Consider the following 51760-nt stretch of genomic DNA (forward strand, 5'->3'; position numbering starts at 1 on the left):
AATCACGCTGACAGCAGGCGGTGCTAGCATCGTCTTAGAGGGCGCGAATATTACCATCAGTGCCAATCAGTTTACAGAAAAGGCAGGTAAGCACAGTAAAGCGGGTGGCGGAATGGATGGGCTTGGGTTGGCGGGGTTGCCTAAAAATATGATTGAAACCGATAACAATCTAAGAATTGCATACGATGAGGGTTTTGTTGTTATAGATGAGGATACCCAAATGCCTGTCCCCAACTGTCATTATAGAATAATCAAGCCTGATGAAAGCATCATAACAGGTATGACAGACGAAAAAGGGCGAACACAGGTAGTAGATAGTTATGAAATTGAAGAGTTGATTATAGAGGTATTATTCTAATGACAAATAGAACTGTAGATAACTGGCAGCGTCTAGGTACTTCTAAAACAAGTAAAAAAAGCAATAAGAATAGAAAATCTGTTACAGTTAAAGTACCAAAAACTGAAAATATTATTTTTATAGGGTCAGAAATGCACTATGATAGCTTTTGGTGGAAGATGATGTTTGTAGCAGCAGCGTACCCTTTTATTCGTAGCTCAAAATTCAGAAAATGTAATAAAGCTACTATCGCGTATATGAACAACGGTTACACACATGCAGAAAAACTTGCAATAGAATGGTTGGAAAATAGTATCCATGCTGATTTAGTAGATTTTAAAGCAATTAATAGCAAAGAAGATTTAATAAATACCCTAAAAAATAATAGAAAATCTTTTAAAATTCAGGATGTTGCATTTTTCTGCCATGGATTAAACGGCATAATAACAATGAATTTGGATAGCAAACCAAAAGTTAATTTAGAAGTTTCCGATCTAACATCTATCCCGTCTAGCGCTTTCGTTGCATCTGGAAAACTCTACTCCTACGCTTGCAGGACTGGTATTTCTGATTCTTTCTTATTAAGAGCGAAAGACAATTATAATGACTTGTCGGAAGCAGAACCAGAGAACAGTCTAGCACAAAGAATAGCAGATCATTTCAGTATTGAAGTGCACGCCTATTATAAGCGTACGTCATATGCTGAAATCATAAGGAATAAAAGCGAATCATCATCGATAGTTGCATTACTCAAAGAAAAACGTCAAAATTTTTCTGACTCTGCTATTTTGGACTTATCAAATAATTATCAAGCATTGAAACATGATGGATTAGCAGAAAACGGTATTCCTTTCGTTTCTGGAGCTCGAGGTGAGGGGACAAATGGATATGCGCTTTGGCGCAATAATGGTGGTCAGAATTTACCAACAGCTGCTGGCACTCCCGCAGGACTACCCTCACATATGGCAATATTCCGTAAAAAATAGCAACCTATCAAAGTTCTAGAATAGAGCTAATTATGAAAAACAAGAATATCTTAATATACTCGTTCTCAGTTTTATTAATAATTTCTATAATTATCTTGTATAAAGGTGAAAAAAACATGAAAGTATTTAATCATAGCCAAGAAACTTATGAAAAAATTTTTAATATAGAAAAGTATGAAAAAAATAGCAATTATGAATATAAAGAAAGTATAGATAAAAAAAATAAAGAAACAGTTGAAATAATATTTCACAGCATTAACCCTCCTAAAGATTCTAAAATAAGTCTATATTCTAATTCTTTAAAACATATTATTTATATAGGAGAATACAGAGACAGAATAAATATTACAATACCGAAAAGTGTATATAAAAAAGAGAATGGATTAGACGCAATAGATTTTTTCATATACAACTATAACACTGGGGACATTTACGTACTAGAGCAAGAAAAACCTTATACTTTCTGGAAAGAAGATACCATTGTCAATATAAATTTTTTGCCAAAGCGAGAGTACTATAATGATGAATTTGCTTTGTTTATAGGATATACAGTAACACTGGATCCTATTACACAGTAGCATCCTAATAACTAGACCATATTTTTTATTACAAAAATATATTGATGTATGATTGAAAATATAGTTAAGTCCAAATAAAAAATACCAACCGACTCGGGAGGTCTTATGTCAGCACAAGTCAGAAAACAAGCCACACTGTACCGTATGGTAATGGAAAAACACCTTTGTCCTTTTGGGCTGAAATCTTTAGACTTGTTAAAACGCCACGGCTACGAAGTAGATGACAAACACTTAACCACAAGAGAAGAGACCGACGCTATTAAAGAAAGGTTTGGTGTTGAGACCACACCGCAGACCATCATTGATGGCAAGCGTATCGGCGGCTATGATGATTTGCGCACCTACTTTGACATGCCCAAAGCAAAGCCTGAAAGCGTGACTTACATACCTGTCGTTGCGATTTTTGCGACAACAGCGCTGTTAAGCCTTGCCATGAATTGGGGCGTCAATGGCGTATCGGTATTTAAGGCGGTGTATATCGATCGATAAGCGTGAGCTAAAATGCGCGTGCGTGGGTGGTGGTTCAAACGTGCCTTTGGGCTTTGTGTACTTGACCGAAAATATTATGATGGTAGCGATGGGCTTATTTATGCTCTGGCGTTATGTGTTGGTGTAATTAAGCATTGCTTATAGTTGAATAAAATATAGTCAGCAGTTGTCGCAAATTTTGCGCGAACTCAATTTGCAGTAAAGTACAATGACGCGGGGTCAAAGCCCAACATCTCCACCTAATGGTTAAGCTTTATTTTAAGCGTCTAAAAAGTATTTAACCACAAGATTATGAGTCCTTTTGTCTTGCGTAACAAAGCGAGACCCTCATCGATTTCGCTTTTTTTAGCTTCATATCTATTGAAAACTCTAACGCACCAAAATCACCGAAGCAAAAGTGCTGGCGATAATCTCAGTTGTACTGCTGCCTAAAAAGAATTGCTGCCACTTACTGTGCCCATACGCACCGATGACGAGAATATCAATATTGTTTTGTACTTGGAATGACAATAAGCCATCAACCACCACACCATCAGGCAGATGATGCGTCTGCACACGAAAGCCCGACATTTTGAGCAGTCGCCCTGCTTCTTCCAACCGCTCTTTTGCCGCATCGTTGTGTCGCCCTATCATCACGATGTGCCCCGCTAGGTCACGCAATAACGGGCTGTCTTGGATGACTTTGATAATTTTTTGAGCAGTCTCGCCAGCGTCAAAAGCAATCATGTATGACTGTGGGGTGCTAAAGGTTTCGGAACAAATAAACACAGGAGTATGCACCGCGCGCGCGACCGTTTCAATCTGACTGCCGATGTTAAGTCGGCTGTTGCGATGGTCTTCGCCGCGTCTACCCATGACGATAACGCGATTGGTTTCGCCAAAATGCTCAATGGCTGGTAGTAGCTTGCCATGACGCTGATAGACTAAGACCTCAACATCAGGATAGTTGGTTTTGATGTATTGTTTGGCATCATCAATGAGCGCATTGCTATAGCGGTTAATAACTTTGGCGCGCTGCTCGTCAATCTCGGTCAACTCCTCTAACAAAAACTCACGGCTATTGACCCCGATCGCCCCTGACCAGTCTTGACGTGTGCTGCTGGGCAGTTCACTGGTGTGCAGTAGCGCGACAGGGAGCGACAGCTGATTGGCGTACCATGCCGCATGATCACAGACGGACTCAGTGGTCTGCGAGCCATCAATACAGGCGAGAATATGGGGCTTTTGTGTATTGGCTATCATAGGCGCTCCTTTTGTTAGGTATTGTTATTATGCTGCGCAAGTGACATGAGTTTTTACATGGCTTTTACGCAGATTTTTAAGGTTATTTTTATTAGCACTGCTTTTATATTGTCTACCTTTTATACTATCTTTTTTTTAGCTTGCCAGCATCCATTTATTTTTAGCATAAAAGTGATATCGCAAAAAATCAAGACAAGCCATTGCGAACATACCGACTTATGTTTTATTTCTTAGCATACAACCATTGACTGGACGGTGAAATACGGTACATTGGCAAAGACATCATAAAATTCCACCTTATGCCCTACCGTAACAGAGTCCACCATGAATGTATTAATCGCTCCCGATTCGTTTAAAGAAAGTCTAGAGGCACAAGATGTATGCCGCGCTATCCGTGCAGGCTTTGCGCGCAGCTTCCCCGATGCTCACTATACCTTGCTGCCGATGGCAGATGGCGGTGAAGGAACCGCCGTTGTTTTGTCTTATGCCTTGGGCGGCAGTTGGCAACATTTGACCGTACACGATGCATTGATGCGACCGATTGAAGCAAAGTATTTACTGCTACCCGATGGCACAGCAGTAATTGAAACTGCCGAGGCATGTGGCCTACAACAGCTTGCGACTAATGAGCGCAATCCATTACATACCAGCACTTATGGCGTTGGCGAGCTGATTAAACATGCGCTGAATAAAGGAGCAACACGCTTTATCTTAGGCTTAGGAGGCAGCGCTACCAACGATGCGGGTATGGGCATGCTGACGGCACTTGGCATGCGTTTGTTGGATGCTAAGGGCATGATTCTTGAGCATGGCGGCGGACAGTTGGTAGATTTGCACACGATAGATGCCACGCATTTTGAGCCTTTGGTTGCTAAGGCTGTCTTTGATGTGGCGTGCGATGTGACCAATCCCTTATGTGGCGAATCAGGAGCATCCGCCGTCTTTGCCCCACAAAAAGGCGCAAACGCGCAGCAGGTGCAGACGCTGGATGACAACTTACAGCACTTTGCCACTATGTGCGCGCAGCATGGCTATGCTGATTACCAAAACGCGAAAGGCGCTGGTGCGGCAGGCGGTTTAGGCTTTGCCTTACTGAGCTTTTGCGGTGCACGATTGCAATCAGGCTTTAATATTATTGCAGAAAAGCTTAATTTAGAAACACACATTATCGCTGCTGATTTGGTGATTACAGGTGAAGGTAAATTTGATACCCAAACACCAATGGGCAAGGTCGCAGGCGGTATTAGCCAGTTGGCAAAAGCCTTTGATACGCCTGTACTTGCTATTTGTGGCAGTGTAGATATTAAGATTGCTGTCTTGCCTGAGCCGTTCACTTGCGTCGTGCCCAGCATCCAAACGCTCGCGCCCATTGAGGATATATTGGCGCAAGGCTATGATAATATTGAAAAAACGGCCGCCAGTCTCGCTGCGGCAATAAAGCTTGGACAGCAATTATCAAGCCAAAAGTAATTTTGGTTAAAAAACATACCCTTTTACTTAAATATCTACCTTACCGCGCAACGCTTTGATTTTACCGCGCTGGGTCTTGTCGTCCATGCGGCGACGTCGGGCATTACGACTGGGTTTGGTCGGCCGGCGCGTCTTATTCACTCGTGTTGATGCAAGAATAAAAGCGCGCAGGCGCTCATAAGCGTCCGTCTTGTTTTGTTCTTGCGTGCGGTATTGCTGCGCCTTGATAATCAGTACGCCGTCTTTGGTAATGCGTTTATCTTTACTTGCCAGCAAACGCCCTTTCATCGTATCGCTCAAACTGGAAGCAGGAATATCAAAGCGTAGATGAATGGCGGTCGCAACTTTATTGACATTTTGACCACCTGCCCCTTGCGAGCGTGTCGCGTGTATCTCAATCTCGTGCTCTGCTAAGTGGATATGGTCATTGATAAGCATCATGTTTTATCCGTCATAAATCGGTTGCGATACGCGCTTGGCGTCAGACCGACAAGGCGCTTAAATATTTTACAAAATGCACTGGCGTCACTGTATCCTACCGCCCACGCAATCTGCTCTATCGGTGATACAGAAAACTGTAATAAATCTTTTGCCTCTCCAATCCGTAACTACTGACAGTATTGACTTGAGGTCATGCCCGTTGCCCTGTGAAAGCGCCGCAAAAACGTACGTTCTTCTAGTTGTGCACACTGTGCCAATACCGACAGACGCATATCCTTCGCTTTGGTTTTTTGTAGCCAGTGTTGGACGCGTAATATCGCCACATCACCATGTGTCAAAATTGGAGAAAATGCGCTGTAATAGCACTGTTCGCGTCTTTATGGATCAATGAGTAGCGTACGTGCGGTCGCATTCATAACCTCTGACCCCAAAAAGCGATCTACCATCCGCAGTCCCAAATCTGTCAGACAGAGCACGGCAGCCATTTGTGCGTTTTCATACATCACGACACCGATTTCAATCGCCTTTTTTTGCACGCATATGTCGTTATTAACCCCTTATATGTCGATATGATGCCTCGCTAGCTGGGCATAAACCTTATAGACTATAGCTCTATCGCAATACGTTTATCACCCCAAGGAGCTATTATGAGTACACACGCCCTAATCATCGTAGACATTCAAAATGAATATTTTCCCGACGGAAAGCTGCCGTTAGTACATATCCACGAAGCGGCAGACAATGCAGCGTCCGTTTTGAAGGCAGCACGCCAAAAAGATCATACCATCATTCATATCCGTCATGAGGGTGCGTCAAAAGATGCCGAGCGGTTTACCCCTAACAGCAAAGGGGCGCAGATTAATCCTATCGTACAACCAAAAGACAGTGAAACGGTATTGACCAAGCATTACCCCAACGCCTTTCGCGATACACCGCTTAAGCAAATCTTGGATGATAAGGGTATTGACAGCATTACTGTTATCGGTGCGATGAGTCACATGTGTATTGATGCGACTGTGCGTGCAGGTTTTGATTATGGTTATACGGTGACGGTGGTTCATGATGCTTGCACTACAATGGACTTAACCTTTAACGGTATAGACGTCCCTGCTGTACAAGTACACGCCGCCATCATGGCAGCGTTTGATTTTATGGCTATTGATTTGGTGACGACAAAAGATTGGCTGGCGCGTTAATAAGTATTAAAGATGCTACATTGTTTAAACGGCAATACATTGCCCATACAGACCCATGTGTCATAAAATATCATAAATAAAAGACTAGCAGCTAACTTAGCTACTGGTCGTTAGCGAAATATAACCTAATGTTTAATGTACGAGCATAATAGGCGATGACGTATTGGCAATGATTTCCTTTGTGGTACTGCCAAGCAGCCACTGTTGCAGTTTAGGTCGACCATAGGCCCCGACTACAATGATATCAATGTTATTTTTGGTCTGAAAATCAAGCAAACCATCAACCACAGGCACTTCTGGTACATTATGCGCCTCAATCTGAAAACCTGCTGTACGTAGCTTGTCGGTCGCAGCGGCCAATCGAGCGTTGGCTGAGCTGCCTGGGTCACCAACCATGACAATATGCCCCTGCATATTTTTGAGTAGCGGACTACGGGCAAGAACATCGGTAACTTTAAGTGCTGTATCACTCGCATCAAACGCAATCAAATAAGAACTCGGCTCAATAAAAGGCTCAGAGCAAATCAAAACAGGTACATTGGCTTTGCGGGCGACGTTTTCGATCTGATTGCCGACGATTATCTCCTTGTCTTTACTGTCTTCACTATGACGCCCCATGACAATAGCACGAGTGCGGCCACTAAAATATTCAATCGCTGGCAGCAGTTTTCCTTTGTGCTGATGAATATATACTTCGGCATCCGTATATTGCTCTAGATGATGTTTGGCATTTATGGTTAATGCGTCACTCTGACGGTTTGCTTTATTGCTTTTTTGCTCGTCTTTTTCTGTCAGGGCTTTTAACAAGCCATTGTCACTATCAATACCGAGCGCTTCTGACAGCTCTTTGATTTTGGAGGCAGGCACGTCATCAACATGAAGCAAGCCTACAGGCAAAGCCAATTTTTTGGCGTACCAAGCGGCATAATCGCATACCGCATCTGTTGCGTTTGAACCATTAATACAGGCTAAGATGTGTTGTTCTGTTGTCATGACTTCTCCTTGTTATTCGCTCGTAGATATTCACGTTTAAAACCGTTCACTCGTCAAATAAAAGCAGGCGCTAAGCAATCAATTACTTATCCAACTCTTTAATCAACTGCTGCATTTCACCAATTTCACGCTCTTGAGCGGTAATGATGTCATCGGCAAGTTTACGCACACGCGGATCTTCAATGTCAGCACGTGAACTGGTCAAAATAGCAATGGAATGATGCGGTATCATCGCCTTCATCCAGTCCACTTGATCTACCGTCGCCTGCGAGCGGACGCCCCAAATACCAACGGCAAACAATACGACGCTGATACCATAAACAGCAAGGTTAAGCTTGGTTTTTTTATACATGTTGCCCATAAAGGCGAGCATAATGACCGCCATAGCAGCGCCCATATACAATGCCATATAGGCGCGAGTCTCGCTAAAATAAACATGATCCCAAGCGTAGGTATTAAAATACATCATGATATACATGACGATGGTTGAAGTGACAATCATCAAGGTAAACTTGACGTAAGGGTTCATAGGATGTGTGGATGTGCTGTCCTGTGCCATCATCTACTCCTTATTTATTATTATCAGGCTATGACAATCAGATGTCGTCTACAGCCTTATGCTAATACAAATGAAGCGTGGTAAAGGTTAAGAACAGCAAAAACGCTACATAGCCGCTACCGATAACAACATAATGCGGTATGCGTATGGTACAGATATGCGCAGCTGGCTATATCTGCTGACTGGCACTATCAACGTGGACATAGACCTGCGTTGTACCGTCTTTATTGATTTGTAGGACATCATAGGGATCAAATTTGTTTTCAAACTCCATGCCAGGACTACCCAATGGCATGCCAGCAACGGCCAAGCCCTTTGCTTCGCTCGGTGGGTTTTTTAAAAACTGTGCCACGTATTTGGCAGGGACATGCCCTTCAAACACATAACCACCGCTCGTCACAGCAGTATGACACGAGCGCGCCTCTACAGGGACGCCATACTTGTCCTTGGTTAGCGCCATGTTGGCTGGATGCTGTACCGTGGTTTTCATACCATGCTCGCCAGCATACGCCACCCACTGCTCGCAGCAGCCACAGTTGGCATCTTTATACACAATCGCGCTTAAGCCCGCGAGATCTTGTGGTGCCTGATTGGTATCTGCGGACATAATAATATCGTCATCAGGTGCGGGCGTGACGGTCGTTTCGGTCACGTTTTCGCTATTGGCCATATTTTGAATGGTTTTGGGTGTTTCATTTTGATTACACGCACTTAATAAGGTGGCGGTAGGCAATAATAAGGCTATGAGAGTCATACGTGGTTGCATGAGACATTCCTTTGGGTAACAGTCTGCATAATTTTTGGCGTCATCATTCAGAAATAAATAAGAAAAAACGAGCAAAAATAAGCAGATAAAATAAAAAGGATTATCGTATAGCATACCATAATCCTCTTTATTAATGTGGTTTTACTATGAATACGATTACTTAACGCTCTCCCAGCCCTTCAGATAATGTCTTGGTGATTGGCTTGGTCAGATACGATAGTACCGTACGCTCCATGGCTTTGATGTCCACCGAGGCTGTCATTCCTGGACGGATAACAATACTGCTGTCAAAGCGCGTAATCAACAGCAAATCAATCAGGTCAGTAATAAACTTACAGACACAGCCCCCACAATGGTAGACGCAGCGCAAGGCATTTCTACGCTATGAAGCATAGAAAGTAAGGAAAAAAGATAGCGATAATAAGAAGAGAGAAAATAACGCGTATACAGTAACTGTAGGCGTTGTTAGTTACTACTATAAAGGTTTGGGCAAATAACGACTTACCGCCGCAATTAGCGTTAGTAACAGCAGCGCAAGCACAATCAAGAGCCCAGACAATATATGAGCATTGGTATAGCTTAATGCCTCGACTTGCTCATAAATGGCAATAGACACTACTTTTGTCTCACCAGAAATACTACCACCAATCATGAGCACCACACCAAACTCACCAATCGTGTGCGCAAAGCTCACCAATGCGCCTAACAATATACCGACCCTTGCTTGCGGCAATATCGCCAGCAAAAATCGCCGATAAGGACGCGGCTCTAATAAGCTTGCGGCCTCAAAAACACTGCGTGGCACACGCGCAAACTGCGCATAGACTGGCTGCACAAAAAAAGGTAGGGAGTACACGATAGAGCCGATAACCAGTCCTGTAAAACTAAAAGCCAAGCTTGGGATGCCATGCGCCGTTAGCCAATGACCAAGACCAAAGTTTGGACTCATCAAAAGCAGCAGATAAAACCCCAGTACCGTGGGCGGCAAGATAAGGGGTAACGCAATGATGCCCATTAGCAGCAGCTTGATACGGCGTATCCCTTGATGACGGCTACCACGTGCCAGCCAATAGGCAAGTGGTGTACCCAGTAACAGCAAGCAACCTGTCGTAACCGCTGCCAATTTAAGGCTGACCCATAGTGGCAGTAGCGCCGCTGACCAGTGTTGTGCCAGTATGGACGTCTCCATCAGCCAACCCTTTGCTTACCATTACGGCGCATGTATGTATCCTGAGCGTTCAAGCACGCGCTGCGCCTCGGCCGACTGTAAATAGCGCGCAAACCCTTGCGCCGCAGGGTCATCAGACAGCACGATACCGTCTTGTAAAATAGCAGGATAGGCACTGCTGGGCAAAACCGTATATTGCGACTTTGGTGTATCGGTTGCGATTAGCTGCGACAGCGCGACAAAACCATAGTCCACGCTACCGCTGTGTACATATTGGAATGTTTGACCGATGTTCTCTGCCTGTATCGTGCGTACATTACTTGGTAGTGGTGCAGATAGAGCCGCTTGCAAGTATTGCTCAGCAGCCGCGCCATAAGGTGCAAGCGTGCTGTTTGCTAAGGTCAGTTTCAGTGGCAGACTGGTGCTGCGTATCTTGGATAAGGTTTGCGCATCGGGCGCACCTAAAGGCTGCGTCACACTGTAGATCGCCAGCTGACCACGAGCATAACTAAATGGTATCTTGCCATGATGGGTAGCTGCCAGCTTTTGCGGAAAATCTTGATTGGCAGATAAGAAGATATCATAAGGCGCGCCAGCCCCAATTTGTGCGTATAACTTACCCGATGAAGCGTATGTCACTTCAATATCAGTACCCAAAGTATCCGCCGTCACCTGTGCTTGGTGATACTCATCAATAATTTTGGGCAATACGTCTGCTAAATTGGCAGCGGCAGCAATACGAATGTGCGCCATGTCTGTACTGTCATCTTTTTTTTCTGTATTAGACGCCTGTGAGCTACAGCCTATAAGTGTACTGGCACTTGCCAGCAGCACTGTCCCTAGTAACAGGCGCGTCTTATATGTGCGTTTATTGATAATTGTGCTATTTGTATTTGTCTTAGCCATTATTACTCAGCCACTCACTATGGTTATCGGTATAGTATTCTTGTTTCCACACAGGAATGTCCGCTTTGATGGTATCAAGTATCCAGCGACACGCATCAAAAGCAGGATAGCGATGAGCAGACACGACCCCAATCCATACCGCCATATCACCGATAGCCAAGGCACCAATACGATGTACCGCAATGGCGTCAACAATATCAAAGCGCTGCTTGGCACGAGCGATGATGTCGCGTCCCTGATTGAGCGCCAGCGCTTCGTAACCATAGTAGGTTAAACGCTCCACTGACGTATCATTATTATGATTGCGCACCCAGCCCTCAAAGCTGGCAAATGCTCCGCACTGCGCGTCATTGAGTCTGTTTTTGAGACGCATCTCATCGATGGGCGTGTCTAATAAAGCAAAGCCAGCTTCATAGGCCGTTTGGTAGGCGCTCTCGGTATTCCCTGCGATACGCATCGCGTGCGCATGTACTGTATCATTGTCCGAATGCTGTACCACACTAACCTCCCGCCACAGGGGGAATAAAAGCGACCCAGTCGCCATCATGAATCACTGTTGACCATGATGCAAAGTCATCATTCACGGCGACACGTAGTTTATGATGCGATTCAGTGAGCTGATATTTGTCTTGAATAAGGGCATATAACGCTGTCGCGGTACTGTCAGGCGCTATAGAGACGACTTCTTCATGTTGACCAACAGCTTCAGCCAGTGAGGCAAAATACAGAATATGAACCTGCACACTGTCTGTCGCCTTCGTTTGCTTTGCAATATTATCGTTATCGAGCGTTTGTGCGGTTATGGTCATAAGGTCTCCTGCGTACTCGCTGGCTTGATGTCATCTACAGTTGCCGCATAATCAGATTTACCGCCTGTTTTATTTATGAGCTGCACCGCATCAATCACAATATCGTGCGACAGCGCTTTGGTCATATCATAAATGGTCAAACATGCCACGCTGACAGCGGTCAAGGCTTCCATCTCGACCCCTGTTTTGTGCGTCACTTTCACCTCTGATTGCACGTGTAGCGCGCACTTATCATCGTTAAAATCAATCTGCAAATGCACTTTATCAAGCGGCAACGCATGACAAAGTGGTATCAAATCATGCGTGCGCTTGGCCGCCATAATACCTGCAATGTGCGCTGTTTGTGCGATGCTGCCTTTTTTGGTCATGCCATCAGCAGCTTTAATCGCTGCATACACATCAGGCGTAAAACGCACTCGACCCATCGCCCGCGCTACCCGTACGCTGGGCGTCTTAGCACTGACGTCAACCATCTGAATATCACCTGACGCATCGAGATGCGATAGGGTTTTATTATTAGCAGAGGTATCACTTTTGGCTGGCTTAGGGTCGTCATACTTCTTATTATTAGATGACTGATTTTGGTAATTATTATTCATGTTGTGGCACATTGTGGTTGGTTTTAAAATGAGTCGGCACTGAGGCCATTAATGGCTTGGGTTGGTACGCAAAAAGTGCGCGACAAAGTTACATGGACGCGTACGGTTATCGAGCTGAGCTTTTAAAATACCTTCCCAACCTGTGCGGCACGCCCCTGTTGAGCCTGGCAGACAAAAGATACCTGTACCGTTTGCCATACCGCCGATAGCGCGAGACTGCATGGTTGACATACCGATATCTTCTAGTGACAATAGGCGAAACATCTCACCAAAGCCGTCGATGGTTTTGTCAAACAAGACACTGGCCGCCTCAGGCATACTGTCGCGCTCATAAAATCCTGTACCGCCCGTGGTGAGAATGGCGTGAATATTTTCATCAGCAATCCAGCGGCTTAAAATCGCTCGCGTCTGATAGATGTCATCGGTGCTCAGCGCGCGTGCCGCCAGATGATGCCCTGCTTCGATGATTTGGTCCGCCAGATACTGTCCTGATTTGTCTTGCTCTAATGTGCGACTGTCAGATACGGTCAACACCGCAATTTGTAAGGGAACAAACCCAACTTGATTCATAGCCTATCCTTGATAAGTAAGCATACAGTCCGCGTAAGATAAAAACGATAGCATAAGGCTTTTGAGGTTTTTATATTATTATTGGTTAGCCGTATGAGGGGTGATAAAAAAGGTCGTTAAAATAACGATAAATAAAAAATATAGCTAGCCGCCGATTACAGACAAGTTGTCCATCATACCGCTATTGTGCTCATGCAAATGGTGATGCTCAGGCTTTATCGGCATCAGGCCTTGTAGCTTTGCAATCAGACCCGTCACATCGCCCTTACGCAGATAGTCACGGATATCAAAATTGCCTTTATCAAACAAGCACAGATGAACTTTACCATGGCAATTAACACGCAGACGATTACAATTGTCGCAAAAGTGTGCTGCATACGGTGCAATCACGCCAATACGCCCCGCATAATCAGGATGCGTATATTCCACTGCGGGGCCTGCGGCAATACTGCGCGGCATAGCTTGCCAGCCAAGCTGCTCTAGATAATTGATAACATCTTTAGACTGTGCGTGCTGCGCAAAAAACAAGTCACTGTTGTCGCTCGTTTGCATAAACTCAATAAAACGATAGCTTACAGGTCGCGTCTTTACATAATCAAGCGCATCGGTGACATTCTGCGCTACGGTGTCACTCATCAAGACGCTATTAATTTTTAGCTTAATATCCGTGGTTTCCAGCAACGTGTCCATATCACGCAGCAGCGCAGGTAGAGTATTCATACCTGTGATTTGCGCAAATGTCTGCGCATCAAAGCTGTCCATGCTGATATTGAGCTGGTTTAATCCTGCCGCTTGCCAGCCTTGAAGGTGTTTGCCAAGCTTATAGCCATTACTGGTCATTGCCACAGTTTCAACACCCTCTGTCGCAGCGATTAACTCAATAATGTCGCGCACATCACTACGAATAGACGGCTCTCCCCCAGTGATACGCACCTTTTTTGTGCCCAAACGTGCAAAGGCTTGTACCAACACATCAATCTCTGCCACGCTCAGTTCATCGTTAGAGCGCTTGCCCTGATAGCCACTCGGCAAGCAGTAATCACAACGAAAATTACAAAAATCAGTAATTGACAAGCGCAAATACGTCAGCTCACGCGCAAAGCCATCGACCAGCGCGGTCGGCTCAGATGGGGTTAAGGTGGGTATATAGACAGATGCTGGCAAAGGGCTTCCTTGGTATATTATGCGTTTTATTATTATGATACATGCTTATAGGCAGTACAGTTTTAGCATGCATCGCACTTATCATCATCGCATGTATTGATACAATAAGTGTTGTGCTTTATTAACTGTTTTGCACAAGACAGGACTTAGGGTACTACAGGAATAAATGCCCAAGGAAACGGCTGTACCCAAACAGACGTACCTGCAGGTACATCCCCGCTATCTTTGTCTAATATAGCAAAACAGTTGGCTTGGCTAAGCTGTTTGATACGGTGCGACTGCTGCCCTGCAAAACAAGTGACATCAAAACTGCCATCAACCTGCTGCACCAACTGCGCGCGCTGAAAATCGGTGCGACCTTTTGCTTTTTTGGTGTCACAAGTCAAGCGTGCACGCAGTGTCAAAGGGGTAAGCAATGCTGGTGTATGGATGCCTGATAAACGCCATAGCGCAGGAATCACAAACTGCATCGCGCCGACTACCGCTGACAAGGGGTTGCCAGGTAAACCAAAATACAGCACAGGCGTATTATCGGCTTTATACAGCTCGCCAAATACAAAAGGCTTGCCAGGTTTCATGGCGACTTTGTAGTGATTGATATGACCCAGCGCATCAATCACGCGGGTTAAATAATCATAATCACCCACCGACACGCCTGCCGTTGAGATAAGCACGTCGCAATCTGTCGTGGCCTGCTGCACGGTTTCCTTGGTCTTGTCCCAATCATCAGGAATAATACCGTAATCTTGCACTTTTATTGGCAACCCTGCCAACAGCTGTTTTAGGGTCGGTGTGTTGGCGTCATAAATCTGCGCGCTATGCGTGAGCGGCTGCCCCACGCTAACCAGCTCGTCCCCTGTCGCGAGGATACCCACAGTCAATGGACGATAGACGCTAATCTCGGCAACGCCCAAACTTGCCAGCAAGCTAATATCCGTTGGGGTGATACGCTGCCCTTTTAGCAGCACCGCTTCGTCTTCTGCAATCTCTTCACCTGCATAACGAATGTATTTGCCCGCAGGCGCGCTCGCCGTCAAAGAAATCGTGTCATGGTGATTGCTATTATCGGCAGCATTGGCAGAAAATCTTTCGGCCTCTTCTTGGATAACGATAGTATCACAGCCCTCAGGTACGACCGCACCTGTAAAGATACGCACGCCTTGATTCGTTTGGATAAGCCCTCGATAAGGGCTGCCCGCCTTAGATTCACCGACAATCTCAAGCGTTGCCCCTGACTCGGTATTGCTGCCTGTCGCGATGGCATAACCATCCATTGCCGAGACATTTTGGCGAGGTATCTCAAAAGGTGCGCGTACGTCCATTGCCAAAATATGATTGAGGCTATCGTCAAGTGTCAGGGTTTGCGTATTTAGCGTGACTTCGGTGTGATATTGCGCAATACGTTCGGTAATGGCCGCTTGCATCTGTTCAATGGTAATCATAAGGGCGGTGCTCCAAATAGGCTTATTATTCTTATTTTGTGATTTCTTTGGTTTTGCTGATGTTATATTTACGCGTCAAGCCAGCCACAAGCTTTTGCATGTGCCAGCTGCGCAGGAGTATCAATATCTGTACTTAGTTTGGGATTATCGACAATATGTGGGGTGATATCTGTATGACGAATCAAGGCGCGCAGTCCTTTGTCCCCTGACAGCTTTGCATACCATGCCAACAGCTGCGCCTGCTCGACCACCACGGGCAATCCTAATATCTGCTTATCCTCACTACTGGTATCGCTTGCAGGGTATTGGCTGACCGCAATCGGCTGCACTGCTGCCAAAAGGTCAGTCACATGCGCGCTGTCTAAATGAATCTGGTCTACACCCATAATCAATACACGCCCGCACTCAGGTGCATGGATACGCAGCGCCTCAATACCCAACTGTAAGCTGTGCGCCATACCTAGGCCGCTTTGGTCGTTTTGCACAACAATAAGCTGATTAGCAGGTACCTTTATACTTTGCACCGCAGTAGTGACGGCTGGCAAGTAACTGGGTACCACGGCGATGATTTTTTCAGCGCCACTTTTTAGCGCTATATGCAGCATGTGCGTTATCAAAGGCAGACGCGCGCGAAGTAATAATTGCTTTGGCGTACCTAAGCGCTGGCTCAGGCCTGCTGCCAAGAGTATCACCGCATGCGCGTTTGTCTGTGTCGTTTTGTTATGGTGCTGAATCATTGTAGCTGAGTCGTCATACTTGGGTGTCAGTCAGTGGCTTCAATTCGGCGAACAGGTTGCGGGTTTACGGACGTATGACTAGTTATCTTATGCAGCACTTCTTGCATCTGCGCCATAATACCAAGCGCCAATGCCGCTGCGCCATCACCGCCCAATTTATAGCCAATAGGATAGTGCAGCTTATCAAGCCCTGCAAATGATGCCTCAGGGTCTTGTTCGCGTATTTCCATCAAGAGCCGCTCGGTACGATAGCTCGGCCCAAGCTGTCCAAGATAATGATAATGGTCAGGATAAGGCAGTAGTGTTTTTAAGCGCGCTCGGTCTTGGCTAAGACTGTGCGACATCAAGGCAACGGCAGCGTTACGGCTCAGCGTTAACAAGGTCTCTTCATCATCAAGCGCTACGCATTGCACTTCATCCGCCGCCATGAAGCGAGCGCGCGTGGCATAGTGGGCGCGGCTATCAATAACCGTCACATGCCAATCTTGCATCTTCGCCAATGTCACCAGTGGCGGGACGTCTGTCCCCGCACCGCAAATCAGCAAACGTAACTGCGGACACAAGCGCTGTACCAACCATGCTTGCCCATTTTCTAAAGAGACGTAATCGCTACTGCTGGTCACTGCAGCAGTTTGCTGCAACTGCTGTGCTGCTTTAATAAGTGCCGTTTGCGTCTCGCTACCTACCTTTGCATCAAAACTCTCTGTATCAAAATCACTGCCGTCGTCACACTGTACGTTAGAGCTATCATTGTTCAGCCAAAGTCGTGTGCCGATGGGTGTGACCTGCTGGTCTTTGGTTGTTGATTGAATCAATGTGGCAACCAAACGTGGTATTTGGTTACGACGCACCTCCCGCAATTCTTTCAAAAAGGTAGCGGCCTTGGGCAAGTGCTCAAATAAAACGTGAACGCGACCGTTACACCCTAAGCCGAAGTTTAGGGCGTCGTCATAACCATCATAGCCATCATCTTCGTGTTCGTTGTCGCCTGTTTGATAAATTTGCACAGTACTGCCTGTACGTGTGAGCCAAAAAGCGCGCTTGATGATATGCGGCTCAAGACAACCCCCACTAACCATACCGACCGAACGCCCATCCGCACAGATGAGCATCATTGCCCCTGCACGTCTGTAGGCTGAACCTTCAGTATGAACGACAGTTGCCAGTACCGCATCTGTGCCATCTTGCTCAGCCGACTGGGCAAGGCTTAATAGCTCGCTTAGCTCCGACATTAAGCGCTCGCAGGCGCATCAGGCAGATGCTCAATGAGTTTGTCTAAAGTAATTGGGAAGTCATACACACGGATACCAACCGCGTTGTACACTGCGTTAGCAATCGCGGCAGCTGCTCCCGAGATAGCGGTTTCGCCAATACCTTTGATATGCATCGGGTTGGTATACGGGTCATCTTCATCGACCAAGATAACGTCCAGCTGCGGCACATCCGCATTGACAGGTACGTGATACTCTGCAAGGTCATGGTTGCATAAACGGCCATCACGCTTATCAAAAATCAATTGCTCCATCAGCGCTGAGCCAATACCAAATACCATGCCACCATAACACTGGGACGTGGCTGTCTTTTGGTTCAAAATACGGCCTGCAGCAAATGCCCCTGTCATACGGCGTACCCGTATTTCGCCTGTGACGCGGTGTACAGCAACTTCGGCAAAGTTTGCGCCGTATGAGGCTTGACGGTAATTGTCGCCATTTTTACCTGGCTTTATCTGCCCCTTAGCAATCAGTTGCGGCTCATCATAGTGACTTAAAATATCGGCAAGCGCATAGCTGTTGTCATTGTCAAAATTATATTGTACGCCGGCGTCTTCTGTCCCTTTCCCCATACGCTGTGCAATTCGGCCTTTGATATGCTTAGCCGCTTTAGCGCCCGCTTCTTTTAGCGCTTCTTGGCTGCTGCTTGGGGTATGTACGCCCGCTTCTTGTACGCGCCCATCTTGTAGCTGCATGGTATCACTGTATAAACCAACGGTACTTGCCAACTGCTCGCGCAAATTTTCGCACGCCAAACAAATACCGCTGCCCGCACTTGCGGCACCAAAACTGCCACCACTGCCTGATGCTGGCGGCAAATCACTGTCTCCCAGTACCATTTCGATATGATCAAGCGGTAAACCAAGCATGTCGGCCGCAACTTGAGAAAACACGGTATACGAGCCTGTACCGATATCTGTCATATCCGTTTCCACCACCGCTTTTACACCATACTTAGTAGAGGCGTCACGCTTAAGTGTCACACGCGCCTCTGACGGCTGTAACCTATTCCCCCGTGCAGCGGCCGCCATACCCATACCGATCCACCAGTCTCCTTCTAAACGGCTGGCAGGTTTTTGGGGACGCTCTGACCAGCCAAATTGCTCAGCTGCGGTATCCATACACTCAACCAATTTGCGCGTTGAAAAAGGAATGTTTTGGCTTGGGTCAACGTCTGGTTCGTTTTGTCGGCGCAGCTCAACAGGATCAACGCCCGCCTTCTCTGCCAATTCGTCCATCGCACACTCAAGCGCAATCTGTCCGACCGCTTCCCCTGGCGCACGCATAGAGCCTGATAGGGTTTGGTTGGTATCGACCATTTGATATTTTACGCGACGATTGTCACCGCGATACAGATAATGCGTCGATAATGCAGACGGCTCAAAAAAGCTCTCACCAGGCAAGTTGCTAGAGATGTTTTCATGAATAATAGTGTCAATAATACCCGCTTGGTTTGCGCCAAGCGCCACACGTTGACGGGTATTTGAACGACGTACGGTCGCTGACATGACTTGTGGTCGCGTCATCACAATACGTACAGGACGCTCAATCTCTTTTGCTGCAATCGCGGCAGCAATAGATTCAGGCGCGATACCAAGCTTACTGCCAAAGCCGCCACCCACATAGCGAGCAATCAGTTGGACATTTTTTTCATCCATATCTAAGGCATCAGCCACTTGTTTTTTGCATGAGGCCAGCATTTGATTGGAGGTATATAAGGTTAAATGCTCACCATCCCACTCGGCGATGGTCGCATGCGGCTCCATTGCCGCCCCATTTTGGCTGGGCGTATGATAAATGCGGTCAATCGTAATGGCCGCGTCTTTTAGCGTTTTATCAGGGTCGCCTTGCTCATTGTTTTTATCTGAGCCTTGTTTTTCATTGACATCATGCGCGTCATCAAGTGCTTTTTCAAAATCAAGCACCGCATTATCACTGTCGTCTTTATATTCGATGATCAGCGCCTCTGCCCCTGCTCGCGCTGCTTCAAAACTCTCAGCAATGACCGCAGCAATCGGTTGCCCATGATAATAAATGTCTTTAGCGCCTTGAGTTGGCGCTTTTTCTTCGGTGCCTTGTTGTGAATTGCGTAAAAAACGCTCGGCATCCGTCACAACGGTAATAATGCCGTCCATTTTGTCCAAGACGCTGCTGTCAATATTGGTCACTGAGCCTTTGGCAATCTTAGCCCCGACCAAAACGCCATAAGCAATATTGTCCAGTTGCACTTCGGCACTATACGTAGCTTGACCGCTAACTTTTAATGCGCCTTCTACGCGGCTTACATCGCTACCAACGAGTTTGCTTTTGGTTTTGGCAAGTAGAGAATCGACAGCCGTATCCATGGTCATTTTTTTACTGGGTTCTGACTGAAATAGCGCCATGGTTATACTCCCTGTGCGCGGCAGGCACGCTCAATAATTTGTGTAAGTAGACGACGGGTCAGTACGATTTTAAAATCATTTTGTCCATGGCCTTTTGCATCTTGTAGCAAGGTATCGGCGGCTTTGTTAATAGCGTCTTTATCGCCTTTTGTACCGACCAAGCAGGCCTCTGCCGCTTCATCACGCCACGGTTTTGCCCCAATACCACCAAAGGCAAGACGCACGGTTTTTAATGTGCCAGCCTCGTCTTTGTCAATCACAGCAGCGCAAGACACCAAGGCAAAGGCATAAGAGGCACGGTCGCGTACTTTGTCATAGGTGTGCATGCCCTTAATGGGCGCAGGCAGAGTGACATGCGTAATCAGCTCACCTGGCTCTAATACGTTTTCTTTGTGCGGGCTGTCTTCAGGCAAACGATAAAAATTTTCGATAGCGATTGTGCGAGTATCGCCATTTGCTTTTTGCGTTTCGATGGTGGCATCCAGCAGGCGCATGGCCACTGCCATATCAGAAGGATGCTGCGCGATGCATGAATCGCTCGTGCCTAAGATGGCAAGCGCACGGTTTTCACCCTCTATCGCAGGGCAGCCAGAATTTGGCTCGCGTTTATTACACGCACTATCAGTTTGATAAAAGTAATAGCAGCGAGTGCGCTGAAGCAGGTTGCCGCCTGTGGTGGCTTTATTACGCAACTGACCTGACGCACCCGCCAAGAGTGCGCGCGCTAACACAGGATAGTTGGCAAGCACCTTTGGATGCGCCGCAAGGTCGCTATTGGTCACAAGGGTACCAATACGCAGGCCACCATCGTCTGTGTCCTCAACTTGTGCTAGCTCAAGACGGGTAATGTCTACAAGCTTGATTGGCGTCTCAACCTCAAGCTTCATCAAGTCCAACAGGTTTGTCCCGCCTGCGATAAACGTATTGCCATGATGGGCAGCAGCTTGGCTGGCATCCGTCGCGCTATCGGCGCGCTGATATTCAAAGGCTCTCATGCGTCGACTCCTTGTACTTGCGCTTTGGCTTGGGCGAGGCTATCAGTATTGGTCTTGCTCGGCGTCTGCACATCGCTGGCAGGTGGCGACCAAATGCCACTGACTGCACCTTTTTTGTTGTTATTCGCGTGATTATCAGTCGATGCGTTTGCCTCAGACAGGTCACCATCCAGCACCTCTTTGATGGCTTTAATGATATTGGGATACGCTGAGCAGCGGCAAATATTACCACTCATACGTTCTGCAATTTCTTGGATTTGTAGCACATCAGGCGCTTGCAAGTCTGCGCTCACATGACTTGGCCACTGGTTTTTAACCTCTTCGATTAATGCGGTGGCAGAACATATTTGCCCTGGTGTGCAATAACCACATTGAAACGCGTCATGCTTGGCAAAGGCTTCTTGCAACGCCGATAGGTTATCAGGCATTCCGACCCCTTCAATGGTGGTAATCTCGTCACCATCATGCATGACTGCCAGTGTCAAACAGCCATTAATACGGCGACCATTAATCAGCATGGTACATGCACCGCACTGTCCGTGGTCACAGCCTTTTTTTGCACCAGTAAGGTTTAAATGATGACGACACACATCAAGGAGTGTCGTTCGCGGGTCTAAATCGTGCAGCTCATAGCGCTGCTTATTGATCGTCAAAGTTAAGGTAGACATGCTGGCTTTCTCGCTGGCAAAAGGTCGAATGGATAATCGTTATATAACGTTTTATGTTTTATATCGGTGTGATTTTTAGCGTCGTTATCGTTATAAGATGCATTGCTTAGATTTTGATTAAACCATGCATCTTTGACTGATTTGGTTACTTCATAAGGCGTTTTTGTAGCTTATTGCTAAGATAAGCGGTAGTTTTGTGCAGATAACCTTGTCAAACTAAAGCTTGTCGTGTCTATTCACCAAAAAGGTTCTATCTAAAAAGATTGGAGGTACTACAGAAATTATGAAGGCCAAGTATTCACCCAAATAATGAGGCATAAAAAAAGCGCCCAAAAAGGACGCTGTTATTACTGATTAAACTACTTTTATGGCAGATATTTTTAGCACTACCTTAACTTTACTGCTAATAGACCTCTTGCATAAGTCATCGCTAGCCCTTGTAACTCCGTCAGTCAAAGTCAATAAACTGGTACTTTTGCAAGAGATCTAATAGCTAATAAAGTTGGTGCAGTGATATCAAACGCTATTTTTCTCGCTTGCTGTGACTTTGTCTCCAGAGGCTGCGAAAAATAGCGTTTAATCGCAAATACCTATCATGGCGTGTCTTTTTTTATTTAGACTCAACCATATCCCCCTTGTCACTTAAGCCCATCGCCGCAAGCAGCGCTGTCACGCCGATATGCTCATGGGCCTTTAGCGGCATACGATTGCTTAGTAGTTGCCATTCTGCGCTAGTGTCACTGGCCTTAATCAATAACGTATCAATATCCATCGTTACCAAACGCACGGTATCTGTTGTCATTAAAGCGCCGCGGCAGCGATTGCAATCGGTTTCTAGCGCGGCAAACTCGCGTTGTAGGGCTACTAACGTGCGCGCTTGGTACAAACGCAAATATACACATTGATTGACGTAATCAGGTTTTGGGCGCTCAGGTGTCGCGGTAAAGTCAGGGTTTTGATACGCGTCTGAGTAATGCGCCTCTCCAAGTGCTACAAGCTTATCTTGAACATACGCCAAGTGCTTTTTTGCTTGATAGTTGCTGCCAAGCGCAAGTACCACTTCACTTATCAGTAGCGCCTTGACAGTCTCAGGCGCGATTGTTTCCAAGGTATCTATCGCACGTGTATTTTGTACGTCACGCATCACGCTATCCTGCACGGCGAGTGATTTGAACACCGACAGCATCTGCCGCCCCAATCGCGGTCGGTTTAGCAATGCTGAGCGTGACCTTAGTACAGGGATAGCTTGCCAATAGCTTTTGGGCGATGGCTTCGGCAAGATGCTCTATAAGTTGCGCCTGTATGCTTTGACACCACTCGGTTACATCATCACACACCGCCTTATAATTGAGTGCATCTCCCACATCATCAGAAGCTGCCGCTTTGCTAATGTCTGTCTCTAGCGCAATATCAATACGCAGCGGCTGCGTAATAGCGCGCTCCCAATCATAAACACCGATGACGGCCTTTACCTCAAGTCCTTTAACAAAAACCACATCCGACTCGGTGTGTAGCATAGCGTTATCCTTGGTTGTTGTGCGTTGATTGTTTAATGATTGGTATCAGGGTGTGTGGTTATTCCACTGATTATCCCAACTCTTTAACTGGGGCGGGCAATCTCATTGGTTTTGGGATTTTTTCTTGGGCGATGTCGCCACAAGTCAATGCTAAATAATAGCAAGCCAAACCAAATCAGACCAAAGACCGCCAAGCGTTTGGTATCGAATGGCTCATGATAGTACAGCACTGCCAATAAGAAAATAAAGGTCGGCGTCAGATAATTCATAAAGCTCAAAATACTGTATGCCACTTGCTTGGTCGATTTATTAAACAACAGCAGCGGAATCAGTGTAACAGGGCCTGCCAGCATTAACAGCCAAATAGACGGGCTAAACCAAAAGTCTAAATGACTGCTCGCCACGCCTGCTTGCCAAAACCACCAAACACACACAGGTACGAGCATCGCTGTCTCAACGAACATCGCATCGAGAGCTGCTAGCGGTGTCTGGCGCTGAATGGTGCCATAAGTACTAAAGCTGACTGCTAAAATTAAAGACACCCAAGGCAGACTGCCAAGCGTCACCACCTGTATAACGACAGACAATAGCGCAAAACCAATCGCCACCCATTGCAAGGTTCGCAGACGCTCTTTAAACAACACCATCGAGAGCGCGACACCAACCAGCGGGCCAATAAAGTAACCGAGGCTCGCCTCTAATATCATATCGTGCGTGACTGCCCACACATAGGTCAGCCAGTTGGTGGTAATAATCAGGCTCGATACCAAGCTGATAAGCAACCATTTTGGCTGCTGCTTTAAGGTATCAATCCAGCCCCAACGCTTGGTGACGGTTAAAATCACCAGCAAACAGACGAATGTCCAAACAATACGATGCCCAATAATTTCGACGGCATCGTACATCGCCAACTGTTTAAAGTATAAAGGAAACGCACCCCAAATAAAAAACGCCGTCAGTGCGGTGATGATACCGCGCTTGGTCGTAATGACAGCGGGTTTTTTAGGAATAGTTGGCGTGGTTGCGCTGTCGCGTGTTGTGGTCATAAAAACAACTTAAAAAAATATGGGTCTCACGCCGTAGCACAGACCCAGTAAGCCAAAAGATGCCACAAGGGCATCTTGATTAAAACAAAACAGACGTAAGAGTGCGCCTAATCGGCAAGATTAGACGTGGTCGTTAGTATCCGCTTCGTCTGTTTCGGTCACACGAATCAACATACCGACTTGATTGGCAAGACCTGCAAAATCAGGGAAACTGGTATTGACTGTCTCTGTGCCCTCGATAGTGATGGTATCAGCAGCACGTAGGCTCGCGACGGTAAAGCTCATGGCAATACGGTGGTCATGGTGCGAGATGATATGTCCGCCACCAAATACCGCAGGGTAGCTGCCGTCGGTCACGCCTTTACCATTAATAATCATGCCGTCTTCAGTCACTTCGCAATCAATACCCAAGGTTTGTAATCCTGTCGCCATCACCGCGATACGGTCAGATTCTTTGACGCGCAGCTCTTTTGCGCCTGTTAATACGGTACGTCCGACCGCACAGCTCGCCGCGACAAACAACACAGGGAACTCGTCGATTGCCAAAGGCACCAAATACTCAGGAATCTCAATACCCACGAGCTGTGAAGAACGAACGGTAATATCCGCCACAGGCTCGCCACCGACGTGTGTTTGATTGCTCAAAGTGATGTCCGCTTGCATCAGTTTTAAGATATCAATGATGCCTGTGCGCGTGGGGTTGATGCCCACTTGCTTTAAGGTCAGCTCGCTGTTTTGGCTAATCGCCGCCGCCACCATAAAGAACGCTGCCGACGAGATGTCCGCAGGTACGGCGATATCACAGGCAGTTAATTTGCCGCCGCCTGTCACGCTGATGCGATTATCATCGACCGTCACAGGATAGCCAAAGGCTTGTAACATACGCTCGGTATGATCACGGCTGATCTCTGGCTGGGTCACGCTGGTTGTGCCCTCTGCCCACAAGCCTGCCAGCAGTAAGCATGACTTAATCTGCGCTGAAGCCACAGGCATGTTATAGTCAATGCCTTTCAGCGTGTCGCCGACATTTGCGCGGCCTGTAATACTCAGCGGTGCAGTGCCCTTCTCGCCTGTACTCTGAATGACCGCACCCATCTGGCGCAGGGGCGCAGCGACACGCTCCATCGGGCGTTTGGTGAGACTGGCGTCCCCTGTCAACACACTATCAAACGCTTGCGCTGCTAAGATGCCAGACAACAGACGCATGCTGGTGCCTGAATTGCCCATATAAATCGGTGTTTTGCTTGGCTTGAGGCCATGCATACCTACACCATGAATCACCAGCTCGCCATCATGTGGCCCTTCGATGGTCACGCCCATGTCGCGGAATGCCTGCAGGGTCGCCAGTGCATCTTCGCCTTCCAAAAACCCTGTAACACGGGTCACGCCTTCGGCAAGGCTGCCAAGCATAATACTGCGATGCGAGACCGATTTGTCGCCAGGGATGGCAATCGTGCCTGAAACGGTGGTACTGGGAGTGATGGTATAAGAAGCTGACATAGTAGAAGTATCCGTATAAGGGGTGCTGGCAAGCATATGCCCAAAGTGACGCCGCGCCGCTTGTGCCCGTCCAAGTAACCCCATAAGGGCGGTTGAATCTTTTTGCACAATAAGCGTACGCAGGTGCTGTAAATAATCGTTATAAGTGTCTAAGGCCTTGATAATGGCAGCGTCATTGGCAAAGAAAATATCGTGCCACATCTTAGGGTCGCTGGCAGCGATGCGCGAAAAGTCGCGAAATCCACCCGCAGCGTAGCGAAACATATCCAAGTTATCGTCGTGTCCTGCCAGTTGCTCAACCAAATTAAAGGCAAGTAAATGCGGCAGATGGCTGGTGTGCGCAAGAATTTGGTCATGACGCTCAGCGGACATGGTCATCACCTGCGCGCCGATGGCCTCCCAGATGCGGCACACGGTCGTAATGGCTTTGGCATCACTACTTTCCAGATTGCAGACAATCACGCTGTGATTGACAAACAGAGTCGCACGGCGAGCGTGATAGCCTGAATGCTCAGCCCCTGCGATGGGATGCGCGGGCACCAGTCCTGTTGGCAACTTACCAAACGCAGACGTTGCCGCTTCAATGACATTCACCTTGGTGCTACACACATCGGTAATAATACAATCAGGCGCAATCATTCCTGCCTTCATGGCCGCCGCAATATCTGTCATGACCGCAGGCACCGTTTGTACAGGCACCGCAATCACAATCATATCACTGCCTGCGACCACATCCGCCAATACGCTACTACCCGCTTGCAATAGACCATCGTCCATCGCTTCGGCGAGACTTAACGCATGACGATCGACCGCAACGATACGCGCACTTAAATGGTTGTCCTTAATAGCCTGCGCGACACTGGCACCAATGAGTCCCAGCCCAATCACACAAACTTGTTCACACAGCGGGGATTGTTTTGGGTTTCGTTTAAGGTTGTACATAACGCTGAACTTTTTCTCTATGCGCGTAAGGCGCAATATTATTTAATGTCTTAAGATTAAATCTTGAATACAGGCTGACCATCAAATGTGTGATAACGAACAGATGGTTTAGGCCGAGTCATTGTTTAATATATAACTCAAGGTATCAATCAAACGCAGATTATCTTCAGGTAAGCCCACGGTAATACGCAGCCAGCCTGCCAGCCCATAACTGACCAGTGGCCGCACAATCACACCTTGCTCTAATAACGCATGATAAACGGCCAAAGCATCGCTAATCTCAACCATAATAAAGTTGCTCGATGAGCGAATAAACGCCAAACCGAGCGCGTCAAATTGCTTTTCTAACCAGCGCATTTGCTCTTTATTGTTTTGATACGCACGTTTAATAAAGTCTTTATCAAGAAGTGCTGCCTTTGCCGCTGCCAAGGCCAAACGGTTGACATTAAACGGTTGGCGCACACGGTTTAATACGGTAGCGACCGCTTCGCTGCTCAGCGCGTAACCGACACGCAAACCCGCCAGCCCATACGCCTTAGAAAAGGTGCGAACGATAACGACATTATCAAAATCATCAATCAGCGCACGATTGTCACTCTCAGGGCTGTATTCGATATAGGCTTCATCGAGCACCACCAGCACTGAGCTTGGCAGCGCACTGACAAAGTCATACAGCGCCTCTTTAGTCAGCAATGTGCCTGTTGGATTGTTCGGATTGGCAATAAAGACCATTTTGGTATTGGCATTGGCCTTGACAGCAGCGAGCATCGCCTCCAGGTCATGGCCATAGCGCTGGGCTGGCACTTCTATCGCCTGTGCGCCTTGCAGCTTAGTAAGCATGCTATACATAACAAACGCATATTGACTGTATACCACCGCATCGTCACTACTGACAAAACTGCGCGCTAACATGGTCAGCAAGTCATTAGAGCCGTTGCCAAGCGTAATGCCTGTAATCAATGTTTGGGTGAAGTCCGCTAAAGTTTGTTTAAGCTCATAGCCATCATTATCAGGATAACGGGATAACTGCCCAAGCTGCTGGGTAATGGCTAACGTGACATAAGGCGAGCAGCCCATTGGGCTTTCATTACTTGCAAGCTTGACCACATCTGTGACTTCATACTCACGTGTCAGCTCCTCAATGGGTTTGCCCGTCTGATAGGGCGCCACATCAAGAATGCTTTCAAAGGCTGGAGAAACCTCAGGACTGTTCGGTGTTGAAGTCGGCTGCATAAAGTATCCTTATTATAGATGGCGCCGCCGCAGAGTGCGGCGCGTCTTCGCTATCGTCTGTTGTCGTTATGACCGTCGTTATCGTTGTTATACTTGTGTCGCGCTATGATTTACTTTACGGCTAGCACCATATTGACTGTGCTCAGGGGTTTCATCTTAAGGTTTTTTACGCACGGTAATCTATGGGCATAAAAACACTTACAGTACCGCTTTTGGATAGGAACCTAAAATACGCACGTCTTTAACCATTGGTCGAATCGCTTCAATCGCGGCTGCAACGTTGGCATCTTCAATATGTCCATCCATATCAATAAAGAACACATACGCCCATTTGTTTGGACGCTCAGGACGGGTTTCGATACTGGTCATTGATACGCCATGCTCAGACAATGGCTTTAGAATCTCAATCAACGCGCCCGCTTTGTCATGGGCTGATACCACAATTGACGTTTTGTCTTGACCTGATGGCGCAATCGCTTCGTGACCGACGATTAAAAAGCGCGTGGTGTTGCTTGGGTTGTCCTCGATATTTTCATACAGTTTGTGCAGGTCATATTCGACAGCAGCAACGTCACCTGCAATGGCAGCCGAGTGCCACTCATTTTTTAGGCGGCGCGCCGCTTCGCCGTTACTTGAGACCGCGACACGCTCTACATTCGGGAAGTTCACATCCAGCCAGTGGCGACACTGGGCAAGCGATTGCTGATGCGAGTAAATACGGCTTAGGCTATCGACTTTGGTATGTTCTGCGACCAAGAAGTTTTGGTGAATAGGCAGCTCTACTTCGCCGATAATTTTTAGCGTCGATGACAAAAAACCGTCCAAAGTATGGTTGACCACACCTTCTGAAGAGTTCTCAACAGGGACGACGCCATAAGCTGCAGTGCCCGCCTCTACTTCGCGAAACACATCGGTGATGGTAGCCAGTGGTAGCATGTCCGCTGCTTTGCCAAAATGCTTTTGTGCGGCGGCATGGGTAAAGGTGCCAATCGGCCCCAAAAACGCAATGCGCTGCGGGGCTTCTAAGTCCAAGCAAACCGACATAATCTCGCGAAACAGACGCGCCATTTTATCATCAGCGATTGGGCCTGTATTGCGCTCCATAACCGCCTTTAATACTTGAGCTTCACGCTCTGGACGATAAAAAATCGGACTTTGATGACTCTTATTGTCGCTGCTGCTTGATTGTTTTTTATAAATCGCCACATCTTGAGCCAATTTTGCGCGGTCATTAATCAAGTTGTGAATCTGCACATCCAGCGAATCGATTTGGTCGCGTAGGCTGCTTAAGGGAGATGGGTCGGTCGCGGCAGTGCTGGTGTCGTTTTGATTGTCAATGTCTGTGTTTGGGTTTGCTGATTGCTCGCTCATTACCGCCTTTCCTTTTAGAACTGTTGTTAGCGCTTTGTGGTGTGATGCATCATCACAATAATAAAGTTGGATACTAATACATTTTTTACATAATTTGTAGCCGCAATCACCGAATTGCACCGTTGACCCTACTGTCACGCGTGTTTATGGCAAGTTTCTATGCTAAAAGATGCCAAAAGATGTATTGTCTGTCGTCTTACTATAGCAAAATCCGTCTTTGCTTGCCCATGCCTATTCATCGAAAACGCTTAAAATCTTGCGGAGCGTAAGCTCGCTCACCTGCGTCGCAAAAATCGCCCAAGCGCCCAAAATCTATGTTACAGTTTTAAGCGCGGTTGTTGACCGCAAGCGACCTTGTCACTAAACAACGTGTGGCTATTTACTCTTTAGGAGGTGTCTCTATTTTAAAAGTGGTGATAAAAATGAGAAAAATCACAGACAAAGCCATTTAGTCATTAACATTTATATTAGAGTCCCCTCCAAACGTTTGACAATAAATAATTAATAAGGATATTCAATGAGCGCATTACAACAGCTTTGCACCATGACGACGATTGTTGCCGATACGGGCGACTTGCGTGCGATTGCTCGTTTAACGCCTGTAGACGCCACGACCAACCCTAGCTTGATTACAAAAGCCTTGATACACCCTGACAATCAGCAGATGCTGGCAGAAACGATGAGTCGCCATGACGGTGATATTGATGCGGTGATTGATGCGCTGACCATACAGCTCGGCTGCGATATTTTAAATCTGATTGACGGGCGCGTCTCTACCGAGGTCGATGCGCGCTTATCTTATGATACCCAAGCGACCATTGATAAAGCGCTCAGCTTTATTGAAGCGTACAAAAAAGCTGGCGTAGACACTGAGCGCGTTTTGATTAAGATTGCGGCGACATGGCAAGGTATTGAAGCGGCGCGTTATCTTGAGACCCAAGGCATTCACTGTAATCTCACGCTCCTGTTTGGGCAGCATCAAGCGGTCGCGTGCGCTGACGCAGGCGTAACCTTAATTTCGCCTTTTGTGGGACGCATTTTGGATTGGCAAAAGCGTCAGCAACAGCGTCAAGAGATTCCTGTGAGCGAAGATATGGGGGTTGAGTCGGTGAAGTTGATTTATCAATATTACAAACAGCACGGCTACAAAACCCAAGTGATGGGCGCAAGTTTCCGCTCGACCGAGCAAGTACTGGCTTTGGCAGGGTGCGATTTGTTGACCATCGCCCCTGATTTGCTTGACGCGCTTGCTGAATTGGATACTCCAGTCACCCGCCAGCTGTCGCCTGAGATGGCAAAAACGGCGGAGCCCATGCAGCGCGTACAGCTTAGCCATGAGGATTTTAATAATGCCTACCAGCAAGACAAGCTGACCCAAGACTTATTGCCAAAAGGCATCGATGGTTTTATCAGCGCCCGTGAAGAATTGGCACAAAAGCTGGCAAGTATACGCCGCTAATAGGTAATAAAGTACAGATGATTTAACGTAAAAAAAGCGCCATTACTGACAGATAATGGCGCTTTTTTTGTCGATGCTTATTGTAAGCCTTTAGGCTTCAAGCACACTATATACAGGCACAGGTAAAGGCTCATGCAGGTCAACTAAGTCGAGCAGCACCAGCACACCAACCACCGTATGCTCAGCAGAATGGCATAAGGTATGAGCAGTTTTTAATGTACCGCCTGTCGCTAAAATGTCATCCACCAGTAACACGCGCTCAGGCGGCAAGTTGTTTTGCATCTCTAGCGTGTCTTTACCATACTCTAGCGCGTAGCTTTTATTAGCGACAGGTGGTGGCAGTTTGCCAGGTTTGCGCAGCAAAATCATGCCTTTACCCAAGCGACCTGCCAGCAAGCTTGCAAACACAAAGCCGCGCGCTTCAACTGCGCCTAAGCAGTCTACGTCATCGAGTAACCCTTCAGGCAATGCCGCAAGCAATGCGTCGATCAGCTCATCCACATGACTACGCAGCAATGGCGTAATGTCATAAAAATCAATGCCTGGCTTTGGAAAGTCAGGCACAGTACGAATCATTTGCCACAATGGATGGTCTTTGCTGCGTTTATCTGCTGACGTCGCGTGCGCGCTCATAATAACCCTTACTTTTACAAATCAATAATTGGTATGTCTAACACCGCTGATAAAGATGATCATGGCGCTCTATACAATGCGGTGCGTGACGGCGCTATCATAGCATATTTGCATGGTTTTATTGCGCCCACTTTGCTCGATAACGCCTACTCGCTCTTGATAAGTACACAAGTATCTCAATATACAAGTGTAAACTTAAACACGTGGCATCAAGATATATGCTACACTACGTGCGTTTTTGTGGTCGATAGCGGCTATAAAATGAACAACAATTATAGGACTGAATATGAAACGCTATGAATGTATCGTCTGTGGCTGGATTTATGATGAAGCCTTGGGCTGCCCTGAAGAAGGTATCGCGCCTGGCACAAAATGGGACGATATCCCTGACGACTGGACTTGCCCTGAATGCGGTGTGGGCAAGCTCGATTTTGAGATGGTAGAACTGTAAGTAGGAGCGCTTATGATGCACTCACATCCTCACACCGAACCCACCGAGCCGCGCTCAGACGCTGAGGCATCGGCGGTCACTGATACCGCTGACCATGCTGGTGGCAGCAGTGAGCGTGTCATCAACTACCCTACGCCTGAATGGAAAAATTTCGGCGCGCACAATTGGTGGGCGTCGGATTTAAGCGACCATCTGTATCAGACGATGATTGACATTGGCGATAACATTGAGCTGTGTGTCGAAGCGGGTGGCAATCCGAACAACCCCCCACTACTGATGGTAATGGGACTTGGCTCACAGATGGTCTTTTGGCCAGATGGCTTTATCAAGCGCTTGATTGACGCAGGCTTTTTCATCATCCGCTTTGACAATCGTGACATCGGTCTGTCCTCCAAGGTACAAATTGATGGCCTACCGCGTATCAGTCAGTTAAAAATGATGCTGCGTTTGCAAACAGGCTTATCGAACAAATCTGAGCCTGTCGCGTACAACTTGACCGATATGGCTGAAGACACCGTGCGCCTGATTAAGGCTTTAAACCTTGGCAGCACGCATTTAATGGGTGCGTCCATGGGTGGTATGATTGCACAAATTGTCGCAGCCCGTTACCCAAGTTTGGTGCAGCGTATGGCGCTCCTATTTACCACCACCAACCGCGCCTTTTTAAGTCCACCGCGCCCGCGTCAGCTCTATACACTGATTAATCGCCCTGAAAGCCATTCTGAGCGCGACATTGTCCGCCATAGCGTGTGGTTTATGAAGACGGTCGGCACGCCTGGGCACGTCAATGTGCGTACAGTGCGCGAGATTGCCAAACTGCGCTATCAGCGCAACTTTCATCCGCTTGGCACCGTCCAGCAGCTCAATGCGATTTTGTCCTCTGGCTCTATTGCGCGCTTTAGTAAGCAAGTCAAAGCGCCAACCATCGTCATTCATGGTAGCGCAGATGGTCTACTGCCTGCCTCACAAGGGCGCGTGGTCGCTAAGACCATTCCGAATGCCAGCTTTCACCTTATCGAAGGTATGGCACACGACATTCCGACCTATTATCAGCCGTATTTGGTGACTTTGATTAAAAATCACTTACTGGGTAATGCATCACACGATGATAAATAAGAGACGCATTGATGTCTCTTTTTTTGTCTCAAACCGTGATCGCTATTAAGATGGGCACGGTAGCGTAACATTGGCTGTGTTGATACATAGGCGCTCGCCTTTATCCGACATCCCGACCCATGCCACACCGTTTTTAAATGTCCATGCAGGCGGCTCATCATTGTTTGCGCGATTTAAGCGCGCATCGTCATGGTAATCAAACGGAATGACCACATTCCCGCCCAAATCTAAAAACCCCCACGTATTTTCAATACGCACGGCCGCCAGCCCTTCTGAAAATGGACGCACTTCATCAAACGAATAGGTAATCATAATCACCCCGTACTTATCAACAAAGCCCCAAAGCCCATCTTGTTGATGCGCGATTAAGGTAGTGAACGGCTCGCGCTTTGGTTCAGATGTGTTGACAGTGGTATTTACAGCGGTACTTTGCGGCGGGTCTCGGCGGCTATCTTGCGAGATACTGTTTTTCGATGTGCTGTTTTGTAGGGTATTGCTTGTGGTTGGGCTGTCTTGATTACTGGCTGTTTTGGGCGCAGCAGGTTCAGAGGCGATGGTATTGCCGCTGGTATCGACATTACGGCTGCCTTGACGGCTCTCAATACGCGCCACACCGCTACGGTAGTTGGTAATGTTGGTGATACTGCCAGAAAAAGGGACGATAGTGCCATTATTGGTATCAATCACGCCATATTGCCCGCCTTTTTTAACCACAATACGGTTTTCTGATGCCGCGCGCGCCCACTCTGCGCCGCCCATTTGGTCATAGATGGGCGCAACCACTTCACGTCCTTGCAGATTAATATAACCCACGCGACTGTTTTTGAGTACGGGCATCACGCCTGAGGCAATTTTATCCGCGGCGACCGTCTGATAAGCGGTCAAATTCACCACAGGCTTGCCTTTATTGTTAATCAAAGCCACAGGTTCACCATAGTCTTTAACTGCCAAAAACAGCCCGCTATTTGGCGTACATGAGACATTTTTATAGTAGCTTTTGGGCAGCTTACAACCAGCTGCCTGCGCGGACGTGCCAGCGAGCATCCCTACCGCACATACGCTTGCGATGACAGCGCATTTACCCCAAACAAACACAGTAAACGGACGAATAAACCCTAACATAGCAAGACCTAAGAAAATAAAAATCAGTGACGACAAAATAAACGACAAAATTCAGTACATATTGCATAACAACAGTATCACAAAGGTATACCTGCCCCTGATGTCGGTGGTATGCTACCAAAATACACTACCAATACCAATAGATAGGCAGGTTGGGCGACAGAAGCACCAAAATGCTGCCTATACGGCTGTCATTTTATAATTAAAAGGATACGCAATGAGCACCACCACTTCTAAGCTCAGTGCTTCAGGACTGTTACTCGGCTGTATTATTTTCGGCTTGGGCAGTCTTATCGTCGCAAAACTAAGCCTCGGCGGCTGGGCGATGTCGTTTTGGCGCTTGGCGGTCGCTGGCGTGCTGTTTGCACTGCTGGCGCTACTAAAAAAACAGCGCTTTCCAACGTCCAAAAAAGCCATCTTTTTTGGGCTGTGTTCAGGCGTATTCTTGGGTTTGGACTTGGCGCTATGGCACGAGAGTATCTACGCGGTCGGCCCTGGTATCTCAACGCTATTAAACAGTCTGCAGATTTTCTTTTTGGCCTTGATTGGCTTTGTTTGGTTTTCTGAGCGTCAAACTATTTTGCAGCTGGTCGGCTTGTGCTTGGCATTGTTTGGCGTGATGCTGATTGGCAGCCCTGAATTTGGACATAATACCAATGCCGCGTGGGGTTTTATTACAGGCATTACCTCAGGTGCGATGCTCGCAGCTTCCATGACCTTTATCAAAAAGACGCACGATGTCGAACCGACTCCTATTTTGCCGCTCATGACCTTGGTCAGTATTGGTGGTGTGGTCGCGATGATTGTGCCAATGCTGATACTCGATAACGGACAGATACTACCGACTTCATGGGCTGAGGTATTTTGGATTTTTATCTACGGCTCAGTGATGCAATGTCTCGCATGGGGACTGATTGCATACTTTATCCCGCGTTTGTCTTTGGCAGTGACAGGGCTGCTGCTGCTTAGTGAGCCAGTCGCCGCCCTATTGATTGATTATTTGTGGTTGGATAAGCCCATTACAGGTATGCAGTGGCTGGGGGCGGCGTTTACGATGCTTGCTATTTATCTTGGCACCATGAAACCCAAAAATCGCACCCTGCGCCGTTATCGGTTTTTTGCACGGTTTTATAAAAAATCGTCCCACACTACCGATTAAGAAATAATTTATTTGTTGTTAATCGTCCTTTTGCAATGAAAACAATGCATTTAGGACGATGGCGGCAAGTGTCGCTGTACCAATACCACCCAAGTCAAACCCGCCTATATGCAGGCTTAGATTGCCCGTACCCATAATCACAGGAATACCTGCGATAATCAGATTGCTGTTTTTACTAAAGTCGATGTGGCTGTCGAGCCAGATTTTGACCCCAGCGACTGCAATCAGACCAAACACCACCATCGACGCACCGCCAAGTAATGGGCTGGGAATGGTCTGAATCAGTGCGCCAAACTTTGGTGACAAGCCGAGCAAAATCGCCACTAAGCCCGCCATTACAAAAATGGTGGTGCTATACACCTTAGTCACTGCCATCACGCCAATATTTTCTGCATACGTGGTCACACCTGTACCGCCAAACCCTGCCGAAAATGTGGTCGCAAGTCCATCCGCCAAAAAGGCACGCCCCATATAAGGTGTCACGCGCGCGCGGGTCATGCTCTCTACCGCCTTAAAATGCCCCAAATTTTCGGCAATCAAAATAAAGGCAATCGGTGCAATCATCACGATGGCATCTCTATCAAACACAGGGGTATGAATGCTTGGCAAACCCAGCCAAGACGCCGCAGTCACGCCACTAAAATCAATCGGCGCGCCCAAGCCCATGACATTGGTGAGCACAAAATACACGATATACGCCAGCATCAAACCCACAAGCAACAGCAAGCGGCGCAGCATCCCACGTGTAAAGACGGCGACAAAGCTGATCATTAATGTGGTCATGGTCGCAATCCACGCATCGAACTGATTGCCCATCACGCCTTGAATGGTCACAGGCGCAAGGTTCAGACCAATAATCATCACGATAGCACCCGTGACTACAGGCGGCATCAAACGCTCAATCCAGCCAGTGCCTGTCTTCATGACCAAAAGCCCAACGAGTGCGTAGAGCATCCCACACGCCATGATACCGCCGAGAGCGACATTCAGATTGGCATTTGCGCCTGTGCCAGCGTAGGCCGTTACAGCGATAACAGGAGCAATAAAGGCAAAGCTTGAGCCAAGATAGCTGGGCATACGCCCACCTGTTATCACAAAAAACAGTAGCGTACAGATACCTGACATTAAAATGGCTAAATTGGGATCAAAACCCATCAGTAGCGGCGCAAGTACCGTCGCGCCAAACATCGCAAAAGTGTGCTGCACACCAAGCAAGACACTTTTACCTGCTGGCAGATACTCATTAATACCTACAGGATGCTGATTGAGATCACCTGCAAATGGCCGCCACGTTGGAAACCAGCGATCATTGTCAAAGTCAGGATTAGATGCGGTGGTTTCAGAAACGGGTGGCTTGGAAGCATGAAGGGTCATACGCACATATCCTATGGTAGTTAAAGACACTGATGCTTATAAAGCAAAGACTGAGCTTCAAGCCAAGAGTGCCTAAAAATCAAAGAGGGGGAGTTGTGACAATATAAACGAGCGATTGGATCGAAACCTCAAAACACGGCAAAAGTCGCGATTCAATTACATAAAGTTACACAAAGAAAGCTGGCGTGCATCATAGCCGAATTTACCCATAAAAAAAAGCGCTTATTCCCAACAGCCCTTTACGCACATGTATAGACAATACTATAGACAGCAGTCCAATTATCTTTTATTCTGCACGCATAAACCGCCCTTCGATGAGCACAGACGCTCGGCCCTCTGTGGGCATCATATGGATTGACAGGATTATTATGATTAGTATTTTTGATTTATTCAAAATCGGTATCGGCCCTTCTAGCTCGCATACCGTCGGACCTATGGTTGCCGCCCAGCAGTTTTTACAAAGCTACCGCGAGCAGCATGACCTAAGCAATGTGGTCAGCATCGATATTGACCTTTATGGCTCTTTAGCAGCAACTGGTGAAGGACACGCAACCGACACTGCCATTTTACTGGGTTTACTGGGGCATACACCTGAATATATCGACACGCGTGAATGTGCCAATTATCTGCGCCCGATTATGGACGAGCAGCGTTTGGCTTTGGCGGGCGAGCACATTATTGATTTTGACACCAAGACACACATTCATTGGCACCCTGACACCGTGCTGCCCTATCATCCTAATGCCTTAAGCATTGCTGCAACGACGCAAAGCGGCGATACCTATACGCAGACCTACTACTCTATTGGTGGTGGCTTTGTTATCAATCAAGATGACGCCACACATCCCGATACCGACCCTGCCAGCCCAACGATTGACAATCCACCCTACCCATTTACCAATGCTGCTGACTTATTGACCATGTGTCAAAGCGAAAACCTCAGCATCAGTGAGGTTGTGCTGGCAAATGAATGCCACTACCGCGAAATAGAAACCGTCTACCGATACCTTGACCGTATTTGGGTGGTGATGCAAGATTGTGTTTCTGCTGGCTGCCAACAAGATGGTATTCTGCCTGGTGGACTGTCGGTCAAACGCCGTGCTAAGGCACTACATGAGCAGCTTTTGTACGAGGCCAGCCAGCCTGATGCCAAAGACAAGGTGGGTGCAGACAAGCTTGCGGCGATGGACTGGGTCGATCTCTACGCGCTCGCGGTCAATGAAGAAAACGCCAATGGCGGCAAAATCGTCACCGCTCCGACCAATGGCGCAGCGGGCATCATCCCTGCCGTTTTGCATTATTACCGTGATTTTTTGCCGAACTATGACATTCAGGGCGTACGCAAGTTTTTGTTAACCGCAGCCGCAATTGGCAGCTTGATTAAACAAAATGCCTCTATCTCAGGTGCTGAAGTCGGCTGTCAAGGCGAAGTCGGCTCAGCCTGTGCGATGGCAGCCGCGGCGCTCGCCGAAATTATGGGTGGCTCGCCAGCACAGTGCCTAAACGCTGCCGAAATCGGTATTGAGCACAATTTGGGATTAACCTGCGACCCTGTGGCGGGTTTGGTACAAGTGCCCTGTATTGAACGCAACGCTATGGCCTCTATCAAAGCCATCAACGCCGCACGTCTTGCCTATCGTGGTGATGGGCAGCACTTTGTGTCGCTCGACAAAGTCATCGAAACCATGAAACAGACGGGCGCTGATATGTTGGATAAATACAAAGAAACCGCACGTGGCGGCTTGGCAGTTTATGCCAACACCCATATCCCAACCGTGCAGCATGGCGTTAGTGTCAACTACAGCCAGTGCTAATTGCTACTGCGTTATAGTCAAGTCAATTTAAAATGATACAGCGAGATTAAAGGCTATTTTTCGCAGCCTCTGGAGACGAAGTCACAGCAAGCAAGGAAAATAGTATTTAATCGAGTGTGTTTGTGATGCTATATCAGTTTTATTTGAGATTTACTATATTTAATCCTTGATCATAAAAAAAGCCCAAGCAAATCAATGCTTGGGCTTTTATTTGACTGTCACTAAAGCAAAATTCTTGCCTTTAATAATTACTTATTCAGGCGTTTTTGAAATTACTTCGTTGAGTGTCCACACAGGGCGTACGGTGTTGGTCGTTTCGTCCATAACCGCATCTTGACGCACATCTAGGACATAGCGGTAGTTTGGCTCATAGGTGAAGCCTTGGATATTACCGTTTAGCGTATTATAGTTTTTCTGATACGTCTGACGATACTGTATACATTCTGACTCAGTTTTCACACCTGTCATGGTGGTGTATTCACATACTGCCTTGCGTGGCGCAATCTCTACCTCAAAGCTTGGAATATTCACAACTTTGACGCTCATTGGTTGACCATCAACCACCATGGTGCGCTCATCGTTCATATCCATCGTTGAACAGCCTGCTAGGGCAAAGGTGGTCATCATCGCGGCTACTGCTAATTTTTTCATTGTATTATCCTCAGTTTATAATATAAGTCACCCGCCTGACTCATTCTCTTTGGGTTAAAAGATAGCGTGTTTACACAAAGCTTTTAACGCGGTTTGCTGGCGAGCATTTTGTTATTGCAGCTGTCGTGCTGCTTATTTTTTATTGCAGATGCGGCATCGGCTGAGCATCAAGAAAGAAAGTGACTCAGTTGCGCCGCTGGATCTAGTATAGGGCGCGCAAAACCTATCGCTCTATGGCGGCTTTGTAACTTCACGTCAGTATTTGCAACACGTGTTAATCAACGGTACGCTGTCAAAGGCTAAAAAAAATAAAAAATTGCCAATAAAACGCTTTTTTAAGTACAAAAAAAGGCAGGTAATCTCCCGCCTTTTTTGTCTTTCTAATTGTTTTGTCTACACTGCGTTACCCATCAGCTGCGGTAGTCGGCGTTGATTTTGACATAGTCGTACGACAAGTCACAAGTATATACCGTATCGCTAGCATCGCCACGCGCAAGGTCGATATGTACGGTGATTTCAGGACGGCTCATGACTGCTGCGCCCTGCTCTTCGGTGTACTCTGACGCAAGACCACCTTTTTGACAAATCAAGACGTCATCGAGTGATACATTGACTTGTTCGGTGTCTAGCTCAGGCACGCCCGCGTAACCGACTGCGGCAAGCAAGCGTCCCCAATTGGCATCACTGGCAAAAAATGCCGTCTTCACCAGTGGAGAATGCGCTACCGCATACGCCACATCGCAGCATTCTTCGGTAGTTTTGCCGCCTGTGACTTTGACAGTGATAAACTTTGTCGCCCCTTCACCATCACGGACAATCAGCTGCGCCAAGCGCACAAACACACGCGATAACGCATCAAACAGCGCCTGATAATGCGGATGCTCAGGGCTGTCGATAATGTCATCACTTGCCTTGCCTGTCGCCATCAGCAAGCAGCAATCATTGGTCGAAGTATCGCCATCGACGGTGATGCGGTTAAACGACTGCTCGTTAATCGCGCTCAGCATTTCTTGTAATACGTCGGCAGGAATGTTGGCATCGGTCGCCACATAGCCGAGCATGGTCGCCATGTTGGGGCGAATCATGCCTGAACCTTTGGAGATACCTGTCACATGATAGCGCGTACCGTCCACTGTTACTTGCTCACTGGCAAGCTTAGGAATGGTGTCGGTAGTGCGGATGCCGTTTGCTGCTGCAAGCCAGCTGTCGGCAGCTAAGGTGTCCAGCGCCTTATCCAAGCCTGCAATGATGGCATCGCTGTTTAGTGGCTGGCCGATAACGCCTGTCGAAAATGGCAATACCGCCTCAACGCTGGTGTTGGCTTTTTCTGCCAATGCCTGACAGACCGCTTCAGCACGGCGACGACCATCTGCGCCCGTACCTGCATTGGCATTGCCTGTGTTAATCACCAAATAGCGCGGCGCGGCGGTATCAAAGTGCTCGCGCAAAATACGCACAGGTGCAGCGCAAAACGCATTGGTGGTGGTGACGACTGCCGCTGATGTGCCCTCGGCAAGCTCAAAGACGACCAAATCGTCACGGTCTTTGTAACGTACGCCAGCAGCCGTCGCGCTTAGGCGAATGCCCTCAATGTCGTAAATCGTCTCAGGTACTGAAATATCACCAACTGCCATAATGACCTCTTATTGTTGTTTGCTGTGTTGAATAAAGAGTGAATGTGTCTTTTATCAATCTAAAAATTGCTTAATCTAAAAACGGCTTAACCTAACAGCTGTTCATCTAAAAACGGCTTAATCGAGCTTAAACGCTGACCAAATCGGCGCATGGTCTGAGGGCTTTTCCATCGCACGCAGCGGATAGCTGATGCCTGCATCGACGCAATTATCGACCAAATCTTGACTGCATAAAATATGGTCAATACGCAAGCCGCGCTTTGGCTCATCATTAAAGCCGCGACTGCGATAGTCAAACCAGCTAAACAGCTCGGTGCTGGTCGGATAATGCAGGCGGTACGTGTCGGTCAAATCACGCGACATCAGCGCGTCATACCAAGCACGCTCCTCGGGCAAAAATGAGCATTTATTGTTCTTTAACCAGCGTTTGGCATTGGCCTCACCGATACCGATGTCAATATCTTGCGGTGAGATATTCATATCACCCATAATGATAAGCGAGCGTCCTTCTGCCTTTAGTGTGTCGATATACGCCATTAAATCAGCATAGTACGCGCGCTTCATCGGAAACTTGGTCGGATGGTCAGCGCTCTCGCCTTGCGGAAAATAGCCGTTTAACACGTCCACTTCACGCTCGCCAAAGACGTAGCGGGCGTGAATAAAGCGCTTTTGTGCCTCATCGTCATCGCTTGGAAAGCCTTTTTGTACAAAAATAGGCGCGGTTTTAGACAATAGTGCCACGCCGTAATGTGCCTTTTGCCCAAAGTATTCTACGTGGTAGCCAAGCCCTTCGACGTCGCTCAGTGGAAATTGTTCATCGTGAACTTTGGTCTCTTGCAGCCCCATCACATCAGGGTCGATGACATCGCGTACCGCTTCCAGTTGGTGCTGGCGCGCACGGATGCCATTAATATTAAAACTGACAAAACGGGTCATAAATCATCCTATAAGTCATGGTAAATGGATTGTATTGCAAATCAGTGATTGGGTACTTGCCTTTGTGTGTTAACGCTTAAGCCACGACCGTTGGCAATAGTGCGGCTATCTTGTTCTAATAAGGGCTGCTATGATTCAGTGCGCGCTGTCTTTTATGCTTGATATTTGTTTTTATTGACGCCGTTTTATTGACATCATTTTTAATCACTATTAAAAATAATACACGCCCAGCGCCCGACTTTTTAACCATTCATGTTTATAACAATATACCGAGTGTTTTATGTCCAATCACACCACATCAGGCGCACAGTCGCCTTTATTTACCGCCGACTACCGCGTGTATATCAACCACACCGACGCAGGCGGCATCGTCTATCATGCCAATCACTTGGTGTTCTTTGAAAACTGCCGCCGCGACTGGTTCACCCAGCTTGGTTTGGACGGTTATTTTTTGAAGACCGATGCAGGCGAGATACAGCATTTTGTGGTCTCTAAAGTTGAGCTGGACTACCGCCATGCGATTTTACTCGATGAGACCATCAGCGTGCGCGTTGATACGGTCGAATTAAAACCTGCCAGCATCGTCTTTTATCAAAGTATTTGGCGCACCCATCTTGATGGAGATACCAAGCTTAGCTCAGGCAAAGTGGTCATCGCGTGCGTACAAAACAATGTCAAATCAAAAGACAATGACAACGATAGTCAGACAGCAAAACCTGCCATGCGCCCTATCCGCGTGCCCAAAGTGCTCTATGATAGCATCTGTGCTGCCTTATCGCAGCAACAAGGCATATAATAGAATAAAGATACGGGCAAGATAAAGGCGGTATGCCTAATGATTGACTTACAACGCACACGTCTCTTGGGGCATCGCGGCGCAAGGCTGGAGGCGCTTGAAAACACGCGCTTTGGTTTTGAGTACGCGCACCGCTTGCAGCCACGAGGGCTTGCGGGTATTGAATTTGATGTGCAGTTGACTGCCGATGGACAATTGGTGGTTTTTCATGACGAAACCTTACAGCGCCTGTGCGGCATTCAGTCACGTGTCGATCAGCTGACGTGGCTTGAGGTGCAGCGTCATTTGCAATCAGGACATCCGATTATGACCCTTGGCCAGTTGACCGAACTGCTCTGTGCGCCGACGCTACTTGCGCCTCGTTTTGATAACCGATTTAGTCATATCGAGCTTGAGATAAAGACGCACAGCCGCACCAATCATCGCAAGCTGATTGATGCCTTAGCATATCACTTTGGCAGCACCAGCCTTGCCAGCTTACCCATTACTTTGACCTGCTTTGATACCGAGCTATTGTTACAATTACAGCGCCACCCTCTCTTGTCTCATGTGCCGCGCGGACTTTTGATACGTCAGCCTCGTGCGTTAGCGACTGCGCCTAATACTGCGCTCCAGCTGGGCTGCGTGCAGCTTGGCATTCATTATCCGCTGTTAACCGCTGAGGTCATACGCCTGTGTCATCGTTATGGCTTGCCGATTAGCGCATGGACGGTCAATGACTTTGCGGTGATGCGCCAGCTTATCGCGTGGCAAGTCGATGTGATTATCACCGATATTCCCGCGCAGGTCCTGTAATATCAGCCTTTCGGAATAATGAAGTCTTAACAAGATACTGATACTGCTTACATTTTTGTTTAATTCCTGATAGCTAATAGGGTATTATGCGAAAAATAATCAATAATTCATACAAGTTATTGTTATTTAGAAATATTTTTATAGTGTATACCCGTTCACTTTACCACTCTTTTCAGGTAAGATAGAGGCTGAAATGTACACCGCTAGGGAAATAATATGATTGCAAAAAAAGCAATAGGTTTACCGCTTAAAGGCTTACGTTTGGCTATCAAGTCTGGTGACGCGCTTTTACAGACTGCAAGCACACAGGTGACTCGTCTTAAGCGTCGACTGGACCAACAAATGGACACTACCCAGCCGCAACCAAGTGCAGTGCGTGGGTATTTAACTGATGCTCAGGCAGGTGAACGTGACATCTCGATGAACGAGAGCGTCGATATCCGTGAGCTTGAGTTTAAAAAAGCGCCGATTAACTTGATACCTGCCGCCGTTTTGATTGCGACACCTATCGCTGCTGCGGTGATTACGCCTTGGTATCTGATGACGCATAAAGTCAGCATGCCTGTCTGGGGTGCGTTTGGCTTCTTTATGGCGTGGACGGGTATCAGTATCACGGCAGGTTACCACCGTTTGCTATCGCATCGTGCCTACAAAGTGCACCCTGCGGTAAAAAACTTCCTATTACTGGGTTCGACGCTTGCTGTGCAAGGTTCAGCGTTTGACTGGTGTTCAGGTCACCGTACGCACCATCGTCACGTTGATGACGTGATGGACGACCCGTACTCAGCCAAGCGTGGTTTTTTCTTCAGTCATATTGGCTGGATGCTACGCAACTACCCAAGCGGTAAGTTTGACTACAAAAATATTCCTGATTTGACCAAAGACAAAGTGCTACAGATTCAGCACAAATACTACGGTCTGTGGGTAGTGGCTGCCAACATTGGTGTGGTTGGTGCGGTTGGTTGGTTATTGGGCGATGTGTGGGGTACGCTGGTGTTGGTAGGTTTGCTACGCTTGGTGTTGACGCATCACTTTACCTTCTTTATTAACTCCTTGTGCCACATGTTTGGTACGCGTCCATACACCGACACCAATACCGCACGTGATAACTTTATCCTTGCGATATTTACTTGGGGTGAGGGCTACCACAACTATCACCACTTTTTCCAATACGACTATCGTAATGGCGTGAAATGGTGGCAATATGACCCAACCAAATGGCTAATCGCTGGTTTGGCAAAACTGGGTCTAGCAAGCGACCTACGTAAAGTCGACGACGCGACCATTAAGCACGCTGAAGTACAAATGCAGTTTAAGCACGCACAGCAGCATTTAGATACCGCTACTGAAGGTGGCATCGATATCCCACATGCACTACAAAACTTCCAAGAGCGTATCAAGCACGAGTACGAAGCATTTACGCAAACGGTTGAAGAGTGGCAAGCCCTAAAAGCCAAAGCCATTGAAATGAAAAAGACGGAGTTTGCTGACCGCTTGCACGAAGTGGACGACAAGCTAAAGCATGAATATGCGAAGATTGAAGAAAAAATCATTGAGCACAACAACAACCTAAAAGTTGCGTTCCGTTCAATCGGTCACAAACAGCACGCCGCTTAAGCAAAAAAGTAAGCCATTAGCATAAATATAAATCCCGCCTTCATCGTGATGGCGGGATTTTTTATGTGTAGCGCTTTGGTCATGACGGCTGTTGCTGGCTGCCTTAGCAAAGTAAAGCACACAGCAAAGCGCTATGTTGACTTTTCTTTGACTGTTATCATAGTCACTGTCTAGTGCCGTGCACGCTATTTTTTGATTTCTCATTACTATTCGTTCGTTATTATAAAATACTATCAAAGGTTATCATTATGGATTATTGCCACACTTACGCCGATTTGGATACGCGCTTGTATCACAAGCAGCCCCCTGTCCCGCTGGACAATCCACGTGCGGGGCACTTTAATCCGTATGTTGCAGCGAAGCTTGGCTGGGACAAAGATGAGGACTTAATGGCGCGCTGGGTAGAGATTTTAGGCGGGCATTATGTGCCAGCGCAGTGGACGCCACTTGCGATGGTTTATGCGGGGCATCAGTTTGGGCATTGGGCTGGACAGCTCGGCGATGGTCGCGGCTTATTAATGGCGCAAGTCCGCGATACAGATGGTCATTGCCAAGACTTACATTTAAAAGGCAGCGGCTTGACGCCCTACTCGCGTATGGGTGATGGGCGCGCGGTACTTCGCAGTACCATTCGTGAGTATCTGTGCGGGCACGCCTTGACGCAGCTTGGTGTGCCCTCATCATCTGCGCTGGGCTTTGTGGTGTCGGATACACCTGTACGCCGCGAGCGTATGGAAGCTGGCGCAGCACTGATGCGGGTGGCGGATTGTCACATCCGTTTGGGACATATTGAGTGGATAGCGAGCTTTGCGCCTGATTTGCTGGCAAGCTTTACCGATTATATGCTAGACACCTATTATCCTGAATGCCGTGATACGCCTGTCCCTGTTGCGGCATTTTTACAGCAAGTGGTCGAGCGTACCGCAAGGTTGATTGCCGACTGGCAACTGACAGGCTTTGCGCATGGGGTGATGAATACGGACAATCTATCGATTACGGGCAGTACCTTGGACTTTGGGCCTTTTGGCTTTATGGAGCGATTTAATCCCAGCTGGATTAACAACCACTCTGACCATACAGGGCGCTATAGTTACCAAAACCAGCCTGCCATTGGCTATTGGAACTTGCAGCAATGTCTCACGCATTTCTTGCGATTGCCCAATATTGACCGCGCCACCATTGATGCGTGCTTAAGTCTTTATGAGCCTGTCTTTATGCAGCATTATCAAATAGGCATGTGCCAAAAGCTTGGGCTGCCGCATAATCAAGAAGCGCTCAATATCGCCTTTGAATTTTTGACGTTGGTTGAGTCAGAGCGTGCCGATTACACCAACAGTTTCCGTGGGCTTTTGGCGCTTATTGACAGTACCAAATATGCCTATGAGCAAACGTTATTGACCACTTTCATTAACGAGTTAACGCCTGAAGGCCTGAGTACGTGGCACGATTGGCGCGAGCGTTATATCGCTTTGATGTCTAAAAATATCAGTGCTGCCGAAGCGCGTATGTATCACAACAATCCTGTCTATATCCTGCGTAATGCAATGGCTCAGCGGGCAATCACGGCAGCAGAGCAAGGACAATTTGAGGAAGTGGCGCGTTTGTTTACGCTGCTAACAACACCATACGATGTACAAAATATCGCGACAACGCTGGATACCACGCCGCCCGCGCCTGATGCGTGGCAACCGCCCATCAGCTGTTCATCATAGCCTATGGTTTATCTATAAAGCTGAAGCTAAATAGTTCATTGTAGATACCCCTGCCGTTTTGTCATCAATTCATTACATAATGATTATAAATTTATTATATAATCTCTATATTGACTTGGACTGACTAGGCAGTGTATTAGCATTGATGCTAGAATGTCCCACTTGCCAATTTGCAATTTTGCATTAATGGCTCGTGAGGTTGCTGCTTATAACGCTGTTTATTCAGACAGCTGCAGTACTATCAATGCCCAGTTAAAGACCACTATTACAGTTTATTCTATTTTAATTTATTCCAACAATGGCAATTACTATGAATGACGATACCAATCTGAATGCAGATAAAGCGAGTGCAGACAAACAACAGTTCGAACAAGCAGCACTGCATTATCACGCTCATCCAAAACCTGGTAAAATTTCAGTAACCCCAACTAAGAAGCTGGCCAACCAGCGTGACCTTGCATTGGCTTATTCGCCAGGCGTTGCGGTTCCTTGTCTTGAGATTGAAAAAGACCCAACTTTGGCAGCGAAATATACCGCGCGTAATAACTTGGTTGGTGTGGTCACGAACGGTACTGCCGTACTTGGCCTTGGTAACATTGGCCCCCTCGCTTCAAAGCCTGTTATGGAAGGTAAGGGCGTGTTGTTCAAAAAGTTTGCGGGCATTGATGTTTTTGACATCGAAGTGGCTCAAAATGACCCAGACAAATTCATCGAAGCCGTTGCTGCTCTTGAGCCAACCTTTGGCGGTATCAACTTAGAAGACATCAAAGCACCAGAATGTTTCAGAATTGAGCGCGAATTGCGTGACCGTATGAACATTCCTGTGTTCCATGATGACCAGCACGGTACCTCTATCATCGTTGCTGCGGCGATGCTAAACGCGCTTGAATTGACGGGCAAAAAAATCGAAGACCTAAAGGTGATTTGTTCAGGTGCAGGCGCGGCGGCAATCTCTTGTCTCGATATCATCTGCGCCCTTGGTATCAATAAAAACAATGTCTACGTTTCTGACTCTCGCGGTATCATCACAACCAAGCGTGAAAACCTAGACGAAACCAAACAACGCTACGCGCGTGATACTGACGCGACCACTATCGACGAGCTGATTGACGACGTTGATATGTTCCTCGGTCTATCGATGCCAGGCATGCTGACTGCGGATATGGTTCGCCGTATGGCAAAAGACCCAATCATCTTTGCGCTTGCCAACCCAACGCCTGAGATTATGCCAGAACTGGCGCATTCAGTACGTCCAGACGTCATCATGGCAACAGGTCGCTCTGACTATCCAAACCAAGTCAACAATGCGCTTTGCTTCCCTTATATTTTCCGTGGCGCGCTAGACGTTGGTGCGACGGCGGTTAATGAAGAGATGAAAATCGCCTGTGTACGCGCCATCGCGGCAATGGCACACGTAGAAGCGACGCCAACCAACAACTCTAAAGACATTGATAATATGAAGAGTTTTGGTCGTGACTACCTAATCCCTGGCCCACTAGAGCCAAATCTAATCCTTGAGATTGCCCCAGCCGTTGCAAAAGCAGCGATGGATTCTGGCGTTGCCACCTTACCAATCGACGACTTTGACGCATACCGTCAGCGCTTGTCTGAGTTTGTTTATAACTCAGCATTCGTCATGAAGCCTGTATTTGCCCAAGCAAAATCTGAGCCAAAGCGCATCGTCTACTGTGAAGGCGAAGACAAAAATGTCCTACTTGCGGTACAGGTCGTGGTGGATGAGCAGTTGGCTAAGCCAATCTTGGTCGGTCGTCCAGCAGTTATCAACTCACACATCGAAAAATTGGGCCTACGTCTAAAAGATGGCGAAAACATCACTATCGTCAATCAAGATGACGACCCACGCTACAGAGATTACTGGGAAACCTATTACGAAAACAACAAGCGCCGTGGCGTCAGCATTGAGCTTGCTCGTCGTGACGTGTACCGTAAAACCTCACTTATCGGCTCACTATTGGTCGAGAAAGGCGATGCCGATGGCATGATTTGTGGCACATTCGGTCATTACAATATGCACCTAAAATATGTTGAAAACGTCATCGCTAAACAAGAAGGCGTCAGCGACTTTTACGCGATGAGTGGCGTACTGATGCAAGACCGCAACGTTTTCTTTGCCAATACCTACATCCATGAAAACCCAACGGCTGAGCAGTTGACAGAAATGACCGTATTGGCAGCTAAGCAATTACGCCGCTTTGGTATTACGCCACGTGTTGCTCTGACTTCACACTCAAACTTTGGCACCTCAGACAGCCCAAGCGCAGTAAAAATGCGTAAAGTGCATCAGCTATTGACTGAGCGCGGCGTAGACTTTGAATTCGACGGCGAGATGCATGCTGATGCGGCACTCGACGAGCACATACGTATGGAAGATATGCCATCAAGCACGCTAAAAGGTGCAGCCAATCTGTTGGTGATGCCGACGCTTGATGCGGCAAATATCTCTTTTAACTTGTTAAAAGCTGCGTCGCAAAGTGCCTCTATCGGCCCTATCCTATTGGGTGCAGAAAAATCTGTACACATCTTGACGCCTGCTGCGACCCCTCGCCGTATCGTCAACATGACAGCGCTTGCCGTAGCAGAAGCGCAAGACTTGGCAAAATAAGTCAAAACAAAATAGCAGCTTAACATGTATCGGTAGGCACACTGCCTGCCTGATACGCACCAAGTTTGTTATAATCAAACCAGCCAATATCTACGGATGTTGGCTGGTTTTTTTTGGTTGGCCGCAAGGCATAAGGGGTAAGCATGCAGGTATATCTGGTCGGTGGCGCAGTGCGTGACACTCTATTAAAACATCCTGTCAAAGACAAAGACTTTGTAGTTGTCGGTAGCAGTGTCGATGAAATGCTGAGTGCAGGATTTTTGCAGGTTGGCGCAGATTTTCCGGTATTTTTGCACCCAAAGACACAGCAAGAATATGCCCTTGCCCGTACTGAGCGTAAACAAGGGCATGGCTATCAAGGCTTTAGCGTCCATGCCAGCCCTGATGTGACGTTAAAAGAAGATATGATGCGCCGTGATTTGACCATCAACGCGATGGCCATTGAAGTCACCAGTCTTTATGATGATACGCCGCTGACAGGCGAAGTCGTTGATTATTATGGCGGGCTGGATGATATCAACCATAAAATCCTGCGCCATGTGTCAGATGCCTTTATCGAAGACCCACTGCGCGTACTGCGGGTGGCACGCTTTTATAGCCGTTATTTTGCGGCAGGTTTTAGCATTGCCGATGAGACGTATCGCTTGATGCAATCGCTTAGCGCGTCAGGTGAGCTTGGGCATTTAAGTGCCGAGCGCATTTGGCAAGAGTCGAGCCGCGCTATGATGCAAAGCGCGCCGCAAGCCTATTGGCACACCCTATATGACATTGGGGCGCTACAGACGCATTTTGCCCCTTTGGCAGTTGCTTGGGACAATGCTGCACTGCGTAAAACCATTATGACCGCGCTAGACTATGCCGCGCAGCAGTCACTTGATTTATCGCAGCGCTGGGCGCTGTTGATGATGAGCGTCTGCTCTGCTTGGCAAAAACAAACTCAGCTGCCACTTAGTCTAGCGGATAACAAAACCACTGATGATGATAAAAACGCTGCCGATGCCATTCGCATTATTGGCAATGCTGCAAAAGTACCCAAGATACATACCCAATTTGCTGTATTGTTTGCACGGCACGTTTGCGACTTATCCAACCTTGCGCACTTAACCCCTGCTGAGCAAATAGCGCTGATACACGCCAGCCAAGCGCACAAGCAGCCTGAGCGCTTAGAACAACTGATTGTCACGCAGCATGTGTTACAGATGGCGTTAGATAGGCTACGGATGCAGCACGCATTAGACAGCTATCACGCGATTGGTATGGCAGATATTGACCCCAGCCTCAAAGGCTCTGCTATTGGCGAGGCTTTGACACAAGCGCGCATTGCTCATTTAAGCGCGCACTTATCATAAACAATCATCTAGCGTAGACAACCACTGCCATTTTTTATTAAAAATCTTATATGCCGTTATGACATTGACCGAATCAATCAAAAGTAATCCTGATAATTGCCCATCTGCCAGCCATACGCCTGACAATAATGCCCCTGTCATGCTGGTAACGGGCAGCGCCAAGCGCATTGGTGCCGCGATAATACGTGCCGCGCATCATGCGGGCTATCGCGTGATTATCCATGCCAATAACAGCGCAGACCAAGCCCGTGAGCTTGCCGCGCAGCTAAATACACTACGCGCAAACAGCGCTGCTGTGGTGGTTACTGATTTGGCAGTGATTGATGATACATCCGCCTTACAAGACTTCGTTAATGATGTGCTGCGCTCGTTTGGGCAACTGGACGTACTGGTACACAATGCTTCGCGCTTTTATCCTACCGCTATCGGACATATCACCCATAGCGCATGGGATGAGCTGATGCTGACCAATGCCAAAGCACCGCTCTTGCTTAGCCAAGCATTTTTGCCCTACTTACAAGCGGCGAATGGCTGCATCATCAGTCTATTGGACATCCATGCGCACAATAAACCCTTTATCGGCTATAGCGTCTATAATATGGCAAAATCTGCACATCGAACCATGGTACATTCCTTGGCACTAGAGCTTGCGCCTGCTGTGCGCGTCAATGGCATCGCGCCTGGCGTCAATGTCTTGCCCGAGGATCAAAGCGACCAAGCGCTATCTGACGCGCAGCAAGCGGCTATTGTCCAGTCCATTCCCATGCAGCGTATTGGCAAACCTACAGATATTGCTGAGTGCGCATTGTATCTGGCTCGCGCAAGCTACATCACAGGCGAAGTCATCACCGTTGATGGCGGACGCAGCCTGACGCTGGCGGGCGGCAATGTGGGCGTATAAGTAACAAAAACTCGATTTTTTACTTGAAAATACGAAGAATTCGGGTATGATAGTGCATCTATTGATAGGGCCTATAGCTCAGTTGGTTAGAGCAGAGGACTCATAATCCTTTGGTCGTAGGTTCAAGTCCTACTGGGCCCACCAAATTCAAACCCTTTAAAGTCTATGATTTTAAAGGGTTTTTTATTGCCTGATGGTTTTGCTTTATAGCCTTCTTATCCATTGAAAATACAGTCATG

The 51760-nt window shown here is 47.5% G+C and carries 49 protein-coding genes, 1 tRNA gene and 2 pseudogenes; 19 read left to right on the forward strand and 33 right to left on the reverse strand.

Translation table 11 applies throughout. From position 1 onward, the window contains the following. From JIE71_RS06090 to JIE71_RS06105, 4 genes and pseudogenes are all read left to right on the forward strand, one after another. Positions 1-358 (forward strand): annotated as a pseudogene (locus tag JIE71_RS06090) (hypothetical protein); the annotation flags it as partial. After that, entirely contained in the window at positions 358-1323 is a 966-nt protein-coding gene (locus JIE71_RS06095; protein WP_199507853.1) for a hypothetical protein, read from the forward strand. The pseudogene JIE71_RS06090 and the gene JIE71_RS06095, both read left to right, overlap by 1 nt. 116 nt (positions 1324-1439) lie before the next feature. Beyond that, complete coding sequence (locus JIE71_RS06100; RefSeq protein WP_199507854.1) at positions 1440-1901, forward strand: hypothetical protein; 462 nt, start codon at positions 1440-1442, stop codon at positions 1899-1901. A gap of 105 nt (positions 1902-2006) precedes the next feature. Further along, positions 2007-2390: a glutaredoxin gene (locus tag JIE71_RS06105; protein ID WP_228284562.1), complete on the forward strand. Its 384-nt coding sequence runs from the start codon at positions 2007-2009 to the stop codon at positions 2388-2390. Between the two features lie 369 nt (positions 2391-2759). On the opposite strand, the gene JIE71_RS06110 is transcribed toward JIE71_RS06105, so the two are convergent. Then, complete coding sequence (locus JIE71_RS06110) at positions 2760-3632, reverse strand: universal stress protein (RefSeq protein ID WP_199507855.1); 873 nt, start codon at positions 3630-3632, stop codon at positions 2760-2762. Positions 3633-3956: 324 nt separating this feature from the next. On the opposite strand from JIE71_RS06110, the gene JIE71_RS06115 reads away from it, so the two are divergent. After that, complete coding sequence (locus JIE71_RS06115) at positions 3957-5102, forward strand: glycerate kinase (protein ID WP_199507856.1); 1146 nt, start codon at positions 3957-3959, stop codon at positions 5100-5102. Positions 5103-5129: 27 nt separating this feature from the next. On the opposite strand, the gene arfB is transcribed toward JIE71_RS06115, so the two are convergent. The 3 genes from arfB to JIE71_RS12425 all read right to left on the reverse strand — a co-directional run bounded on the left by arfB (position 5130) and on the right by JIE71_RS12425 (position 6079). Continuing rightward, positions 5130-5543, reverse strand: coding sequence for an alternative ribosome rescue aminoacyl-tRNA hydrolase ArfB (gene arfB / locus JIE71_RS06120; RefSeq protein WP_199507857.1), 414 nt, complete (start codon positions 5541-5543; stop codon positions 5130-5132). After that, complete coding sequence (locus tag JIE71_RS12420) at positions 5540-5704, reverse strand: AraC family transcriptional regulator (RefSeq protein WP_323126915.1); 165 nt, start codon at positions 5702-5704, stop codon at positions 5540-5542. The genes arfB and JIE71_RS12420 overlap by 4 nt, the downstream gene beginning before the upstream one ends. A gap of 216 nt (positions 5705-5920) precedes the next feature. Next, a complete protein-coding gene (locus tag JIE71_RS12425) occupies positions 5921-6079 on the reverse strand; it encodes a hypothetical protein (protein ID WP_228284563.1) in 159 nt (52 codons plus the stop codon). A gap of 111 nt (positions 6080-6190) precedes the next feature. Between JIE71_RS12425 and JIE71_RS06130 the strand changes: the two genes are divergently transcribed. Further along, complete coding sequence (locus tag JIE71_RS06130) at positions 6191-6739, forward strand: cysteine hydrolase family protein (RefSeq protein WP_199507858.1); 549 nt, start codon at positions 6191-6193, stop codon at positions 6737-6739. A 132-nt stretch (positions 6740-6871) separates the two neighbouring features. Here the strand turns inward: JIE71_RS06130 and JIE71_RS06135 are convergent, their stop codons facing one another. From JIE71_RS06135 to pheA, 23 genes and pseudogenes are all read right to left on the reverse strand, one after another. Beyond that, on the reverse strand, positions 6872-7732 hold the full coding sequence (locus JIE71_RS06135; protein WP_199507859.1) for a universal stress protein: 861 nt from the start codon (positions 7730-7732) through the stop codon (positions 6872-6874). Positions 7733-7814: 82 nt separating this feature from the next. Further along, a complete protein-coding gene (locus JIE71_RS06140; protein ID WP_228284564.1) occupies positions 7815-8291 on the reverse strand; it encodes a DUF305 domain-containing protein in 477 nt (158 codons plus the stop codon). 169 nt (positions 8292-8460) lie between these two features. Then, entirely contained in the window at positions 8461-9057 is a 597-nt protein-coding gene (locus JIE71_RS06145) for a DUF411 domain-containing protein (protein WP_199507860.1), read from the reverse strand. A gap of 160 nt (positions 9058-9217) precedes the next feature. Beyond that, positions 9218-9337: pseudogene (locus JIE71_RS06150) on the reverse strand (secretion protein); the annotation flags it as partial. Positions 9338-9532: 195 nt separating this feature from the next. Then, complete coding sequence (gene modB, locus JIE71_RS06155; RefSeq protein WP_199507861.1) at positions 9533-10246, reverse strand: molybdate ABC transporter permease subunit; 714 nt, start codon at positions 10244-10246, stop codon at positions 9533-9535. A gap of 21 nt (positions 10247-10267) precedes the next feature. Then, positions 10268-11131, reverse strand: coding sequence for a molybdate ABC transporter substrate-binding protein (gene modA / locus JIE71_RS06160; RefSeq protein WP_199507862.1), 864 nt, complete (start codon positions 11129-11131; stop codon positions 10268-10270). Continuing rightward, positions 11124-11588, reverse strand: coding sequence for a molybdenum cofactor biosynthesis protein MoaE (locus JIE71_RS06165; protein WP_228284568.1), 465 nt, complete (start codon positions 11586-11588; stop codon positions 11124-11126). The genes modA and JIE71_RS06165 overlap by 8 nt, the downstream gene beginning before the upstream one ends. Positions 11589-11631: 43 nt before the next feature. After that, positions 11632-11940, reverse strand: coding sequence for a molybdopterin converting factor subunit 1 (gene moaD / locus JIE71_RS06170; protein WP_199507863.1), 309 nt, complete (start codon positions 11938-11940; stop codon positions 11632-11634). Then, entirely contained in the window at positions 11937-12539 is a 603-nt protein-coding gene (moaC, locus tag JIE71_RS06175; protein ID WP_199507864.1) for a cyclic pyranopterin monophosphate synthase MoaC, read from the reverse strand. Before moaC ends, moaD begins: the two co-directional genes overlap by 4 nt. A gap of 48 nt (positions 12540-12587) precedes the next feature. Next, the gene (gene moaB / locus JIE71_RS06180; RefSeq protein ID WP_199507865.1) at positions 12588-13109 is read right to left on the reverse strand and encodes a molybdenum cofactor biosynthesis protein B; all 522 of its coding nucleotides are present in this window, start codon (positions 13107-13109) and stop codon (positions 12588-12590) included. Positions 13110-13253: 144 nt separating this feature from the next. Beyond that, complete coding sequence (gene moaA / locus JIE71_RS06185) at positions 13254-14273, reverse strand: GTP 3',8-cyclase MoaA (protein WP_206767423.1); 1020 nt, start codon at positions 14271-14273, stop codon at positions 13254-13256. 146 nt (positions 14274-14419) lie between these two features. Next, the gene (gene glp, locus JIE71_RS06190; protein WP_199507866.1) at positions 14420-15715 is read right to left on the reverse strand and encodes a gephyrin-like molybdotransferase Glp; all 1296 of its coding nucleotides are present in this window, start codon (positions 15713-15715) and stop codon (positions 14420-14422) included. A 68-nt stretch (positions 15716-15783) separates the two neighbouring features. Further along, the gene (locus tag JIE71_RS06195) at positions 15784-16452 is read right to left on the reverse strand and encodes a nucleotidyltransferase family protein (RefSeq protein WP_199507867.1); all 669 of its coding nucleotides are present in this window, start codon (positions 16450-16452) and stop codon (positions 15784-15786) included. Between the two features lie 26 nt (positions 16453-16478). Beyond that, entirely contained in the window at positions 16479-17684 is a 1206-nt protein-coding gene (locus JIE71_RS06200; protein ID WP_199507868.1) for an XdhC family protein, read from the reverse strand. Further along, positions 17684-20107, reverse strand: coding sequence for a xanthine dehydrogenase family protein molybdopterin-binding subunit (locus JIE71_RS06205; RefSeq protein WP_199507869.1), 2424 nt, complete (start codon positions 20105-20107; stop codon positions 17684-17686). The genes JIE71_RS06200 and JIE71_RS06205 overlap by 1 nt, the downstream gene beginning before the upstream one ends. Positions 20108-20109: 2 nt before the next feature. Next, positions 20110-21102 (reverse strand): FAD binding domain-containing protein, encoded by a 993-nt coding sequence (locus JIE71_RS06210; RefSeq protein ID WP_199507870.1) that lies wholly within the window; start codon positions 21100-21102, stop codon positions 20110-20112. Next, the gene (locus JIE71_RS06215; protein WP_199507871.1) at positions 21099-21770 is read right to left on the reverse strand and encodes a 2Fe-2S iron-sulfur cluster-binding protein; all 672 of its coding nucleotides are present in this window, start codon (positions 21768-21770) and stop codon (positions 21099-21101) included. Before JIE71_RS06215 ends, JIE71_RS06210 begins: the two co-directional genes overlap by 4 nt. Positions 21771-22380: 610 nt before the next feature. Beyond that, positions 22381-22914, reverse strand: a complete 534-nt coding sequence (locus JIE71_RS06220) for a 2-amino-4-hydroxy-6-hydroxymethyldihydropteridine diphosphokinase (protein WP_199507872.1) — start codon at positions 22912-22914, stop codon at positions 22381-22383. Between the two features lie 4 nt (positions 22915-22918). After that, the gene (gene folB, locus JIE71_RS06225; protein ID WP_199507873.1) at positions 22919-23287 is read right to left on the reverse strand and encodes a dihydroneopterin aldolase; all 369 of its coding nucleotides are present in this window, start codon (positions 23285-23287) and stop codon (positions 22919-22921) included. Between the two features lie 83 nt (positions 23288-23370). Next, entirely contained in the window at positions 23371-24333 is a 963-nt protein-coding gene (gene rarD / locus JIE71_RS06230) for an EamA family transporter RarD (protein WP_199507874.1), read from the reverse strand. A 120-nt stretch (positions 24334-24453) separates the two neighbouring features. Next, the gene (locus JIE71_RS06235) at positions 24454-26775 is read right to left on the reverse strand and encodes a bifunctional prephenate dehydrogenase/3-phosphoshikimate 1-carboxyvinyltransferase (RefSeq protein WP_199507875.1); all 2322 of its coding nucleotides are present in this window, start codon (positions 26773-26775) and stop codon (positions 24454-24456) included. A gap of 108 nt (positions 26776-26883) precedes the next feature. Beyond that, positions 26884-28008, reverse strand: coding sequence for a histidinol-phosphate transaminase (gene hisC, locus JIE71_RS06240; protein ID WP_199507876.1), 1125 nt, complete (start codon positions 28006-28008; stop codon positions 26884-26886). A gap of 198 nt (positions 28009-28206) precedes the next feature. After that, complete coding sequence (pheA, locus tag JIE71_RS06245; RefSeq protein ID WP_199507877.1) at positions 28207-29379, reverse strand: prephenate dehydratase; 1173 nt, start codon at positions 29377-29379, stop codon at positions 28207-28209. Positions 29380-29896: 517 nt separating this feature from the next. Here pheA and JIE71_RS06250 point away from each other — a divergent pair. Further along, on the forward strand, positions 29897-30838 hold the full coding sequence (locus JIE71_RS06250; protein WP_199507878.1) for a transaldolase: 942 nt from the start codon (positions 29897-29899) through the stop codon (positions 30836-30838). 90 nt (positions 30839-30928) lie between these two features. On the opposite strand, the gene JIE71_RS06255 is transcribed toward JIE71_RS06250, so the two are convergent. Then, positions 30929-31471 carry an adenine phosphoribosyltransferase gene (locus tag JIE71_RS06255; RefSeq protein WP_199507879.1) on the reverse strand — a complete coding sequence of 181 codons (543 nt, stop codon included), beginning with the start codon at positions 31469-31471 and terminating at the stop codon, positions 30929-30931. Positions 31472-31757: 286 nt separating this feature from the next. Between JIE71_RS06255 and JIE71_RS06260 the strand changes: the two genes are divergently transcribed. Further along, positions 31758-31922 (forward strand): rubredoxin, encoded by a 165-nt coding sequence (locus JIE71_RS06260; RefSeq protein WP_199507880.1) that lies wholly within the window; start codon positions 31758-31760, stop codon positions 31920-31922. 12 nt (positions 31923-31934) lie between these two features. Continuing rightward, positions 31935-33038, forward strand: coding sequence for an alpha/beta fold hydrolase (locus JIE71_RS06265; RefSeq protein ID WP_228284566.1), 1104 nt, complete (start codon positions 31935-31937; stop codon positions 33036-33038). 45 nt (positions 33039-33083) lie between these two features. Here the strand turns inward: JIE71_RS06265 and JIE71_RS06270 are convergent, their stop codons facing one another. Further along, on the reverse strand, positions 33084-34160 hold the full coding sequence (locus JIE71_RS06270; protein WP_228284567.1) for a WG repeat-containing protein: 1077 nt from the start codon (positions 34158-34160) through the stop codon (positions 33084-33086). 217 nt (positions 34161-34377) lie between these two features. Between JIE71_RS06270 and JIE71_RS06275 the strand changes: the two genes are divergently transcribed. Further along, on the forward strand, positions 34378-35319 hold the full coding sequence (locus JIE71_RS06275; protein ID WP_199507881.1) for a DMT family transporter: 942 nt from the start codon (positions 34378-34380) through the stop codon (positions 35317-35319). An 18-nt stretch (positions 35320-35337) separates the two neighbouring features. Here the strand turns inward: JIE71_RS06275 and JIE71_RS06280 are convergent, their stop codons facing one another. Beyond that, positions 35338-36693, reverse strand: a complete 1356-nt coding sequence (locus tag JIE71_RS06280) for a solute carrier family 23 protein (protein ID WP_199507882.1) — start codon at positions 36691-36693, stop codon at positions 35338-35340. 365 nt (positions 36694-37058) lie between these two features. Between JIE71_RS06280 and JIE71_RS06285 the strand changes: the two genes are divergently transcribed. Then, positions 37059-38507 carry an L-serine ammonia-lyase gene (locus JIE71_RS06285; RefSeq protein WP_323126916.1) on the forward strand — a complete coding sequence of 483 codons (1449 nt, stop codon included), beginning with the start codon at positions 37059-37061 and terminating at the stop codon, positions 38505-38507. Positions 38508-38759: 252 nt separating this feature from the next. Here the strand turns inward: JIE71_RS06285 and JIE71_RS06290 are convergent, their stop codons facing one another. The 3 genes from JIE71_RS06290 to xthA form a co-directional block, all read right to left on the reverse strand. Beyond that, a complete protein-coding gene (locus JIE71_RS06290) occupies positions 38760-39158 on the reverse strand; it encodes a DUF4377 domain-containing protein (protein ID WP_199507884.1) in 399 nt (132 codons plus the stop codon). Positions 39159-39568: 410 nt separating this feature from the next. Continuing rightward, the gene (gene argJ, locus JIE71_RS06295) at positions 39569-40792 is read right to left on the reverse strand and encodes a bifunctional glutamate N-acetyltransferase/amino-acid acetyltransferase ArgJ (protein ID WP_199507885.1); all 1224 of its coding nucleotides are present in this window, start codon (positions 40790-40792) and stop codon (positions 39569-39571) included. 117 nt (positions 40793-40909) lie between these two features. Next, entirely contained in the window at positions 40910-41728 is an 819-nt protein-coding gene (gene xthA / locus JIE71_RS06300; RefSeq protein WP_199507886.1) for an exodeoxyribonuclease III, read from the reverse strand. Positions 41729-42008: 280 nt separating this feature from the next. Between xthA and JIE71_RS06305 the strand changes: the two genes are divergently transcribed. The 8 genes from JIE71_RS06305 (at position 42009) to JIE71_RS06340 (ending at position 51665) form a co-directional block, all read left to right on the forward strand. Next, positions 42009-42524, forward strand: a complete 516-nt coding sequence (locus JIE71_RS06305) for a thioesterase family protein (RefSeq protein ID WP_199507887.1) — start codon at positions 42009-42011, stop codon at positions 42522-42524. Between the two features lie 39 nt (positions 42525-42563). After that, complete coding sequence (locus JIE71_RS06310) at positions 42564-43319, forward strand: glycerophosphodiester phosphodiesterase (protein WP_199507888.1); 756 nt, start codon at positions 42564-42566, stop codon at positions 43317-43319. 438 nt (positions 43320-43757) lie between these two features. After that, the gene (locus JIE71_RS06315) at positions 43758-44936 is read left to right on the forward strand and encodes an acyl-CoA desaturase (protein ID WP_416232015.1); all 1179 of its coding nucleotides are present in this window, start codon (positions 43758-43760) and stop codon (positions 44934-44936) included. A gap of 248 nt (positions 44937-45184) precedes the next feature. Further along, the gene (locus tag JIE71_RS06320) at positions 45185-46648 is read left to right on the forward strand and encodes a protein adenylyltransferase SelO (RefSeq protein WP_199507889.1); all 1464 of its coding nucleotides are present in this window, start codon (positions 45185-45187) and stop codon (positions 46646-46648) included. Positions 46649-46958: 310 nt separating this feature from the next. After that, a complete protein-coding gene (locus JIE71_RS06325; protein WP_199507890.1) occupies positions 46959-49271 on the forward strand; it encodes an NADP-dependent malic enzyme in 2313 nt (770 codons plus the stop codon). Between the two features lie 143 nt (positions 49272-49414). Further along, entirely contained in the window at positions 49415-50620 is a 1206-nt protein-coding gene (locus JIE71_RS06330) for a tRNA nucleotidyltransferase (RefSeq protein ID WP_199507891.1), read from the forward strand. Positions 50621-50678: 58 nt separating this feature from the next. Further along, complete coding sequence (locus JIE71_RS06335; protein ID WP_266095951.1) at positions 50679-51521, forward strand: pteridine reductase; 843 nt, start codon at positions 50679-50681, stop codon at positions 51519-51521. Between the two features lie 67 nt (positions 51522-51588). Continuing rightward, positions 51589-51665 (forward strand) — tRNA-Ile (locus tag JIE71_RS06340). Positions 51666-51760: the final 95 nt, after the last annotated feature.

Origin of the sequence: Psychrobacter sp. bablab_jr014, from assembly GCF_016464015.1 — a bacterium.
Taxonomy (GTDB): domain Bacteria; phylum Pseudomonadota; class Gammaproteobacteria; order Pseudomonadales; family Moraxellaceae; genus Psychrobacter.

Coding starts and splice junctions, on each gene's coding strand:
- JIE71_RS06095 (WP_199507853.1), top strand. CDS start 358: ATGACAAATAGAACTGTAGATAACTGGCAGCGTCTAGGTACTTCTAAA.
- JIE71_RS06100 (WP_199507854.1), top strand. CDS start 1,440: ATGAAAGTATTTAATCATAGCCAAGAAACTTATGAAAAAATTTTTAAT.
- JIE71_RS06105 (WP_228284562.1), top strand. CDS start 2,007: ATGTCAGCACAAGTCAGAAAACAAGCCACACTGTACCGTATGGTAATG.
- JIE71_RS06110 (WP_199507855.1), bottom strand. CDS start 3,632: ATGATAGCCAATACACAAAAGCCCCATATTCTCGCCTGTATTGATGGC.
- JIE71_RS06115 (WP_199507856.1), top strand. CDS start 3,957: ATGAATGTATTAATCGCTCCCGATTCGTTTAAAGAAAGTCTAGAGGCA.
- arfB (WP_199507857.1), bottom strand. CDS start 5,543: ATGATGCTTATCAATGACCATATCCACTTAGCAGAGCACGAGATTGAG.
- JIE71_RS06130 (WP_199507858.1), top strand. CDS start 6,191: ATGAGTACACACGCCCTAATCATCGTAGACATTCAAAATGAATATTTT.
- JIE71_RS06135 (WP_199507859.1), bottom strand. CDS start 7,732: ATGACAACAGAACAACACATCTTAGCCTGTATTAATGGTTCAAACGCA.
- JIE71_RS06140 (WP_228284564.1), bottom strand. CDS start 8,291: ATGGCACAGGACAGCACATCCACACATCCTATGAACCCTTACGTCAAG.
- JIE71_RS06145 (WP_199507860.1), bottom strand. CDS start 9,057: ATGCAACCACGTATGACTCTCATAGCCTTATTATTGCCTACCGCCACC.
- modB (WP_199507861.1), bottom strand. CDS start 10,246: ATGGAGACGTCCATACTGGCACAACACTGGTCAGCGGCGCTACTGCCA.
- modA (WP_199507862.1), bottom strand. CDS start 11,131: ATGGCTAAGACAAATACAAATAGCACAATTATCAATAAACGCACATAT.
- JIE71_RS06165 (WP_228284568.1), bottom strand. CDS start 11,588: ATGCGTATCGCAGGGAATACCGAGAGCGCCTACCAAACGGCCTATGAA.
- moaD (WP_199507863.1), bottom strand. CDS start 11,940: ATGACCATAACCGCACAAACGCTCGATAACGATAATATTGCAAAGCAA.
- moaC (WP_199507864.1), bottom strand. CDS start 12,539: ATGAATAATAATTACCAAAATCAGTCATCTAATAATAAGAAGTATGAC.
- moaB (WP_199507865.1), bottom strand. CDS start 13,109: ATGAATCAAGTTGGGTTTGTTCCCTTACAAATTGCGGTGTTGACCGTA.
- glp (WP_199507866.1), bottom strand. CDS start 15,715: ATGATTACCATTGAACAGATGCAAGCGGCCATTACCGAACGTATTGCG.
- JIE71_RS06195 (WP_199507867.1), bottom strand. CDS start 16,452: ATGATTCAGCACCATAACAAAACGACACAGACAAACGCGCATGCGGTG.
- JIE71_RS06200 (WP_199507868.1), bottom strand. CDS start 17,684: ATGTCGGAGCTAAGCGAGCTATTAAGCCTTGCCCAGTCGGCTGAGCAA.
- JIE71_RS06205 (WP_199507869.1), bottom strand. CDS start 20,107: ATGGCGCTATTTCAGTCAGAACCCAGTAAAAAAATGACCATGGATACG.
- JIE71_RS06210 (WP_199507870.1), bottom strand. CDS start 21,102: ATGAGAGCCTTTGAATATCAGCGCGCCGATAGCGCGACGGATGCCAGC.
- JIE71_RS06215 (WP_199507871.1), bottom strand. CDS start 21,770: ATGTCTACCTTAACTTTGACGATCAATAAGCAGCGCTATGAGCTGCAC.
- JIE71_RS06220 (WP_199507872.1), bottom strand. CDS start 22,914: ATGCGTGACGTACAAAATACACGTGCGATAGATACCTTGGAAACAATC.
- folB (WP_199507873.1), bottom strand. CDS start 23,287: ATGCTACACACCGAGTCGGATGTGGTTTTTGTTAAAGGACTTGAGGTA.
- rarD (WP_199507874.1), bottom strand. CDS start 24,333: ATGACCACAACACGCGACAGCGCAACCACGCCAACTATTCCTAAAAAA.
- JIE71_RS06235 (WP_199507875.1), bottom strand. CDS start 26,775: ATGTACAACCTTAAACGAAACCCAAAACAATCCCCGCTGTGTGAACAA.
- hisC (WP_199507876.1), bottom strand. CDS start 28,008: ATGCAGCCGACTTCAACACCGAACAGTCCTGAGGTTTCTCCAGCCTTT.
- pheA (WP_199507877.1), bottom strand. CDS start 29,379: ATGAGCGAGCAATCAGCAAACCCAAACACAGACATTGACAATCAAAAC.
- JIE71_RS06250 (WP_199507878.1), top strand. CDS start 29,897: ATGAGCGCATTACAACAGCTTTGCACCATGACGACGATTGTTGCCGAT.
- JIE71_RS06255 (WP_199507879.1), bottom strand. CDS start 31,471: ATGAGCGCGCACGCGACGTCAGCAGATAAACGCAGCAAAGACCATCCA.
- JIE71_RS06260 (WP_199507880.1), top strand. CDS start 31,758: ATGAAACGCTATGAATGTATCGTCTGTGGCTGGATTTATGATGAAGCC.
- JIE71_RS06265 (WP_228284566.1), top strand. CDS start 31,935: ATGATGCACTCACATCCTCACACCGAACCCACCGAGCCGCGCTCAGAC.
- JIE71_RS06270 (WP_228284567.1), bottom strand. CDS start 34,160: ATGTTAGGGTTTATTCGTCCGTTTACTGTGTTTGTTTGGGGTAAATGC.
- JIE71_RS06275 (WP_199507881.1), top strand. CDS start 34,378: ATGAGCACCACCACTTCTAAGCTCAGTGCTTCAGGACTGTTACTCGGC.
- JIE71_RS06280 (WP_199507882.1), bottom strand. CDS start 36,693: ATGACCCTTCATGCTTCCAAGCCACCCGTTTCTGAAACCACCGCATCT.
- JIE71_RS06290 (WP_199507884.1), bottom strand. CDS start 39,158: ATGAAAAAATTAGCAGTAGCCGCGATGATGACCACCTTTGCCCTAGCA.
- argJ (WP_199507885.1), bottom strand. CDS start 40,792: ATGGCAGTTGGTGATATTTCAGTACCTGAGACGATTTACGACATTGAG.
- xthA (WP_199507886.1), bottom strand. CDS start 41,728: ATGACCCGTTTTGTCAGTTTTAATATTAATGGCATCCGTGCGCGCCAG.
- JIE71_RS06305 (WP_199507887.1), top strand. CDS start 42,009: ATGTCCAATCACACCACATCAGGCGCACAGTCGCCTTTATTTACCGCC.
- JIE71_RS06310 (WP_199507888.1), top strand. CDS start 42,564: ATGATTGACTTACAACGCACACGTCTCTTGGGGCATCGCGGCGCAAGG.
- JIE71_RS06320 (WP_199507889.1), top strand. CDS start 45,185: ATGGATTATTGCCACACTTACGCCGATTTGGATACGCGCTTGTATCAC.
- JIE71_RS06325 (WP_199507890.1), top strand. CDS start 46,959: ATGAATGACGATACCAATCTGAATGCAGATAAAGCGAGTGCAGACAAA.
- JIE71_RS06330 (WP_199507891.1), top strand. CDS start 49,415: ATGCAGGTATATCTGGTCGGTGGCGCAGTGCGTGACACTCTATTAAAA.
- JIE71_RS06335 (WP_266095951.1), top strand. CDS start 50,679: ATGACATTGACCGAATCAATCAAAAGTAATCCTGATAATTGCCCATCT.